This window comes from Actibacterium sp. MT2.3-13A (assembly GCF_018139985.1).
Taxonomy (GTDB): domain Bacteria; phylum Pseudomonadota; class Alphaproteobacteria; order Rhodobacterales; family Rhodobacteraceae; genus JAGSOU01.
Genome location: NZ_JAGSOU010000012.1, coordinates 54,198 through 109,527, shown reverse-complemented (window position 1 = coordinate 109,527; position 55,330 = coordinate 54,198). Strand labels below are relative to the sequence as shown.

General features: G+C 69.1%; 51 protein-coding genes (2 of these 51 only partly in view). 25 read left to right on the top strand and 26 right to left on the bottom strand.

The window, feature by feature from the left end; all coding sequences use genetic code 11:
* Positions 1-432: the 3' portion of an NAD-dependent deacylase gene (locus KCI33_RS12320; RefSeq protein WP_212525099.1), read on the top strand. The gene continues 264 nt to the left of window position 1, outside the view; 432 of the gene's 696 nt are visible here — the last part of the coding sequence; its start codon lies beyond the left edge, outside the window; its stop codon occupies positions 430-432.
* Here the strand turns inward: KCI33_RS12320 and KCI33_RS12315 are convergent.
* From KCI33_RS12315 to rpmB, 4 genes are all read right to left on the bottom strand, one after another.
* The gene (locus KCI33_RS12315) at positions 429-980 is read right to left on the bottom strand and encodes a 2OG-Fe(II) oxygenase (RefSeq protein WP_212525098.1); all 552 of its coding nucleotides are present in this window, start codon (positions 978-980) and stop codon (positions 429-431) included. The genes KCI33_RS12320 and KCI33_RS12315 overlap by 4 nt on opposite strands.
* A 149-nt stretch (positions 981-1,129) precedes the next feature.
* Positions 1,130-1,615 (bottom strand): copper chaperone PCu(A)C, encoded by a 486-nt coding sequence (locus KCI33_RS12310; RefSeq protein ID WP_212525097.1) that lies wholly within the window; start codon positions 1,613-1,615, stop codon positions 1,130-1,132.
* Between the two features lie 56 nt (positions 1,616-1,671).
* Positions 1,672-2,013: a hypothetical protein gene (locus tag KCI33_RS12305; RefSeq protein ID WP_212525096.1), complete on the bottom strand. Its 342-nt coding sequence runs from the start codon at positions 2,011-2,013 to the stop codon at positions 1,672-1,674.
* Between the two features lie 100 nt (positions 2,014-2,113).
* Entirely contained in the window at positions 2,114-2,404 is a 291-nt protein-coding gene (gene rpmB / locus KCI33_RS12300; protein ID WP_212525095.1) for a 50S ribosomal protein L28, read from the bottom strand.
* 215 nt (positions 2,405-2,619) lie between these two features.
* On the opposite strand from rpmB, the gene KCI33_RS12295 reads away from it, so the two are divergent.
* Positions 2,620-3,885 carry a SulP family inorganic anion transporter gene (locus KCI33_RS12295; RefSeq protein WP_212525094.1) on the top strand — a complete coding sequence of 422 codons (1,266 nt, stop codon included), beginning with the start codon at positions 2,620-2,622 and terminating at the stop codon, positions 3,883-3,885.
* A 73-nt stretch (positions 3,886-3,958) separates the two neighbouring features.
* On the opposite strand, the gene meaB is transcribed toward KCI33_RS12295, so the two are convergent.
* Entirely contained in the window at positions 3,959-4,936 is a 978-nt protein-coding gene (meaB, locus tag KCI33_RS12290; RefSeq protein ID WP_212525093.1) for a methylmalonyl Co-A mutase-associated GTPase MeaB, read from the bottom strand.
* Between the two features lie 123 nt (positions 4,937-5,059).
* On the opposite strand from meaB, the gene hrpB reads away from it, so the two are divergent.
* Complete coding sequence (gene hrpB, locus KCI33_RS12285; protein WP_212525092.1) at positions 5,060-7,507, top strand: ATP-dependent helicase HrpB; 2,448 nt, start codon at positions 5,060-5,062, stop codon at positions 7,505-7,507.
* A gap of 72 nt (positions 7,508-7,579) precedes the next feature.
* Here hrpB and argF read toward each other — a convergent pair whose 3' ends face one another.
* The 3 genes from argF to KCI33_RS12270 all read right to left on the bottom strand — a co-directional run bounded on the left by argF (position 7,580) and on the right by KCI33_RS12270 (position 10,814).
* Positions 7,580-8,506: an ornithine carbamoyltransferase gene (argF, locus tag KCI33_RS12280; protein ID WP_212525091.1), complete on the bottom strand. Its 927-nt coding sequence runs from the start codon at positions 8,504-8,506 to the stop codon at positions 7,580-7,582.
* Between the two features lie 77 nt (positions 8,507-8,583).
* A complete protein-coding gene (locus KCI33_RS12275) occupies positions 8,584-9,768 on the bottom strand; it encodes an aspartate aminotransferase family protein (RefSeq protein ID WP_212525090.1) in 1,185 nt (394 codons plus the stop codon).
* A 242-nt stretch (positions 9,769-10,010) separates the two neighbouring features.
* The gene (locus KCI33_RS12270) at positions 10,011-10,814 is read right to left on the bottom strand and encodes an ABC transporter permease (RefSeq protein ID WP_212525089.1); all 804 of its coding nucleotides are present in this window, start codon (positions 10,812-10,814) and stop codon (positions 10,011-10,013) included.
* Between the two features lie 151 nt (positions 10,815-10,965).
* Between KCI33_RS12270 and KCI33_RS12265 the strand changes: the two genes are divergently transcribed.
* Positions 10,966-11,544: a GcrA family cell cycle regulator gene (locus KCI33_RS12265; protein WP_212525088.1), complete on the top strand. Its 579-nt coding sequence runs from the start codon at positions 10,966-10,968 to the stop codon at positions 11,542-11,544.
* A 160-nt stretch (positions 11,545-11,704) separates the two neighbouring features.
* On the opposite strand, the gene KCI33_RS12260 is transcribed toward KCI33_RS12265, so the two are convergent.
* On the bottom strand, positions 11,705-12,946 hold the full coding sequence (locus KCI33_RS12260) for an MFS transporter (protein ID WP_212525087.1): 1,242 nt from the start codon (positions 12,944-12,946) through the stop codon (positions 11,705-11,707).
* A gap of 133 nt (positions 12,947-13,079) precedes the next feature.
* Between KCI33_RS12260 and rimO the strand changes: the two genes are divergently transcribed.
* Together rimO and cutA are read left to right on the top strand one after the other, a co-directional pair.
* Complete coding sequence (rimO, locus tag KCI33_RS12255; RefSeq protein WP_212525086.1) at positions 13,080-14,447, top strand: 30S ribosomal protein S12 methylthiotransferase RimO; 1,368 nt, start codon at positions 13,080-13,082, stop codon at positions 14,445-14,447.
* Between the two features lie 378 nt (positions 14,448-14,825).
* Complete coding sequence (cutA, locus tag KCI33_RS12250; protein ID WP_212525085.1) at positions 14,826-15,134, top strand: divalent cation tolerance protein CutA; 309 nt, start codon at positions 14,826-14,828, stop codon at positions 15,132-15,134.
* Between the two features lie 46 nt (positions 15,135-15,180).
* Here the strand turns inward: cutA and KCI33_RS12245 are convergent, their stop codons facing one another.
* The 3 genes from KCI33_RS12245 to KCI33_RS12235 form a co-directional block, all read right to left on the bottom strand.
* Entirely contained in the window at positions 15,181-15,528 is a 348-nt protein-coding gene (locus KCI33_RS12245; protein ID WP_212525112.1) for a YigZ family protein, read from the bottom strand.
* 2 nt (positions 15,529-15,530) lie between these two features.
* A complete protein-coding gene (locus KCI33_RS12240; protein WP_212525084.1) occupies positions 15,531-15,785 on the bottom strand; it encodes a DUF6455 family protein in 255 nt (84 codons plus the stop codon).
* 92 nt (positions 15,786-15,877) lie between these two features.
* Complete coding sequence (locus KCI33_RS12235; RefSeq protein ID WP_212525083.1) at positions 15,878-16,138, bottom strand: DUF6455 family protein; 261 nt, start codon at positions 16,136-16,138, stop codon at positions 15,878-15,880.
* Between the two features lie 275 nt (positions 16,139-16,413).
* On the opposite strand from KCI33_RS12235, the gene KCI33_RS12230 reads away from it, so the two are divergent.
* Positions 16,414-16,659: a hypothetical protein gene (locus tag KCI33_RS12230; protein WP_212525082.1), complete on the top strand. Its 246-nt coding sequence runs from the start codon at positions 16,414-16,416 to the stop codon at positions 16,657-16,659.
* Here the strand turns inward: KCI33_RS12230 and KCI33_RS12225 are convergent.
* A complete protein-coding gene (locus tag KCI33_RS12225; protein WP_249139041.1) occupies positions 16,656-16,922 on the bottom strand; it encodes a DUF167 domain-containing protein in 267 nt (88 codons plus the stop codon). The two genes, KCI33_RS12230 and KCI33_RS12225, sit on opposite strands and share 4 nt — an antisense overlap.
* A 181-nt stretch (positions 16,923-17,103) precedes the next feature.
* Between KCI33_RS12225 and KCI33_RS12220 the strand changes: the two genes are divergently transcribed.
* Positions 17,104-17,682 (top strand): nitroreductase, encoded by a 579-nt coding sequence (locus tag KCI33_RS12220; protein WP_212525081.1) that lies wholly within the window; start codon positions 17,104-17,106, stop codon positions 17,680-17,682.
* Positions 17,679-18,404 carry an EI24 domain-containing protein gene (locus tag KCI33_RS12215; protein WP_212525080.1) on the top strand — a complete coding sequence of 242 codons (726 nt, stop codon included), beginning with the start codon at positions 17,679-17,681 and terminating at the stop codon, positions 18,402-18,404. Before KCI33_RS12220 ends, KCI33_RS12215 begins: the two co-directional genes overlap by 4 nt.
* A 33-nt stretch (positions 18,405-18,437) precedes the next feature.
* Here KCI33_RS12215 and KCI33_RS12210 read toward each other — a convergent pair whose 3' ends face one another.
* Positions 18,438-18,731 carry a DUF1467 family protein gene (locus KCI33_RS12210; protein ID WP_212525079.1) on the bottom strand — a complete coding sequence of 98 codons (294 nt, stop codon included), beginning with the start codon at positions 18,729-18,731 and terminating at the stop codon, positions 18,438-18,440.
* Positions 18,731-19,135 carry a methylmalonyl-CoA epimerase gene (gene mce / locus KCI33_RS12205; protein WP_212525078.1) on the bottom strand — a complete coding sequence of 135 codons (405 nt, stop codon included), beginning with the start codon at positions 19,133-19,135 and terminating at the stop codon, positions 18,731-18,733. The genes KCI33_RS12210 and mce overlap by 1 nt, the downstream gene beginning before the upstream one ends.
* 128 nt (positions 19,136-19,263) lie before the next feature.
* Between mce and KCI33_RS12200 the strand changes: the two genes are divergently transcribed.
* A complete protein-coding gene (locus KCI33_RS12200; protein ID WP_212525077.1) occupies positions 19,264-19,956 on the top strand; it encodes a response regulator in 693 nt (230 codons plus the stop codon).
* Between the two features lie 198 nt (positions 19,957-20,154).
* Here the strand turns inward: KCI33_RS12200 and KCI33_RS12195 are convergent, their stop codons facing one another.
* From KCI33_RS12195 to aspS, 3 genes are all read right to left on the bottom strand, one after another.
* A complete protein-coding gene (locus KCI33_RS12195; protein WP_212525076.1) occupies positions 20,155-21,384 on the bottom strand; it encodes a DUF1501 domain-containing protein in 1,230 nt (409 codons plus the stop codon).
* Between the two features lie 2 nt (positions 21,385-21,386).
* A complete protein-coding gene (locus KCI33_RS12190) occupies positions 21,387-22,763 on the bottom strand; it encodes a DUF1800 domain-containing protein (RefSeq protein ID WP_249139040.1) in 1,377 nt (458 codons plus the stop codon).
* A gap of 112 nt (positions 22,764-22,875) precedes the next feature.
* Complete coding sequence (gene aspS, locus KCI33_RS12185) at positions 22,876-24,651, bottom strand: aspartate--tRNA ligase (RefSeq protein WP_212525074.1); 1,776 nt, start codon at positions 24,649-24,651, stop codon at positions 22,876-22,878.
* A 177-nt stretch (positions 24,652-24,828) separates the two neighbouring features.
* On the opposite strand from aspS, the gene KCI33_RS12180 reads away from it, so the two are divergent.
* Positions 24,829-26,022, top strand: coding sequence for a cyclopropane-fatty-acyl-phospholipid synthase family protein (locus KCI33_RS12180; protein WP_212525073.1), 1,194 nt, complete (start codon positions 24,829-24,831; stop codon positions 26,020-26,022).
* Here the strand turns inward: KCI33_RS12180 and KCI33_RS12175 are convergent.
* Complete coding sequence (locus KCI33_RS12175) at positions 26,019-26,681, bottom strand: CPBP family intramembrane glutamic endopeptidase (protein WP_212525072.1); 663 nt, start codon at positions 26,679-26,681, stop codon at positions 26,019-26,021. The genes KCI33_RS12180 and KCI33_RS12175 overlap by 4 nt on opposite strands.
* A gap of 131 nt (positions 26,682-26,812) precedes the next feature.
* Here KCI33_RS12175 and carB point away from each other — a divergent pair, with 131 nt between their 5' ends.
* Entirely contained in the window at positions 26,813-30,136 is a 3,324-nt protein-coding gene (gene carB, locus KCI33_RS12170) for a carbamoyl-phosphate synthase large subunit (protein ID WP_212525071.1), read from the top strand.
* A gap of 529 nt (positions 30,137-30,665) precedes the next feature.
* Here carB and hisG read toward each other — a convergent pair.
* Genes hisG through hisS form a run of 3 tightly spaced genes read right to left on the bottom strand, consistent with a single transcriptional unit; the run spans position 30,666 to position 34,104 of the window.
* Positions 30,666-31,364, bottom strand: a complete 699-nt coding sequence (gene hisG, locus KCI33_RS12165) for an ATP phosphoribosyltransferase (RefSeq protein ID WP_212525070.1) — start codon at positions 31,362-31,364, stop codon at positions 30,666-30,668.
* Complete coding sequence (locus tag KCI33_RS12160; RefSeq protein ID WP_212525069.1) at positions 31,361-32,470, bottom strand: ATP phosphoribosyltransferase regulatory subunit; 1,110 nt, start codon at positions 32,468-32,470, stop codon at positions 31,361-31,363. The genes hisG and KCI33_RS12160 overlap by 4 nt, the downstream gene beginning before the upstream one ends.
* Entirely contained in the window at positions 32,470-34,104 is a 1,635-nt protein-coding gene (hisS, locus tag KCI33_RS12155; RefSeq protein WP_212525068.1) for a histidine--tRNA ligase, read from the bottom strand. The genes KCI33_RS12160 and hisS overlap by 1 nt, the downstream gene beginning before the upstream one ends.
* 100 nt (positions 34,105-34,204) lie before the next feature.
* On the opposite strand from hisS, the gene KCI33_RS12150 reads away from it, so the two are divergent.
* Complete coding sequence (locus KCI33_RS12150) at positions 34,205-34,408, top strand: SlyX family protein (protein WP_212525067.1); 204 nt, start codon at positions 34,205-34,207, stop codon at positions 34,406-34,408.
* 67 nt (positions 34,409-34,475) lie between these two features.
* Positions 34,476-34,901 carry a hypothetical protein gene (locus KCI33_RS12145; protein WP_212525066.1) on the top strand — a complete coding sequence of 142 codons (426 nt, stop codon included), beginning with the start codon at positions 34,476-34,478 and terminating at the stop codon, positions 34,899-34,901.
* Here KCI33_RS12145 and KCI33_RS12140 read toward each other — a convergent pair.
* Together KCI33_RS12140 and dnaE are read right to left on the bottom strand one after the other, a co-directional pair.
* Complete coding sequence (locus KCI33_RS12140) at positions 34,898-35,572, bottom strand: sulfotransferase (RefSeq protein WP_212525065.1); 675 nt, start codon at positions 35,570-35,572, stop codon at positions 34,898-34,900. The two genes, KCI33_RS12145 and KCI33_RS12140, sit on opposite strands and share 4 nt — an antisense overlap.
* A gap of 76 nt (positions 35,573-35,648) precedes the next feature.
* Entirely contained in the window at positions 35,649-39,146 is a 3,498-nt protein-coding gene (dnaE, locus tag KCI33_RS12135; RefSeq protein WP_212525064.1) for a DNA polymerase III subunit alpha, read from the bottom strand.
* A gap of 221 nt (positions 39,147-39,367) precedes the next feature.
* Between dnaE and xdhA the strand changes: the two genes are divergently transcribed.
* From xdhA to KCI33_RS12080, 11 genes are all read left to right on the top strand, one after another.
* The gene (gene xdhA / locus KCI33_RS12130; RefSeq protein WP_212525063.1) at positions 39,368-40,807 is read left to right on the top strand and encodes a xanthine dehydrogenase small subunit; all 1,440 of its coding nucleotides are present in this window, start codon (positions 39,368-39,370) and stop codon (positions 40,805-40,807) included.
* Complete coding sequence (gene xdhB, locus KCI33_RS12125) at positions 40,804-43,152, top strand: xanthine dehydrogenase molybdopterin binding subunit (RefSeq protein WP_212525062.1); 2,349 nt, start codon at positions 40,804-40,806, stop codon at positions 43,150-43,152. The genes xdhA and xdhB overlap by 4 nt, the downstream gene beginning before the upstream one ends.
* On the top strand, positions 43,149-44,084 hold the full coding sequence (gene xdhC / locus KCI33_RS12120; RefSeq protein WP_212525061.1) for a xanthine dehydrogenase accessory protein XdhC: 936 nt from the start codon (positions 43,149-43,151) through the stop codon (positions 44,082-44,084). Before xdhB ends, xdhC begins: the two co-directional genes overlap by 4 nt.
* Complete coding sequence (locus KCI33_RS12115) at positions 44,081-45,601, top strand: ABC transporter ATP-binding protein (RefSeq protein WP_349252206.1); 1,521 nt, start codon at positions 44,081-44,083, stop codon at positions 45,599-45,601. The genes xdhC and KCI33_RS12115 overlap by 4 nt, the downstream gene beginning before the upstream one ends.
* Before the next feature lie 114 nt (positions 45,602-45,715).
* Positions 45,716-46,801, top strand: a complete 1,086-nt coding sequence (locus tag KCI33_RS12110; RefSeq protein WP_212525060.1) for an ABC transporter permease — start codon at positions 45,716-45,718, stop codon at positions 46,799-46,801.
* The gene (locus tag KCI33_RS12105) at positions 46,801-47,733 is read left to right on the top strand and encodes an ABC transporter permease (protein ID WP_212525059.1); all 933 of its coding nucleotides are present in this window, start codon (positions 46,801-46,803) and stop codon (positions 47,731-47,733) included. The genes KCI33_RS12110 and KCI33_RS12105 overlap by 1 nt, the downstream gene beginning before the upstream one ends.
* 55 nt (positions 47,734-47,788) lie before the next feature.
* Complete coding sequence (locus KCI33_RS12100; RefSeq protein WP_212525058.1) at positions 47,789-48,859, top strand: BMP family ABC transporter substrate-binding protein; 1,071 nt, start codon at positions 47,789-47,791, stop codon at positions 48,857-48,859.
* A 193-nt stretch (positions 48,860-49,052) separates the two neighbouring features.
* Positions 49,053-49,994, top strand: a complete 942-nt coding sequence (locus KCI33_RS12095) for an aldo/keto reductase (RefSeq protein WP_212525057.1) — start codon at positions 49,053-49,055, stop codon at positions 49,992-49,994.
* Entirely contained in the window at positions 49,991-51,073 is a 1,083-nt protein-coding gene (locus KCI33_RS12090) for an FAD-dependent oxidoreductase (RefSeq protein ID WP_212525056.1), read from the top strand. Before KCI33_RS12095 ends, KCI33_RS12090 begins: the two co-directional genes overlap by 4 nt.
* A gap of 3 nt (positions 51,074-51,076) precedes the next feature.
* The gene (locus KCI33_RS12085) at positions 51,077-51,739 is read left to right on the top strand and encodes a DUF938 domain-containing protein (RefSeq protein ID WP_212525055.1); all 663 of its coding nucleotides are present in this window, start codon (positions 51,077-51,079) and stop codon (positions 51,737-51,739) included.
* 84 nt (positions 51,740-51,823) lie between these two features.
* Positions 51,824-52,171 carry a carboxymuconolactone decarboxylase family protein gene (locus KCI33_RS12080; RefSeq protein WP_212525054.1) on the top strand — a complete coding sequence of 116 codons (348 nt, stop codon included), beginning with the start codon at positions 51,824-51,826 and terminating at the stop codon, positions 52,169-52,171.
* A 272-nt stretch (positions 52,172-52,443) separates the two neighbouring features.
* Here KCI33_RS12080 and KCI33_RS12075 read toward each other — a convergent pair whose 3' ends face one another.
* Together KCI33_RS12075 and KCI33_RS12070 are read right to left on the bottom strand one after the other, a co-directional pair.
* Entirely contained in the window at positions 52,444-54,936 is a 2,493-nt protein-coding gene (locus tag KCI33_RS12075; RefSeq protein WP_212525053.1) for an FAD-dependent oxidoreductase, read from the bottom strand.
* A gap of 105 nt (positions 54,937-55,041) precedes the next feature.
* On the bottom strand, positions 55,042-55,330 hold the 3' portion of the coding sequence (locus tag KCI33_RS12070; protein ID WP_212525052.1) for a sulfotransferase family protein. Its footprint extends 467 nt past the window's final position; only the last 289 of its 756 coding nucleotides appear in the window; the start codon falls outside the window, past its right edge; it ends in the stop codon at positions 55,042-55,044.

The window sequence follows — 55,330 nt, the reverse complement described above, 5'->3', positions numbered from 1 at the left end:
AACGTCGACGACCTGCATGAACGCGCCGGGTCGCGGGCGGTCTGGCACATGCACGGAGCGCTGTCGGGGGCGCTCTGTGCGGCCTGCGGGCACCGCTGGGCAGCCCCCGTCGAGATGCAGGCCGCCGCCCCCTGCCCCGCCTGCGCCGCGCCCGCCACCCGGCCCGATATCGTCTGGTTCGGCGAGATGCCCTACCACATGGAGGCGATCTGGGACGCCCTGCGCGCCGCCGACCTGTTCGTGGCCATCGGCACATCGGGCAACGTCTACCCGGCGGCCGCCTTCGCGCAGGACGCCGCCCGCGCCGGGGCCGAGACGCTGGAACTGAACCTGGAGCCCTCCGATACGGTGTCGGATTTCGACGCGGCCCGGCACGGCCCGGCCTCGCGGATCGTGCCGGAATGGGTGGCAGAGATGCTGGCCCGCCCCTAGCGGAATGCGGGGCCGTGCGCCCAGATGGTCAGCGAATGGCGCGTGCCGCGCGTCACCGGCGTCACCCGGTGGAGCACGAAACTGGGGAACAGCGTGGCGCTGCCCTGCGCGGCATTGGCGGCCCGGATATTGCTGTCGGGCATAAGTTCCAGCACCCCGCCCTCATAGGCCGCCGGGTCCGAGAGCTGCACCACCAGCGTCAGCTTGCGCCGCCGCGCCAGCGGGCCGTCGCCGATATCGGAATGCCATCCGAAATGACCCGACCGCTCGGCGCCATAGCGCGCCACCTGCGCGCTTTCGGAAAAATCCCGCAGTTCGAAATCGAACACCGCGCGGTTCGCCTCGCGCACCAGTTCGAAGATGCGGTCGGTCACCCATTCCGCGCCCTCGATCTCGTCCAGCCAGGCGATGTCGGCGCGGCGCAGGCTGTGGTTGGCCACGCCGCCGACCAGCCCGGCATCGGCCAGCCGGCCGGTCTCGGCCAGGGCCGCGATTCGCTCGCATTCGGCGGCGGTGAAAGCGTCGGGAATGGTATGGACGGTCTGCATGGAGGGCCCTGCTCAGGTTGCGTGAACAGGGCCTCCTGCCACGGGTCGCGTGGCCCGTCTGATCCGCCCGCGACATGGGTGTCGCTTTTGCGCGGGGCGGGCGGATGGAGAGGCGGGGCCGGCCCGACAGGACCGCCCCCGCGCCGGGCTCAGTTGCCCATCTTCATCCCGCCCATGCCGTTCACCGCCTGCGCGGGCTGGCGCTCCAGGTCCACCGGCACCTCGACGGTGATGTCGCCGGCCTGCTCGAAGCTCAGGGTGAGGGTCACCACGTCGCCCTGCGCCAGCGGCCGGTTCAGGCCCATGAACATGACATGGTCGCCGCCGCGCTGGAGCGCATGTGCGCCGCCGGCGGGAATGGCGAAGCCTTCCTCGATTTCCATCATCTTCATCACGCCGTTGGCGTCCGAGACATGGGTGTGCAGCTCGACCCGCTGCGCCACGTCCGAGGTGGCGGCGATGAGGCGATCGTCCTGATCGGTCATGTTCCTGATGACCATGAAGGCCGCGCCGGATTTCGACATCGCGGTCGAGGCGCGGGCATAGGCGTCCTCGATCATGATCTCCCCGGCAAGTGCGGGCAGGGCAAGGGAAACGGCGGCGACGGCCGCGAAAACGGTCTTGGTGAGGGACATCTCGTCCTCCTGTCTTTCGGTGATTTTGCTGTGTCGGTGGGGGTGGGGTGCGGGGCTCAGGCCGGCGGGCCGCGGGCCTGCTCGGCCACCGGCGCGGCGCCGGCCACCGGGGCCATCCGCGCGATCGTCAGCCGCTCGCCATCGGCCAGCGGCCGCAGCGGCATCGCCGGGGCGGCGATGTCGATATTGACCAGCGCCGCCACCCCGTCGGGGCAGACATGCGCCGGGCCGGTCGGCTTGCCCTCGGCATCGACTGGCACCGCCGCCATTCCCGCCCCCGAGCACAGCTCGATCACGCCCGCAACCGGCGCCTGGCCACGCGCGACCGCCAGCGTGAGCGAGGTCACGGCCAGCATCAGCGACAGGGCAAGGGCGAGGGTCGGGCGTATCCGGGTCATCGGCGCGACTATAGGCAGGGCGCGCGGCCCCGGAAAGGGGGCAAAACGAAGCGGCCCCGCCGGGCTGGCGGGGCCGCATTCACTGCATCGGGGAAGGCGATCAGGCCGCGGCGGCCTGGGCCTTCTCGATGTCCTTCTTGATCTTCAGCGCCTTCTCGGACAGCTCGGCATCCTTCGCCTTGGCGAGGAAGGCGTCGAGCCCACCGCGATGGTCAACAGTGCGCAGCGCCGAGGCCGACACGCGCAGCTTGAACGAGCGGCCCAGCACGTCGGAGATCAGCGTCACGTCGTTGAGATTCGGCAGGAAGCGGCGCTTGGTCTTGTTGTTGGCATGGCTGACATTGTTGCCAGTCATCGGGCCTTTTCCGGTCAGTTCGCACACGCGCGACATGGCTTGTTTCCTTGTCTCTAAATGAGAGCGGGCGCCGCTAAGGCAGCGCCGCGAATTCCGTCCGCGCGGTTTAAGGGCATTTGCGCGATGGCGTCAAGTGATTCATCCCGCCGCCGGAAAAAAAAGGGCAAAAACCGCAAAGAGGCCATTTCCTTTCCCCCACCGAGGCGCTTAGCTTGGCGCATCCAATTTCATTCCGATACTCTTGTCCTGACATGAAACCCAAGATCCTGACTACCCTGCGCGGCTACACCGCCGCCGGGTTCGCCGCCGATCTCGTCGCCGGCGTCACTGTCGCCATGGTCGCCCTGCCGCTGAGCCTGGCCATCGCAATCGCCTCGGGCGCGGGGCCCGAAAAGGGACTGGTCACCGCCATCGTGGCGGGCTTCCTGATTTCCGCGCTCGGCGGTAGCCGGGTGCAGATCGGCGGCCCCACCGGGGCCTTCATCGTGGTCGTGGCCAGCGTCATCGCCGAGCACGGCTACGACGGGCTGGTGGTGGCCACCTTCATGGCCGGTCTGATCCTGATCGCCGCGGGCTACCTGCGCGTGGGCGCGCTGATCTCCTATGTCCCCGAGGCGGTGGTGAACGGCTTCACCATCGGCATCGCGGTGATCATCGCCGCCAGCCAGCTGAAGGATTTCCTCGGCCTGCAGATCGCCGAGGTGCCGGCCGATTTCCTGCCCAAGCTGGCCGCGCTGTGGCAGGCGCGCGCGGGGCTCTCCCCCGCCGCGCTGGGCATCGGCCTGGGCACGATGGTGCTGATCATGGCGCTGCGCCGCGCCGCGCCGCGCTTTCCCGGCCTGATCGTGGCCATCGCCGCGGGCTCGGCGCTGGCGGCATGGCTCGCGCTGCCGGTGGACACCATCGCCAGCCGCTTCGGTGCGCTGCCCGATCACCTGCCCACCCCCGCCCTGCCCGACATCTCGCCCGCGCGGCTGGTCGAGTTGCTGCCCTCGGCGCTGATCATTGCCTTCCTGGCCGGGGTCGAATCGCTGCTTTCGGCGCTGGTGGCCGACCGCATGATCGACGGCAGCCACCGCCCGAACGCCGAGATCATGGCCCAGGGCTGGGCCAATGTCGGCTCTTCGCTGTTCGGCGGCATGCCGGCGACCGGCGCGATCGCCCGCACCGCGACCAATGTGCGCGCCGGCGGGCGCACACCGGTGGCCGGGCTGGTGCATGCACTGGCGATCCTGGCCGCGATGATGCTGGCCGCGCCGCTGGCGGGATACCTGGCGATGCCGGCGCTGGCGGCGCTGCTGATGCTGACCGCGTGGAACATGAGCGAGCCGCAGCACTGGCGCGGCTACATGACCACCGGCCCGGTGTCGGACCGGATCCTGCTGGTGCTGACGCTGGTGCTGACGGTGCTGACCGACCTGACGGTGGCCATCGGCGTCGGCGTGGCCATCGGCCTGGCCCTGCGGCTGCGGCGGCGGCACGTCCCGCCGGCAGAGTGGCATACGCCGGAGCGTTGAGGCTGGAGACGATTTTTCTGCGAAAAATCGGGCCTCCGGCGGGAGTATTTCCGCCAAGAAGAAGGCGGCGGCGCTAGGTCTGCAGCGCCGCCAGCATCTGTTGCGCGGCGCCCGCGATGCTGGCCTCGCCCGACGCGACCCTTTGGCCGAGTTCCGCCAGGCGGGCGCGCATCGCGGGATCGCTCTCCAGCCGTGCGAGCAGGCCGAGGCGGACCTCCTCCTCGAACCAGTGGCGCGCCTGCGCGGCGCGGCGCGCGGCGAAATGGCCGGTCTCGCGCCGCCAGTCGGCCAGCGCCTGCATCTCCTCCCAGGCGGCCCTCAACCCCTCCTCCTGCAGCGCGGAGACGGTCATCGCCTTGGGGAATCCCACCGGATCCTGCGGGCGTTTGCGCAGCAGGCGCAGCGCACCCGCGTAATCGGCGCAGGTGCGCGTGGCGGCCGGCTTCAGGTCGCCGTCGGCCTTGTTGACGAGGATGATGTCGGCCATCTCCATGATGCCGCGCTTGACGCCCTGCAACTCGTCGCCGCCGGCGGGCGCCAGCAGCAGGACGAACAGGTCCGACATCTCGGCCACAACGGTTTCCGACTGGCCCACGCCCACGGTCTCGATCAGCACCACGTCGAAACCCGCGGCCTCGCACAGGCTGACCGCGTCGCGGGTGCGGCGCGCCACGCCGCCAAGCTCGGATTGCGAGGGCGAGGGGCGGATGAAGGCGTTCGGGTCGCGGCTGAGCCGTTCCATCCGGGTCTTGTCGCCGAGGATCGAGCCGCCCGAGCGCGCGCTCGACGGGTCCACCGCCAGCACGGCCACCCTCAGCCCCTGCCCGGTCAGCATCATGCCGAAGCTTTCGATGAAGGTGGATTTGCCCACTCCCGGCGTGCCCGACAGCCCGATCCGCAGCGCCTGCCGGCCGGATTTCGCCAGTTCCTCCAGCAGCGCGACGGCCTGGGCGCGGTGATCGGCCCGCCCGCTTTCGACCAGCGTGATGGCGCGCGCCAGCGCCCGGCGCTCGCCGTTGCGGATCCGTGTGGCCAGGTCGGTGATGTCCATCGCGCGCGTCCCTGCTGCTGTGTCCGGGGGTCCATTTGCCCCGCCCGGGGCGGCGCTGTCCAGAGGGCGGCGGGGGAAAGCGGGGCTCTGGCCCCGGCAGCGCAAATCGCGGATAAGGGCGTCATGTCCGCCTTTTGCCTGCCCATCGACGATGTCCTGCCCGAGCTGACCGGGGCGCTGCGCGCCGCGGGCCGCGCCGTGCTGCAGGCGCCCCCGGGCGCGGGCAAGACCACCCGGGTGCCGCTGGCGATGCTGGAGGCGGGGCTGACCCGGGGCCGTATCGTGATGCTGGAGCCGCGCCGCCTGGCCGCCCGCGCCGCGGCCGAACGCATGGCCGAGACGCTGGGCGAGAGCGTGGGCCAGACCGTGGGCTACCGCATCCGCGGCGAGGCGAAGGTGTGCAAGGCCACGCGAATCGAGGTCGTCACCGAGGGCATCCTTACCCGCATGCTCCAGTCCGACCCGGAGCTTTCCGGCATCGGCGCGGTGATCTTCGACGAATTCCACGAACGATCGCTCAACGCCGATCTCGGCCTGGCGCTGGCCTGGGAGGTGCGCGGCGCGCTGCGCGAGGACCTGATCCTTCTGGTGATGTCCGCCACGCTCGACGCCGCGCCGGTGGCCGCGATGCTGGGAGATGCCCCCATCATCACCTCCGAAGGCCGCGCCTATCCGGTGGAGACCCGCTGGCTCGACCGCCCCCTGGCCAGGGCGCAGCGCTACGAACTGGCCGTCGCCGCGCTGGTGGAGCAGGCCGTGGCCGAGACGCAGGGCGGCGTGCTGGTCTTCCTGCCCGGCGAGGGCGAGATCCGGCGCGTCGAAAGCCTGCTGTCGGGCCGTCTGCCCGGCGATTGCGCGCTGCGCCCCCTTTACGGCGCCATGCCCTTCGCCGCCCAGCGTGCGGCGATCCGGCCGGCCGAGACAGGGCGCAAGGTGGTGCTGGCGACCTCCATCGCCGAAACCTCGCTGACCATCCAGGACATCCGCGTGGTGGTCGATGGCGGGCGCGCGCGGCGGGCCCGGTTCGACCCCAATTCCGGCATGTCCCGGCTGGTGACCGAGCGCGTGACAAAGGCCGAGGCCGAGCAGCGCCGCGGCCGCGCGGGGCGCGTCGCCGAGGGCAGCTGCTACCGCCTCTGGACCAGGGGCGAGGAAGGCGGGCTGCTGCCCTTCCCGCCCGCCGAGATCGAGGCCGCCGACCTCACCGGGCTGGTGCTCGAACTGGCGCTCTGGGGCGCGGGTCCGGGCGATCTGGCCTTTCTCACGCCGCCGCCGCCCGGCAGCTATGCCGAGGCGCAGGCGCTGCTGACCCAGCTCGGCGCGCTGAAGGACGGGCGCATCACCGATCACGGCCGCCAACTCGCAGCCCTGCCCCTGCACCCGCGGCTGGGCCACATGCTGGCCGTGGCGGGCAAACGGGCCGCCCCGCTGGCCGCCCTGCTGGCCGAACGCGACCCGCTGCGCGGCGCCGGCAGCGACCTCGCGCTCAGGCTCGACGCCATCGCCGATCCCGGGCGCTTCGCCGCCACGCATCCCTTCGCCCCCGACCGCGGCACGGTCGAGCGCATCCGCACCGAGGCCAGGCGTCTGCGCGCGGGCGCCGCCGACAAGCCGCCCCTGAGCCCCGCCGAAATGGCCGCGTTGGCCTACCCCGACCGGATCGGGCTGCGCCGAAAGGGCGACGCCCCGCGCTGGGTGCTCTCGGGCGGCAAGGGCGCGGCGATGGAGGAGAGCGACCCGCTGGCCGGCAGCCGGCTGATCGTGGCGCTCGACCTCGACGGCGACGCGCGCGAGGCGAAGGTCCGCCTCGCCGCCCCGATCACCGAGTCCGAGCTGCGCGGCCTCTACGCCGAGCAGATCGCCTGGCACGACATCTGCGAATGGTCGCGGCGCGAGCGCCGGGTGATCACGCGCCGCCGCGAGATGTTCGGCGCGCTGATCCTCGACGACCGGATCTGGAAGGACGCCCCGCCCGAGGCGGTGGCGCGCGCCATGCTCGATGGCGTGCGCGAACTGGGACTGCCCTGGTCCGACGCCGCGCGCCGGCTTCAGGCGCGGGTGGAGCTGCTGCGCGCCGAAGGCTCCGACCTGCCCGATTTCAGCGACGGCGGCCTGATGGCGCGGCTGGAGGACTGGCTGCTGCCGCATCTGAGCGGCGTCAAGACCGCCGAGGCCCTGAAACGGCTGGACCTTACGGACGCGCTGCGCGCCGCGCTGAGCTGGGAGGAGCAACAACTCCTCGATCGCCTCGCGCCCGCGCATTTCACAACGCCCATGGGCCGCAAGGTGCCCATCGACTATTCCGGCGAGGCGCCGGGGATCACCGTGCGCCTGCAGGAGATGTTCGGCGTCACCGAACACCCGGCGATCGGCCCGCGCCGCCTGCCGCTGCGCATCACCCTGCTTTCACCCGCCCAGCGCCCGGTGCAGACCACGATGGACCTGCCCGGCTTCTGGGCCAGCTCCTATGCGGATGTGCGCAAGGACATGCGCGGGCGCTACCCGCGACACCCCTGGCCCGAGGATCCGACCGTCGCCGAACCCACGCTCAGGGCCAAGCGGCGGGGCTGATCCGCCCCGTTCTTCTGGCCCCAAATATCCCCGCCGGAGGCATGAAAGTCCCGGCGCGACCGCGCCACGGGGTCAGACGCCGAGGCACCAGCGCATCACCGCCTTCTGCGCGTGCAGACGATTCTCGGCCTCGTCGAAGACCACCGAATGCGGCCCGTCCATCACCGCGCTGGTCGCCTCGTCGTCGCGATGCGCGGGCAGGCAATGCATGAACAGCGCGTCGGGCCTGGCCATGGCCATCAGGTTCTCGTTCACCTGATAGGGGCGCAGCTGGTTGTGCCGCCGCTCGCGCGCCGACTGCGGATCATGCATGGAGACCCAGGTGTCGGTGACCACGAGGTCGGCGCCCTCGACCGCCTTGAACGGGTCGCGCTCGATGGTGATCTCTGCGCCCACAGCGCGGGCCTCGTCCAGCACGCGCGCGCTCGGGTCCAGGGTCGGCGGCCCGGTGAAGGTCAGGTTGAAGCCGAACTGCCCCGCGGCATGGGCGAAGCTGGCGAAGACGTTGTTGCCGTCGCCCGACCAGACCACCTTCTTGCCCTTGATGGGGCCGCGATGCTCCTCGAAGGTCAGGATATCGGCCATGATCTGGCAGGGATGGGTGCGGTCGGTCAGACCGTTGATGACCGGAACCGAGGCATATTCCGCCATCTCCATCAGGGTCTGCTCCTCGAAGGTGCGGATCATGATCATGTCGACATAGCGGCTGAGCACGCGGGCGGTGTCGGCGATGGTCTCGCCATGGCCGAGCTGCATGTCGGCACCCGACAGAACCATGGTCTGCCCGCCCATCTGGCGCACCCCCACGTCGAAGCTGACGCGCGTCCGGGTCGAGGGTTTCTCGAAGATCAGCGCGACCATGTGGTTGGCCAGCGGCTGCTCGGCGTCCGGCGTGCCCTTGGGCAGCCCGTCGCGCGCGGCCTTCATCTCGGCGGCCTTGTCGATCATGGCCCGCAGGTCGGAGGGCGCGGTGGTATGGATGTCGAGGAAATGGTTCATGTCATCTCTTTTCGTTTCTGTGGGAGTGGGTGGGGGCCAGCCCCCACACCCCCGGAGTATTTCTCCCAAGAAGAAGGTCAGGCCGCAGTGCCGTCCAGCGCGGCGGCGGCGCGGTCGAGCCGCTCCAGCGCCTCGGCGATGTCCTCGTCGGTCAGGTTCAGCGGGGGCAGCAGGCGCACCACGTTGTCGGCCGCCGGCACGGTGAGGACCTGCTGGTCATAGCCCGCCTGCACCAGATCGGTGTTCGTCGCCTTGCATTTCAGCCCCAGCATCAGGCCCGCGCCGCGCACGCCCTCGAACACCTCGGGGTGGGCGGCGACCAGGCCCTCCAGCTTCTGCCGCAAGAGGCCCGCCTTGCGGTTGACCTCGGCCAGGAAGGCCGCGTCGCCGACGATCTCCAACACCTTCAGCCCCACCGCGCAGGCCAGCGGGTTGCCGCCATAGGTCGAGCCGTGGGTGCCCGCGGTCATGCCGCTGGCCGCCTCCTCGGTGGCCAGCACCGCGCCCAGCGGGAAGCCGCCGCCGATGCCCTTGGCCACCATCATGATGTCGGGCGTGATGCCCGCCCATTCATGTGCGAAGAGCTTGCCGGTGCGGCCCATGCCACATTGCACCTCGTCGAGGATCATCAGCACGCCGGTGTCGTCGCACAGATCGCGCAGCCCCTTCAGGCACTGGTCGGGCACGGGGCGGATGCCGCCCTCGCCCTGCACCGGCTCGAGCAGCACGGCGCCGACCTCCGGGTCGCGCATCGCCGCCCGCAGCGCGTCGTGGTCGCCGAATTCGAGATGCACGAAGCCGGGCAGCAGCGGGCCGAAGCCCTTGGTCATCTTGTCCGTCCCGGCGGCGGCGATGCCGGCCGACGAGCGGCCGTGGAAGGCGCCCGAGAAGGTGATGATCTTCACCCGTTCGGGCTGGCCCTTCTCATACCAGTACTTGCGCGCCATCTTGACCGCCAACTCGCAGGCCTCGGTGCCGGAATTGGTGAAGAAGGCCGTGTCGGCGAAGGTGTTTTCGACCAGCGCATCGGCCAGCGCCTGCTGCTGCGGGATCTGGTAGAGGTTCGACAGGTGCCAGATCTTGCCCGCCTGCTCGGTCAGCGCCGCGACCAGTTCGGGGTTGGCGTGGCCCAGCGCGTTCACCGCGATGCCCGCGCCGAGATCGAGAAATCGGCGCCCGTCCACGGACTGCAGCCAGGCGCCTTCGCCCCGCTCGAAACTCAGCGGAGCACGGTTGTAGGTGGGCAGAATGGACGGGATCATGGGGTCAGAGTCCTTGCAGATGAGAGCCCGATTGGTGCCTCAGGCACCGGGGCAAGTCAACGATTTGAGGAAGGTTTGCGCAAACGCGCGGGATCAGGCGCCGGGACGGCTCAGCGTCGGCGTCGCGAAGGGGCGATATGGGCGCACATGATCATGGCAGCGCGCTTAGCGCGGAAATCCCGGCCTGTCCAGCGCCGGCGCGCGCGCGGGCCAGATTGTTGCCGGAAAGCCGCGCACCCGGATCACGCCTTCATCCGGTAGCCGCGCCGGAACCAGAGCCAGCACAGCGCGGTGACCGCCGCCGTCACCCCCGAACAGACCGCGAGCCCCAGCCAGGGCGAGCTGTCGGATTGCCCGATCACGCCGTAGCGCACCCCGTCGATCAGGTAGAAGACCGGGTTGAAATGGGTGATCCGCTGCATCGCCTCCGGCAGCCGCTCGATCGAATAGAAGGTGCCCGAGAGGAAGCTCAGCGGCGTGATGACGAAATTGGTGATCGCGGCCATCTGGTCGAACTTGTTGGCGAAGATCGCGGCCACGACGCCGACCACGCTCAGCAGCGCCGCGCCGAGCAGCACGAAGACCAGCGCCCAGAGCGGATGCGCCACCCCCATGTCCAGCGCCGCGACCATCACCGCACCGATCGCCAACGCCACCAGAAGCCCGCGCGCCACGCCGCCCGCCATGTAGCCCAGCACCAGTTCCAGCGGCGACAGCGGCGGCATCAGCGTGTCCACGATATTGCCCTGCACCTTGGAGATCACGATCGAGGACGAGGTGTTGGCGAAGGCGTTCTGGATCACCGTCATCATCAGGATGCCGGGGGCGAGGAAATGGATGAAAGGCACGCCCATCACCTCGCCCCGCCCCTCGCCCAGCGCCAGGGAAAACACCCCGAGGAACAGCCCCGCGGTGACCAGCGGCGCGGCCAGCGTCTGCGTCCAGACCGCGAGGAAGCGGCGGATCTCGCGCCCGGCGAGCGTATAGAGGCCAAGCCAGTTCACCCGCCCGAAGCGGCGCACGCCCATGTCGGTTGAATTCGCCATTCCGATCCCCATCTAAGTGCTTCCCGTGCCCTTCCGGTATCGCGCTTGTATCCCGATGCGCAGCCCGATTAGAATAGGGCACCCGAGATTTTTGGCAGGCCGCCGCGGATTTCCGCATCCGCCAGAGCGCCCGCCCAACCAAGGAAGACAGATGTCCTGGACCGAAGAACGCGTTGAGACGCTGAAGAAGATGTGGGCCGAGGGCCAGTCGGCCAGCCAGATCGCCAAGGAACTGGGCGGGGTCACCCGCAACGCGGTGATCGGCAAGGTGCACCGGCTGGGCCTGTCCAACCGGGCCGGGGGCGGCGCGAAGCCTGCCAAGGACAAGCCGGCGGCCAAGCCCGAGGCCGCCGCGACCAAACCCGCCGCCAAGGCCGAGCCCAAACCCGAGCCGGCGCCCCAGCCCGCGCCTGAGCCGGCGCCCGCCGCGGCCGCGCCGGCGCCCGCGCGCAAGCAGATCATTCCCGCCGGCCAGCCGCTGCCGCCGCAGCCCTCGGCCAACGAGATCAGCCCCGAGGCCATGGCCTCGGTCCGCGAGGTCGAGAAGAAGGCGCGCAAGATCTCCCTGATGGAGCTGACCGAGCGCACCTGCAAATGGCCGATCGGCGACCCCGCGACCGACGATTTCTGGTTCTGCGGCCTCTCGGTGCAGCCGGGCAAGCCCTATTGCGAGGCGCATGTGGGCGTGGCCTTCCAGCCGATGAGCTCGCGCCGCGACCGCCGGCGCTGAGCCACCTCCACACCACCAAATTCGACGCCCCGCAGACCTGGTCTGGCGGGGCGTTTTTTTGCCGCGCGCGGCTTGAGGGTTCGGGAGTGAGGGCAGCACCCGCCCCGCGGGGGCGGGCCGGGCGGGCTTCCGATCAGCCGGGCACCGGGCCTTGCGGCGACTATTGCCCGGTTTCGGCCCGCTCCGCCGCATGGCCGTGCAGCGCCCGGCGCAGCGGCATCAGCCCGGCGAGCGCCAGCACCGCCAGCCCCCCGCCGGCGAGGAAGGTGCCCTGCGGCCCCACGCTGTCCCACAGCAACCCCGCGATAACGCTGGCCAGCAGGATCATCCCCCCGGTCATCAGGTTCAGCATGCCGAAGCCGGTGCCGCGCAGCGCGGGCGGGGCGGTGTCGGCCACGAGGCTGGCAAAGATGCCCTGCGTGAACCCCATGTGCAGGCCCCACAGCACCAGTCCCGCCAGCACCCCGCCCAGCCCCGGCAGCAGCGCGAACGCCAGATCCGCGCCGATCAGCAACCCCATCCCCAACGCAAGCACCCGCAGCCTTGAGCCGTTGTCCGACAGCACACCGGCGGGGAAGGCCGAGAGCGCATAGCTGACATTCATGATCACCAGCACGACGGGGACCAGCCCGGCCGGCACCCCCTCGGCATGGGCCTTGAGGATCAGGAACGCCTCGCTGAACCGCGCCAGCGTGAAGACCGATGCGACCGCGACCACCCACCAGAACGCCCCGCCCATGCGCCGCAGCTCGCGCGGGCTGAGCGGGGACTTGACTGGGCGCGCCTCCGCCGGCCGCGCGGGCTCGGGCACCAGCGTCACCAGCAGCAGCACCGAGACCGCGGCGGGAGCCACCGCGGCCCAGAACACCAGCGGGATGTTCCCCGCCGTCAGCCACATCAGCGCGACCGCCGCCAGCGGCCCCAGGAACGCCCCCACTGTATCGAGCGACTGGCGCAGACCGTAGCTCGCCCCGCGCATCCCGGCCGGCGAGAGATCCGCCACCAGCGCGTCGCGCGGCGCGCCGCGGATGCCCTTGCCCACCCGGTCGATGAACCGCGCCCCCACCAGCCAGCCGATGGTCGGCGCCAGCGGAAAGATGGGCTTGGTCAGCGCCGCAAGCCCGTATCCGACAACGGCCAGCACCTTGCGCTTTCCCAGCCAGTCGCTCAGCGCGCCGGAGAACACCTTGGTGATCGCCGCCGCGGCCTCCGCAATCCCCTCGATGAACCCGACCGTCACCATCGAGGCCCCCATGGCCGAGACCAGGTAGACCGGCAGCAACGCGTGGATCATCTCGGACGAGACATCCATCCACAGCGACACCAGCCCCAGCGCCCAGATGCCGCGCGGCAACCGGCGCAGCGTCGCCAGGTCGAGCTTGGGTCGGTCGGGTTTGGTCATGGGGCACCTGTCGGGGCGGAACGGGGGACGCCCCGCTTAAACCAGCCCGGCCCCGCCCTGCGCAAGCGGCACGCGGCCGCGCCGTCGCTTTCCCCGCTTCCCCAGACCCCGCGCAGCCCCTATATGAGCGCGCATGAGCCAGAACCCGCCCAACCTCCGCCCCGACCTCGCCCCGGCCCCTCGCATCAATGAGTCGCGCCGCCCCGGCCAGCCGACCATCGGCATGGTTTCCCTCGGCTGCCCCAAGGCGCTGGTCGACAGCGAGCGCATCCTCACCCGCCTCCGGGCCGAGGGCTACGCCATCTCGCCCGATTACCAGGGCGCCGACGCGGTGATCGTGAACACCTGCGGCTTTCTCGATTCCGCCAAGGCCGAAAGCCTGGAGGCGATCGGCGAGGCGCTGGCCGAGAACGGCAAGGTCATCGTCACCGGCTGCCTCGGCGCCGAGCCGGAATACATCACCGGAGCGCACCCCTCGGTCCTGGCCGTCACCGGCCCGCATCAATACGAGCAGGTGCTCGACGCCGTGCATGCCGCCGTGCCGCCCTCGCCCGACCCGTTCGTGGACCTGCTGCCGCCCGCGGGCGTCAAGCTCACCCCGCGCCATTACAGCTATCTCAAGATTTCCGAGGGCTGTAACCACAAGTGCAAATTCTGCATCATCCCCGACATGCGCGGCCGCCTCACCTCGCGCCCGGCCAAGGCCGTGCTGCGCGAGGCCGAGAAACTGGTCGAGGCCGGGGTCAAGGAACTGCTGGTCATCAGCCAGGACACCTCGGCCTACGGCACCGACTGGCCCGACCGGGACGAGAAATTCCCCATCCTGCCGCTGGCGCGCGACCTCGGCTCGCTCGGCGCCTGGGTGCGGCTGCACTACGTCTACCCCTACCCGCATGTGCGCGAGCTGATCCCGATGATGGCCGAGGGGCTGATCCTGCCCTATCTCGACATCCCGTTCCAGCACGCCCACCCCGACACCTTGAGGCGCATGGCCCGCCCCGCGGCCGCCGCGAAGACGCTCGATGAGATCGCCGCCTGGCGCGGGATCTGCCCCGAGATCACCCTGCGCTCGACCTTCATCGTGGGCTATCCGGGCGAGACGGAGGAGGAATTCCAGACGCTTCTCGACTGGCTCGACGAGGCGCAGCTCGACCGCGTGGGCTGCTTCCAGTACGAGGATGTCGCGGGCGCGCGCTCCAACGCGCTGCACCACCATGTGCCCGCGGAAGTGAAGCAGGAACGCTGGGAACGCTTCATGGAAAAGGCGCAGGGAATTTCCGAGGCCAGGCTGGCGGCCAAGGTCGGCCAGCGGCTGGAGGTGATCGTCGACGAGGTCGACGCCGAGGCCGCCACCTGCCGGACCAAGGCGGATGCGCCTGAGATCGACGGGAACCTGTTCATCGACGAGGGGTTCGAGGGGCTGAAGCCCGGCGATATCGTGACCGTCGAGGTGGACGAAGCCGGGGAGTATGATTTGTGGGGGACGTTGGCCCAGGATTGAGCATCGCTGGAGACCAGCGCCTGTTTCCCTGATGGGTCAGAGATATTGAACAACAGAGACCTTCAACTGGAACACGCGGCACAAAAACAACCCAAGCGAAAAAAGTGCCCGGGAAATTGTGGAGATATGAAAAGCGTAACCGCCTTTCATCCATCGGCGTCCTGCTCGATCTAACTCCACATAGGGATGGTTCATGGTGAGTTTCGCTGAATTTCCCACCGCCAAGCAGCAGTAGTCTGTAAGATATGTGGGAACGCTGCCGCGCCCGCTCCCGACGCAAGCTTTCTGAACGGTCGCACGCGGGCCTTGCCCTCTGGACGCGGCGCCGGTTTCCCCCGACAATGCGGTCACGACGCCCCCGACCACGGAGACGCCCGCATGATCCGCCTCACCACGGCCTGCCCCGATCTCGACACCGCCCGTGACCTCGCGCACAAGGTGCTGACCCAACGGCTCGCTGCCTGCGCCACCCTCGAGTCCGACATGATCACCATGTTTCAGTGGGAAGGCATGCTGGAAGAGCATGTCCTGGTCCAGCTGACCTTCAGGACGATCGAGGCCCGTCGCCCCGCGCTCGTCGCGATGATCGAGGCCAACCATCCCTTCGACCTGCCGCTCATCACATGGGAGGACGTCAACACGACGGCGGCCTTCGACGTCTGGCTCCATCTGGAGCTCGGCGAATAGGCCGCGGGCGAAAATCCCTGCAGGGCTCATGGATCTCACCTCGCGCTCACAGCGTGTCGAGGTAGACCCGAACCGCCTCGGCCACATGGCGGAATCGGTCGCCGCCCAGATGCTTGCCGCCATACCAGCGCGTGACCACGACGACGTGGTTCTTCAGCCCGGCGTCCTCCAGCATCCGCAGGATGATGGCGCCCGCGCCAGTCTCTCCGTCATCGGATTTGGCGGGCCCCTCGGGCAGCAGCGCGGCCCAGCTGTTATGTGTGGCCCGCGCGTATTTCTTCTTGCGTTTCAGATCCTTGAGGAACGCCTCCACCGCCTCGCGCGAGTCGGCCGACCCGCCCGACACCGCGTATTTCGAGCCGCGGTCGGAGATCACGTTCTCGATCTGGCGCAAGCTCACTCGGCCAGTTGCGAGAATAGGTCGCGGTTGCGGCAATAGGGCGGCGCGACATCGGCCCGCTCATTGTCCTCCTGCCATTCCACGCAGGCCTCGACGCCATCGCAATGGGTGCAGCGCAGCAGCGCGTTGCGGTAATCCTGCGCCTTGATGGACCGCTCCGAAACCTCTTCGCCGAGGTCGACGCCCAGTCGCTGCGCCATGCCGCCCATCAGATCCGAATGGCGGTCGATCTTCTTGAAAAACTCGAACATCTCATCCTCCGATCAAGTCGGGAACACCCTGCGCCGCGACGGCAAGCGGCACCATGATCCAGATCAAATCGTTGCATGTGCAACCGATAACGTCACCCCTCCGCCTTCAGCCGGTCCAGTAGCGGACCGATGGCGCAGAAAGACGGCTGCCGCTCGGCGCCCGCGCCGTTGACCGCCAACCAGGCGAGACAGCGATCGTGGTGCGCGCAGTGGCAGCATTCGGCGATGGCCTGAGCATAGTCGGCCCGGCTGATCCGACCGCTCTGCAACGCGGCGTTCAGATTCACCCCCACCGCGCGCGCCATTCCCTGGGTCAGCCAGAAATGGCGCGAAAGTTTGCCAGTCTCTTCCATCCTGTCCTCCATCGGCGGTCAGCCCCCGCACATGGTCTCCAGCCGCCCGCGGGTCCGGCCACAGGGCGGCCGCGCCTGGGCGATCAGCCCGGGCGGCGCTGTGTGACGGTCAAAGCTGTCGGGACCGGACATGCGTGTGCTCCTTTGCCTGCGGCCTCGCGCGTGGCGTCATGAACAGGAAAACAGGAATCCTGCGCGCCTGCCTTGACACGCATCAAACCGCGCCGCGCGCCTTTGCAGTTCACAGCGCGCGCTGCAGGCGCTAGCCTGTTTCCATGTTTACCATCGAGCATGAATTCGACTCGACCGTGGTCACCCTCGTGGACGAGGGCCAAGGCTACCTGCAGGAGGATGTCACCATCCACGCCTTCGAGGATTGCGTGACCATCGAGCAACTCGACCCGCGCACCGATGCGGTGCAGCGGATCACGCTCTCGCAGGTGCAGCTGAAGGAACTCGCCGCCGCGCTGGACCTGCCCGAGGGCATCTACCGGCTGTCGCGCCCCGAAAACGACACCTAGCCCAGAACGCGGAAGATCTTGTCCCGCCCGGTCTGGCCGCGCAGCAGCTCCAGCCGCGATTTCGGCACGCCCAGCGCCTTGGCCAGCAGCTTCACCACCGCCGCGTTCGCCTTGCCCGCCTCGGGAACGGTGGTGACATAGACCCGGATCTCACCCCCCTCGCGCGTGATCGCGTTGCGCGATGCCTTGGGAGTCACGCGCAGGGCGATCTCGGTGCCGGGGGCGGCGAGGTCGGACAGGTCGGACAGGTCGGGCAGGCGCAAGGGGTCGCTCCGTCATCAGGCCCCCTTGGCCTAGCCCGGCCACCGGCCGCCACGCAACCCCGCCGCCTTTCTTCTGGCCCCAAATATCCCCGCCGGAGGCGCGAAAACCCTTTCCCGCCGCCTCTGCCCTTGAACACCGGCGCGGTTTATCCGACATCTTCCCCCGCAACAGGAGAAGACTATGCCCGACATCAACCGCCCGGTGATGGAGTTCCTCCTCACCCGCCGTTCCCGCCCGTCCAAGACCCTGACCGCGCCCGCGCCGACGCGCGCGGAGCTGCTACCGCTGCTGACTGCGGCCGCCCGCAGCCCCGATCACGGCGCGCTCGCGCCCTGGCGCTTCATCGTGCTGCAGCCCGCGGCGCTGGCCCGCCTGGCCGATCTCGCCGCCACCCGCGCCGAGGCGCTGGGCATCGCGCCCGAGCAGCTCGCCAAGACCCAGGCGAGCTTGCGCGGCGCGCCGCTGGCCGTCGCGGTGATCGCCGCGCCGAAACCCTCGGAGAAGATCCCCGCGATCGAGCAGCTCTATTCCGCGGGCGCGGTGTGCCTGGCACTGCTGAATGCGGCGCATGCCTCGGGCTGGGGCGCGAACTGGCTGTCGGGCTGGATCGCCCATGACCGCGCCTTCGTCGAGGAGGGGCTGGGTCTCAGCGCCGCCGAAAACCTCGCGGGTCTCATCCATATCGGCACCGAGACCACACAGCCGCCCGAGCGCCCCCGCCCCGATCTCGACGCCATCACCGAATGGGTCGAGGCATGATCGTTACCGATTTTCTCAAGGCGCTGGCGCAGCTCAGCGATCGGCGCTTCCGCCGCGTGCTGTGGCTGGGGCTGGGGCTGACGGTGGCCCTGCTCTTCGGCATGACCGTGGTCTTTGCGGGACTGGTCGGCTGGCTCGCGCCCGACACGCTGGCGCTGCCGGGCCTCGGCGACATCACCTGGGTGGGCGACGTGTTTTCCGTCGCGGTGATCGCGGCGATGCTGGTCCTGTCGGTCTTCTTGATGGTGCCGGTGGCCTCGGCCTTCACCGGGCTTTTCCTCGAGGACGTGGCCCAGGCGGTCGAGGACCGGCATTACCCCGGCCTGCCTCCCGCTCCGCGCATCGGCCTTTACGAGACGCTGAAGGACAGCGTGAATTTCTTCGGCGTGCTGGTGGCGGTGAACGCGCTGGCGCTGCTGCTGTATTTCCCGCTGGGACCGCTGGCGCCGGTGATGTTCTGGGCGGTGAACGGCTACCTGCTGGGGCGCGAATATTTCCAGATGGTGGCCATGCGCCGGCTGGGACGCAAGGGCGCCGCCGATCTGCGCCGCCGCCACTGGGGCCGGGTGTGGCTGGCGGGCACGCTGATGGCGGTGCCGCTGTCGGTGCCGCTGGTGAACCTGCTGATCCCGATCCTGGGCGCGGCCACCTTCACCCACCAGTTCCACCGGCTGAACGCAAAGGCGCCCTCGGCTTGGCCGGCGCCCGGCCGCAGGGCGTAAACAAAGCTTGGCCGGGATCGCCGCCTGCGCCCCTTACTTGCCCGCGTCCTGCGAGGTCGCCGGCCCCATCCGGTGGAACCAGTCGAAATCGCGCACCTTGATCGCGCCCGAGGTGATCACCCCGGCCAGCACCGCCCAGATCACGACCGTGATCGCGGTGACCAGCTTGGCCTTGCGCTTGAAGCTGAAATCGGCGGGCGCGCCGGCATGGGTGCCGGGCTCCACCTCGCCGCGGTCTCCTTGCGTCTCCAGCCGGATCGGCAGGGTGATGAACAGCACCAGGAACCAGATGACCGAGAACAGGACGATGGCGGATGTGATGCCCATCAGACTTGCTCCAGTTCGATCAGGCAGCCGTTGAAATCCTTGGGGTGCAGGAACAGCACCGGCTTGCCATGCGCGCCGATCCTGGGCTCGCCCGAGCCCAGCACGCGGGCGCCGCTTTCCTTGAGCCTGTCGCGCGCGGCGAGGATGTCCTCCACCTCGTAGCAGATGTGGTGGATGCCGCCCGCGGGGTTCTTTTCCAGGAAACCGGCGATGGGGGAATTCTCGCCCAGAGGATAGAGCAGTTCGATCTTGGTGTTGGGCAGCTCGATGAAGACCACGGTCACGCCATGCTCGGGCTCGTCCTGCGGCGCGCCCACATCGGCGCCCAGCGTGTTGCGGTATTGCGCGGCCGCGGCCTCGAGGTCGGGCACGGCGATGGCGACATGGTTCAGACGGCCGATCATCGGCTGGGCTCCTTTATCCTGCGCTGAACCGGTTATGGGACGCCCGCGCGCCGCCCGCAAGCCCGGCCGGAGGCGATTAACGGAAGTTTAGCGAACGCCCGTCTCTACTGGCGGGAAAGGAGACCGGGATGAGCGACGACCGATCCCCGCCCGGCGTGCGCCCCGACGCCGGACGGCCGCTTCTGGGGTTGACGGTGCTGGCCGTGGAGGACAGCCGCTTCGCCTGCGAGGCGCTGCGCCTGCTGTGCCTGCGCTCGGGCGCGCGGCTGCGGCGGGCCGACAGCCTGCGCGCGGCACGCCAGCATCTGCGCGCCTACCGGCCCGGCGCGGCGATCGTCGATCTCGGCCTGCCCGACGGGCGCGGCGAGGCGCTGATCGCGGAGTTGCGCCTGCGCGGGCCGCGGGTGCCGGTGGTGCTGGGGTGCAGCGGCGACGACGGGGCGCGGGCCCGCGCGATGCGCGCCGGGGCAGACGGCTTCCTGGACAAACCCGTCACGTCGCTGGCCAGCTTCCAGCGGGCGATCCTGTCGGGGCTGGACGCCTCCGGTCGCGCGACGCAGGCGGCAGCGCACGACGACATCGTGCGGCCCGACCGGCTGGCGCTGCGCGACGACCTGGTGCGGGCCGCCCTGATGCTGAGCAGCCGCCCCGACGCCGCGGCGCTGGACTATGCCGCGCAGTTCCTGCGCGGTCTCGGGCGGGACAGCCGCGACCCCAGGCTGGAGGAGGCCGCGGGCTGGATCGCGGCGCGCGACGCCCGCGCGCTCAGCCGGGCCAGCCGCCTGGTGCAGGCGCGCATCCGCGCGGTCGACCGCGTCTAGGGCGCGGGATCCTCGGCCACCCGCTCCAGCCGGGTCGGGCCCGACAGCCGCTCCGGCCGGGTGAAACGGCCCTCCATCACCTCGGGCCCCGAGGGCGAGGGCGTTGCGATCTGGCTTGGGCGCGCTCATCACCGTGCTCCGCGCCCCTTGCATGCGCGAACCCGGCGCGCGCCGAAGCCCCGCGCGCGCATAGCCGGCTCAGCGGATGAGCCCGCCGACCCCACCCATGTCCAGCCCCGGGAAGACCGCGCTTTCCAGAACGTCACGGTCGAGCCCGAACACCCCCTGCATTGCGGCCGCCGCATAGGCGCGCACATCGGCCGTCGGCATCAGGTCGCGCCCCTGATAGAGATCCCCCGGGCCCAGCCCCGGCCAGTCGGCCCAGACCCGCCCGCCCTTCAGCGCGCCGCCGGCCAGCAGCATCGCGCCGCCGGTGCCGTGATCGGTGCCAGCGGTGCCGTTCTCGTGCGCGGTGCGGCCGAACTCGGTCATCGCGACAACCGCGGTGCGTCCCCAGTCGGGGCCGAGCCCCGCGCGCAGCGTCAGGATGGTTTCCGAAAGCTGCGCCAGCGGCCCCTTCAGCGCGGCTTTCTGGTTGCCGTGGGTGTCCCAGCCGGTGATCGAAAAGGCGGCGATGCGGGTGTCGCGGCGCAGGCGGTCGGCGGCGAACTCGGCCACCTTTACATGGGCCTTGCCGGGCTTGGCCTGCATCGTCGGGGCCATGCCCTCCATCCCCTCCTCCGCCTCGGCGCCCGACGCCTCCAGGTCCAGGGTTTCCGAGATCTCCGCCGCCTGGCCCACCGCGGCGCGGAACAGCGGGTCCTGCGCGCTGACCATCTCCAGCAACTGGCGGGTCTGCGGCGTCAGCTCGAACCGCACGTCGGGCCACCAGCTCGACACCGGCGCCGGCCCCTCCAGCACGCGCATGGTTTCGCGCCCGATGGCGAAGGCGGTCTCGGCCTCGATGCCGGGGACGGCCTGCAGCAGCCGGTTCAGCCAGCCCACATGCGAGATGGGCTGCCCGGGCGTGAAACCGGTCCCCGCCTCGAGCAGGTCCTGCCCGTCGAAATGGCTGCGCTTGTCGCGATAGGGCGTGGAGACGGCATGGGCGAAGCCCAGTTCGCCCGCACGCCACAGCGGCATCAGGTCACCGAGCCCGGGGTGCAGCGCGAAAAATCCGTCGAGGTCATGTGCGCCCGCGGCCTCGCCCACCGGCAGCTTCTGGCGCAACTCCGCCAATACAGGATCGCCATATGGCTGGACCACGTCCAGACCGTCCATGGCGCCGCGCAGGATGATCACGACCAGACGGTTATCCCAGGGCGCCGAGGCCAGCGTCACCGGCGTCAGCAAGGGGCTGGCCGCAGCCGAGCATCCCAGCGCGAAGCTGCGGCCGAGAAACCCGCGGCGGGAAAGATCGGATGCCATGGTCATCTCCGTTGGAACTCGGGCGAGGCCAGCACCAGGCCGATGCCCTCGGCACGGGTGGCGGCCGCGCCGGCGGCGAAGGTCAGATCGGCGCTGGCGGTGCCGCCGAGCGCTGTCTCGACGAAGACGCGCGGATCGGGCAGCTTGCCGGTCAGCGCCTGCGGCGCGCGCATCGCCCACTGGATGCGCGCGGCCATGCCCTGCGGCGTGACCCAGGCGGCAGCCTCCTCGGGCAGGCCATCGGGGCCACCCGGCCGCTCCCAGGACTGACCCATCAGGGCCACGGGGCCCAGCAGCTGGCCATGGGTCTTGCCGCGCGGCAGGGCCACCAGATCCGAACCCGACGCGTCCAGCGCCCTGAGCGCGGCGGCCATGAAATCGAAGGGCTGGCGCACCTTGCGGCGCTCCGGCGCCCAGGCCGAGGGATGCTCCAGCAGCGCGGCATATGTGGCGGTCAGGTCGCCGCCGCTGGCGGCATAGGCCGCGGCAACGTGATCGACCAGCGCCGGGTCGGGTGTATCATCGACGAAATGCACCGCCAGCTTGCGCGCGAGGTGGCGCGCGGTGGCGGGGTGACGCGCCAGATCGTCGAGCGCGGCGTGGATATCCGCGAGCCCGCCCTCATAGCTGCGGCCCAGCACGGTCTCCTCCCCCGGCTCGACAAAGGGCCGGCGGAAGCGGAACCCCTCTCCCGGCTCGAAACTCATGCCGGTGAACAATTCGGCCAGCTGGCGCACATCGCTCTGGCTGTAGTCGGCCTCGACCCCCAGCGTGTGCAGCTCAAGCACCTCGCGGGCGAGGTTCTCGTTCAACCCGCGGTCGGGCCGTTTCGTGGCATAGAGCGAGTTCGGCCCCGCCGAACTGGCCTGCTGAAGATAGAGCAGCATGGCCACATGGGTCACCGCCGCCTTCAGCAGGGTTGCGAAATCGCCGGCAAGGTTGGGCCGGATCGCCTCGTCGACATAGCTGGAGATCGCATCGCTCAGGATCGCGGCCCGCCGCCCGACGGTGAAGTGATCGGCCCAGAACCGGGTCAGCCTTTCGCGAAAGCCGAATTCGGCCTGCATCGCGCGGGCGATGTTGCGGCGCAGCCCATCCAGATACTGCTCATGCGACTCGCCGCTCAGCGCTTTCCGCTCGGCGTCCAGTGCCTTGCGCCGGACCGGATCCTCGGCCTTGCGCCACTCTTTGGTCGCGTCGACGAAACGCTTGTGACGGGCGATGGCCTCGCCGTAGGCGGACACCGGGAAGGCGGCGGCCATGCGATCCGGGCCCGCGAGTTCGTCAAGAAGTGCCGCGGCGCTGGCCGGGCGGGCGTGGCGCGGTCCCAACCCGCTGCCGAAGCGGATCGCCGCAAGTGTAGGATCAAAGCGCGTCAATCTGCCGTCCATCCGTGCCGAAGGGGCCCGCCGAGCGGACCCCGTTGCGACGCAGCATAGCAGCTTGCCGCCGGCATTTCACCGGATTCGGGCGCGCCCGCCCGCCTTCGGCCTATTCCTGCTCGACCACCCGCAGCGACAGTTCGCGCAGCTGTTCGTTGGTGGGCAGGCTGGGGGCGCCCATCATCAGATCCTCGGCGCGCTGGTTCATCGGGAACATGATGACCTCGCGGATATTGGCCTTGTCGGCCAGCAGCATGACGATCCGGTCGATGCCGGCCGCGCAGCCGCCGTGCGGAGGCGCGCCGAACTTGAAGGCGTTGACCATGCCGCCGAAGCGCTTGGTCACCTCTTCCGGCGGATAGCCGGCCAGCTCGAACGCCTTGAACATGATGTCCGGGCGGTGGTTCCGGATCGCGCCCGAGATCAGCTCGTAGCCGTTGCACGCGAGGTCATACTGGTAGCCCAGGACCTCCAGCGGATCGCCCGCCAGCGCCTCGATCCCGCCCTGCGGCATCGAGAACGGGTTGTGGCTGAAGTCGATCGCGCCGGTCTCGTCGTCCTTCTCGTACATCGGGAAATCGACCACCCAGCAAAAGGCGAAGCGGTTCTTCTCGGTCAGGTTCAGCTCTTCGCCGATCACGTTGCGCGCGCGGCCCGCGACGGCCTCGAATGCCTGCGGCTTGCCGCCCAGGAAGAAGGCCGCATCGCCCTTGCCGAGGCCCAGCTGCTGGCGGATCGCCTCGGTGCGCTCGGGGCCGATGTTCTTGGCCAGCGGGCCCGCGGCCTCCATGCCGTCCTCGCCGTCGCGCCAGAAGATGTAGCCCATGCCGGGCAGGCCCTGCTCCTGCGCGAACTTGTTCATCCGGTCGCAGAACTTGCGCGAGCCGCCGCCGGGCGCGGGGATGGCGCGCACCTCGGTGCCCTCCTGCTCCAGCAGCTTGGCGAAGATCGCGAAGCCCGAGCCGCGGAAATGCTGGGAAACATCCTGCATCTTGATCGGGTTGCGCAGGTCGGGCTTGTCGGTGCCATACCATTTCGCCGCGTCCCGGTAGGAGATCTGCGGCCAGTGCCTGTCGACCTTGTGGCCGCCGCCGAATTCCTCGAACACGCCCTCGATCACCGGCTGGATGGTGTCGAACACGTCCTGCTGCTCGACGAAGGACATCTCCATGTCGAGCTGGTAGAAATCGGTCGGCGAGCGGTCGGCGCGGGGGTCCTCGTCGCGGAAGCAGGGCGCGATCTGGAAATACTTGTCGAAGCCCGACACCATGATCAGCTGCTTGAACTGCTGCGGCGCCTGCGGCAACGCGTAGAACTTGCCCGGATGCAGGCGCGAGGGCACGAGGAAGTCGCGCGCGCCCTCGGGGCTCGACGCGGTGATGATCGGCGTCTGGTATTCGCGGAAGCCGATGTCCCACATCCGCCGCCGGATCGAGGCCACCACGTCCGAGCGCAGCTTCATGTTGGTCTGCATCGCCTCGCGACGCAGGTCGAGGTAGCGGTAGCGCAGGCGGGTTTCCTCGGGGTATTCCTGATCGCCGAAGACCATCAGCGGCAGTTCCTCCGCCGCGCCGAGAACCTCCAGCTCACGGACATAGACCTCGATCTCGCCGGTGGGCAGCTTGGGGTTGATCAGGTCGGGGTGGCGTGCCTTCACCTCGCCGTCGATGCGGATGCACCATTCGCTGCGCACCTTTTCCAGCTCGGAGAAGGCCGCGGAATCGCTGTCGCACAGGACCTGGGTGACGCCGTAATGGTCGCGCAGGTCGATGAACAGGACACCGCCGTGGTCGCGCACCCGGTGCACCCAGCCCGAAAGGCGGACGGTGTCGCCGACATTGGTTTTGGTCAACTCGGCGCAGGTATGGCTGCGGAAAGCGTGCATCTGGGGCCTCTCTGGCGCTGAAAACAAAGGTCCGCGCCGATACACATGGTCCACGCCGGGAAGTCAAGGGACGCGTTGCCGGAAGGCTGGACACATCGCCCCGCCGGCGGCAGACTGCCGGAAAAAAGCGCCCAGTGAGAACAACAAGTTGCGGGCGCGCAGACAGGGAGAAGGCCGATGTGGGACCGGCTGCTTGACCAGATGTTGCAGAGCCTCATCCGGAAGGGGCGGCTGCGGCTGGCCTGGCCCGACGGTTCGGTGCGCAGCTATGGCGCGGGCGGAGGGGAGATCGCGGTTCAAATGCACGATGCCGCCCTGCCCCGGCGCATCGTGCTGAGCCCCGACCTGGCGGTGGGCGAGGCCTATATGGACGGCACGCTCACCATCGGGGGGGACGACCTGCACGGTTTTCTCGGGCTGATCCTTGGCAACCGCGCCAATGGCGCCACCGGTCTGCCCATCAAGGTCAACCATGCCCTGCGCAAGGCCCTGCGAAAGCTCCAGCAATACAACCCCGTCGGCAAGGCGCGCGAGAATGTCGCGCACCACTATGACCTGTCGGGCGCGCTCTACGAGCTGTTCCTCGACGAGGACCGGCAATATTCCTGCGCCTATTTCCGCAACCCGCACGACACGCTGGAACAGGCGCAGGCGCAGAAGAAGGCGCATATCGCGCGCAAGCTGCTGATCGAGCCGGGGATGCGGGTGCTGGATATCGGTTGCGGCTGGGGCGGCATGGGGCTGACGCTGGCGCGCGACCACGGCGCCGAGGTGCTGGGCGTGACCCTGTCCGAGGAGCAGCACAGGATCGCGCAGGCCCGCGCCGAGGCCGAAGGGCTGTCGGACCGGGTCGAATTCCGCCTGACCGATTACCGAGAGGTCACCGGGCAGTTCGACCGCATCGTCTCGGTCGGCATGTTCGAACATGTGGGCGTGCCGCATTACCCCGAGTATTTCGGCCATATCCGCGACAAGCTGACCGAGGACGGCGTGGCGCTGATCCACACCATCGGGCGGATGGACCCGCCCGGATCGACCAGCCCGTGGATCCTGAAATACATCTTCCCCGGCGGCTATGTGCCGGCGATGTCCGAGGTTCTGACCGAAATCGAGAAAGAGCCGCTCTGGATCACCGACATCGAGGTCTGGCGCCTGCATTACGCGGAGACCCTGCGCCACTGGCACGACCGCTTCAAGGCGCGCGAGGAGACGGCCCGCGCGCTATATGATGAGCGGTTCTGCCGGATGTGGCGCTATTACCTCGTGGCCTCGGAGATGTCCTTCCGCGCCAACAAGCAGACAGTGTTCCAGTTTCAGCTGGCGCGCCGCCAGGACGCGGTGCCGCTGACGCGCGATTATCTCTATTCCTAGAACGGGCGCTGCACGTTGCCGGAATAGAAATGGACGCCCAGCCCGAGGGTGAAGATGATCCAGCCCGCGACCGCATGCAGCACGACCGCCTGCGGAAAGTTGCGCCGCGCCTCGTAGGACCAGCCGAAGGCCAGCCCGCCGAAAAAGCTCATCACCGCGGCGACCCAGTTCCAGTACATCAGATGCGCCAGCGAAAACAGCGCCGCGTTGAGCAGCAGCGCCGGCTTCAGCCCCGGCAGCAGCGCGCCGTAGCGGCGGAAGAAGAGCGGCCGGTAGACCAACTCCTGCGGCAACGCCGAGACCACGGGGTAGAGCGCGATGATGACCGGCAGCAGCAGCGGCCGTTCCCGGAGCATGAAAAACAACACCCCGGGCTCGTTCGACAGGATCACGCCCAGGCACACCGCCAGCGTGACCGCCGCGAACGCCCCCACCGCGCGCCAGTCGATCGCGTCGATCCCCTGGCGCAGTTCCGCCCAGCGGAAGCCCTCGGTCACGTTCAGCAGCGCCAGCCCGAGGCCGGTCATCGCGAACAGCATGGGGAACATCAGCGCCGGCGGCAGCAGCAGCGCCATGCCCAGCGGCGCCAGGATGTAGAAGGCGGCGAACTCGGCCCAGAGCCGGGCGCGGCCGGGGCGTGGGGTGAGGGGGTCGGACATCTTGCGCTCCGGCAGAGGTGAAAATCCACGACATGCGCCATAATGCGCCGGCGACCGCGTGCCAACAGGACTTGCACCCCCGCCGCGCATAGTTATAAACCGCATCAATTTGCCAGTCCGGGGGTCGCGACATGCCGAAAAGAACCGATATCAAATCCATCATGATCATCGGCGCAGGGCCCATTGTCATCGGGCAAGCCTGCGAGTTTGACTATTCCGGGGCACAGGCCTGCAAGGCGCTGCGCGAGGAAGGCTACAGGGTGATCCTGGTCAACTCGAACCCGGCGACGATCATGACCGATCCGGGCCTGGCCGACGCCACCTATATCGAGCCGATCACCCCCGAGGTCGTCGCCCGCATCATCGAGAAGGAGCGCCCCGACGCGCTGCTGCCCACCATGGGCGGGCAGACCGGGCTGAACACCTCGCTCGCGCTCGAAGAGATGGGCGTTCTGGAGAAATTCGGGGTCGAGATGATCGGCGCCAAGCGCGAGGCCATCGAGATGGCCGAAGACCGCAAGCTGTTCCGCGAGGCGATGGACCGGATCGGGCTGGAAAACCCCCGCGCCACCATCATCACCGCCCCCAAGGGCGAGAACGGCAAGACCGACCTGAACGCGGGCGTGCGCCTGGCCTTGGAGGCGCTGGAGGACATCGGCCTGCCCGCCATCATCCGCCCCGCCTTCACCCTGGGCGGCACCGGCGGCGGCGTGGCCTACAACCGCGAGGATTACGAGCACTTCTGCCGCACCGGCATGGATGCCTCGCCGGTCAACCAGATCCTGGTGGATGAAAGCCTGCTGGGCTGGAAGGAATACGAGATGGAGGTCGTCCGCGACAAGGCGGACAACGCGATCATCGTCTGCTCGATCGAGAACATCGATCCGATGGGCGTGCACACCGGCGACTCGATCACCGTGGCGCCCGCGCTGACGCTGACCGACAAGGAATACCAGATGATGCGCAACGGCTCGATCGCCGTTCTGCGCGAGATCGGGGTCGAGACCGGCGGCTCCAACGTGCAATGGGCGGTCAACCCCAAGGACGGCCGGATGGTGGTGATCGAGATGAACCCGCGGGTGTCGCGGTCCTCGGCGCTGGCGTCCAAGGCCACCGGCTTCCCGATCGCCAAGATCGCGGCCAAGCTGGCCGTGGGCTACACGCTGGACGAACTCGACAACGACATCACCAAGGTCACGCCGGCCAGCTTCGAGCCCACGATCGACTATGTGGTGACCAAGATCCCGCGCTTCGCCTTCGAGAAATTCCCCGGCTCCCAGCCGCTGCTGACCACCGCGATGAAATCGGTGGGCGAGGCGATGGCGATCGGCCGCACCATCCACGAATCGCTGCAAAAGGCACTGGCCTCGATGGAGACCGGCCTGACCGGCTTCGACGAGGTGGAGATCGAGGGCGCCCCCGACAAGGCCGCCGTGATCAAGGCGATCAGCCGGCAGACGCCGGACCGGCTGCGCACCATCGCCCAGGCCATGCGCCACGGCCTCAGCGATGACGAGATCAACGCCGTCACCAGCTTCGACCCGTGGTTCCTGGCCCGCATCCGCGAGATCGTCGAGGCCGAGGCGAAGATCCGCAAGAACGGCCTGCCGATGACCGAGGAAGGGCTGCGGGCGCTCAAGATGATGGGCTTCACCGACGCCCGGCTGGCCAAGCTGACCGGCCGCGACGAGGCGCAGGTCCGCCGCGCCCGCCAGAACCTTGGCGTGACCGCCGTGTTCAAGCGCATCGACACCTGCGCCGCCGAATTCGAGGCGCAGACGCCCTACATGTATTCCACCTACGAATCCCCCGTGATGGGCGAGGTCGAATGCGAGGCACGGCCGTCCGAGGCGAAGAAGGTCGTCATCCTCGGCGGCGGCCCGAACCGGATCGGCCAGGGCATCGAGTTCGACTACTGCTGCTGCCACGCCTGTTTCGCGCTCAGCGAGCAGGGCTACGAAACCATCATGATCAACTGCAACCCCGAGACCGTGTCGACCGACTACGACACCTCGGACCGGCTCTATTTCGAGCCGCTGACCTTCGAGCATGTGATGGAAATCCTGCGCGCCGAGCAGGAGAAGGGCACGCTGCACGGGGTGATCGTGCAGTTCGGCGGCCAGACGCCGCTGAAACTGGCCGATGCGCTGGAAGAGGCCGGCATCCCGATCCTCGGCACCACGCCCGACGCGATCGACCTCGCCGAGGACCGCGAGCGCTTCCAGGCGCTGGTCAACCGGCTGGGCCTGAAACAGCCCAAGAACGCCATCGCCTCGACCGACGCGCAGGCGCTGAAGGCGGCCGAGGAGATCGGCTTCCCGCTGGTGATCCGCCCCTCCTATGTGCTGGGCGGCCGCGCGATGGAGATCGTGCGCGACATGGCGCATCTGGAGCGCTACATCTCCGAGGCCGTGGTGGTCTCGGGCGACAGCCCGGTGCTGCTCGACAGCTACCTCTCGGGCGCGGTGGAATGCGATGTCGATGCGCTCTGCGACGGCGAGAACGTCCATGTCGCCGGCATCATGCAGCATATCGAGGAGGCCGGCGTGCACTCGGGCGACAGCGCCTGTTCGCTGCCGCCCTATTCGCTGGACGACGCCATCGTCGAAGAGCTGAAGAGCCAGACCGTGGCTCTGGCCCGGGCGCTGCACGTGGTCGGCCTGATGAACGTGCAGTTCGCGGTCAAGGACGGCGAGATCTACCTCATCGAGGTCAACCCGCGCGCCTCGCGCACCGTGCCCTTCGTCGCCAAGGCCACCGATTCGGCCATCGCCTCGATCGCGGCGCGGCTGATGGCGGGCGAGAAGCTCTCGGCCTTCCCGATGCGCGCGCCCTATCCCGAAGGCGCGACCGAGGTGCCGATGGCCGACCCGATGACGCTGGCCGATCCCAAGACCCCGTGGTTCTCGGTCAAGGAGGCGGTGCTGCCCTTCGCCCGCTTCCCCGGCGTGGACACCATCCTCGGCCCCGAGATGCGCTCCACCGGCGAGGTCATGGGCTGGGACCGCTCCTTCCCGCGCGCCTTCCTCAAGGCGCAACTGGGCGCGGGCACCCACCTGCCCGAGGGCGGCCGGGTGTTCATCTCGATCAAGGAGGCCGACAAGGGCCCGCTGATGATCGAGGCCGCGCAGGTGCTGGCCGAGCTCGGCTTCGAGATCGTCGCCACCCGCGGCACCGCGGCCTTCCTGAAAGCCGCGGGCGTGGCCTGCGCGGTGGTCAACAAGGTCTACGAGGGCCGGCCGAACATCGTGGACATGCTCAAGGACGGCGAGATCGCGCTGGTCTTCAACACCACCGAGGGCGCGCAGGCGGTCGAGGACAGCCGCGAAATCCGCGCCGTGGCGCTCTATGACAAGATCCCCTATTTCACCACCGCCGCAGCCAGCCACTCTGCCGCACTGGCGATCCGCGCGCGCGAAGAGGGCGAAATCGGGGTGCGCAGCCTGCAGGCCTGAAGAGGCCCGCCCTTGAGCGCGGCGGTTGTCGCGCGGTCCAGATGACAGCTGTGCCCGGGGCGCCTGAGCCCCGGGCCGCCCCCTCCCCGGCACGCCGCCCGGGGCAGGCCCATCCCGGCCAGACCCTGCGCCGCCCCGGAAAACCGGCCCGTCTGCAGCCGGAGTTCTCCGCCAAGCTTCGCTGACCGGGAGAGGCGCGCAATCCCATCAGGTCATCGACATTCATGGGCACGCGGAAGGCACGCCGGCCGATTGGCGCGTGCATGCCCGGCCGCGCCGGGGGATGGGGAAAAACAGCAGGACGTTCCGGCGGATTTGCCGTGAGTCGGCCCACCCGCCGAGGCACGGGCACCCGGAGTGGCCGGCGAGGGCCGATCCGACCGGCCCCGGCGAGGCGTTCAGCCGCGACGCCGCGCGGGCCGGGCGCGCTTGCGCCGGGGATCCCCTGAACGGGGCCTTCGAAATGGACCGTCGATCGCGACCGCGTCGCGCAGGCCGGAGCGTCGGCTCCCGGCCCCGAACGTGGCCGTCAGCCGTCGACCCCCAGCCGCGCGGCCAGCGCCTGGAACCGCTCGCGGTTGCCACCCTCCCAGTCGGCACGGCGGGATTTGAACAGCGTCGCCTGGCTCTTGTGCACCAGCCCGTCGGACAGGATCTTGAGATGGTTGGCGCGCAGCGTCTCGCCGGTCGAGGTGATGTCGGCCACGGCCTCGGCGGTGAGGTTCTTGACCGTGCCCTCGGTTGCGCCCTGGCTGTCCACCAGCTGGTAATCCGCCACCCCCGCGCCGCGCAGGAACTCGCGCACCAGGCGGTGGTATTTCGTGGCGATCCGCAGGCGGAAGCCGTGATCGCGGCGGAAGGCGGCGGCGGCGGCGTCGAGATCGTCGAGCGTATCCACGTCGGCCCAGGCCTTCGGCACCGCGATGATCAGGTCGGCATGGCCGAAGCCCATCGGCGCCAGCGCCCGGATCTTGCCCTCCCAGTCGGCGATCTTCTCATGCACCAGGTCCGAGCCGGTCACGCCGAGGTGGATGCGGCCCGCGGCCAGTTCGCGCGGGATCTCGCCGGCCGAGAGCAGCACCAGCTCGATCCCGTCCACGCCCTCGACCGCGCCGGCATATTCGCGGTCCGAGCCTGTGCGCTTCAGCACCACGCCGTGGCCCGCGAACCATTCGAAGGTCTTTTCCATCAGCCGGCCCTTGGACGGAACGCCCAGTTTCAGCGTCATTGCCCGGCCTCCTCGGTCAGGGTGAGCACCAGCTCTGGGCGCACCACGCCGCCCACCGCCGGCAGGCAGCGCCCCTGCCCCAGCACCCGTGTCAGCGCGTCATAGCGCCCGCCGGTGGCCACCGGCGGCAGGTCCAGCCGCGCCTCGGCGTAGAAGCCGAAGACGAAGCCGTCGTAGTATTCCATCGTGGTCCGGCCGTAGCTGGCCTCGAAATCCAGCGCGTAGACGTCGATGCCCTGACCCGACAGCGCCTCCAGCCGGCGGTCCATGCGGGTGACGGCGGGGGCGATGTTGGGCAGGTCCACGGCGATGTCGCGCAGCTGCTCCAGCGCGTTCACCGAGGTCTCGCGCAAGCTCAGGATGTGGTCGAGGATCGCCACCTCGTTCCCCGAGATCGGCGGCTCGGCGGCATCGGCCAGCAGCGCCTCGATCCGCGCCGTCACCTCCGCGCGCGAGCGCAGGCCGATCGCGGGTCCGGCGGCATCGGCCACTGCGGCGGCACCCTGTTTGCGGGCCTTCTCCAGCAGGCGGGTGCGGGTCTCGGGCACCGGGCTGCGGCCGCCGTAGCGGTCGAGCAGCGCGCGAAAGCGGCGCGGCCGCCACAGGTGGCGCTTCAGCGCCGCCTTGCGCCGATCCGAGGTCGACAACCCCTCGACCGCCGCCATCAGGATGCCGATATCGCCGGTCGCGGCGCGCAGCGACAGCGGCGAGAGCACCTCGTCGAACAGCGCGAAGACCTTGGCCTCGGCGGCCTCTTCGTCGGCGTCGCCGAAGGTTTCGTAGCCGACCTGGATATACTCGCTGGCGCGCGCGCCCTCGTGCTCCTGCTTGCGGAAGACCTCGCCCATATAGGTGACGGCCCCCGTGGCGGTGCCCTCGGCCATCTGTTGCTGCACCACCGGCACGGTGAAATCCGGGCGCAGCATCATCTCGCCGCGCAGCGGGTCGGAGGTGACATAGGCGCGCGCGCGGATGTCCTCGCCGTAGAGGTCGAGCAGGGTCTCGGCGGGCTGCAGGATGTCGGCCTCCACCACCCGCGCGCCTGCGCCGGTGAAGAACGCCTGGAGCCGCTCGGCCTGGGCGCGGACCTTGGCCTTGTCGGTCATCAGCTCTCTCCGGCCAGGATGCGGCGGACCTCGGCGACCAGCTGGCCGCGCGGCACCTCGAATTGCGAGGGGCGCTCCTTCCACTCCTCCAGCGTGGCGCTTTCGGCGATCTTGGCGCCCAGCACCAGGTCCTTGATCTGGACGACGCCGCGTTCCTTTTCGTCGCCGCCCTCGATCACGGCGACGGGCGAGCGGCGCTTGTCGGCGTATTTGAGCTGGTTGCCGAAATTCTTGGGGTTGCCCAGGTAGACCTCGGCGCGAATGCCGGACGCGCGCAGCTCTCCCACCATGGCCTGGTAATCGGCCATGCGGTCGCGGTCCATCACGGTGACCACCACCGGCCCCTGCATGTTGCCGTGGATGCGGCCCTTGGCGCGCAGCGCGGCCAGCAGGCGGTCCACCCCGATCGACACGCCGGTCGCGGGCACGGCCTGGCCGGTGAAGCGTTTCACCAGGTCGTCGTAGCGCCCGCCGCCGGCGACCGAGCCGAACTGGCGCGGGCGGCCCTTTTCGTCGGTGATCTCGAAGGTCAGTTCGGCCTCGAAGACCGGGCCGGTGTAATAGCCCAGGCCGCGCACCACCGAGGGGTCGATCAAAATCCGATCTGATGAGTAACCCTGCGCCTCAAGAAGCTCCTCAATTTCGCGAAGTTCCTGGACCCCAGAGAACCCGATATTTGAGTTCCCAATGATCTCTTGGAGATAATCAAGCATGCGCGCATTCCAAATTGCCCTCTGGCTGTGGAAATACTGCCGCTCATCGTTGAAAGTTGGAGAGACTGAATATCGCGCTCTGTCCAATTCTCTCGCATATTCTGGAGCGAGTTCTAGCGCTCGGCTTCCCTCCTGTGCGAGTCGGCTATCGACAACATTGTAGGCATCCACGAAGCGCATAATCACTTCAACCTGTAAATTGCTAAGGCGTGCACCTTCTGTGAAATCGCCTGATGGATCCTTGCGCCCTTCCCCGAGCAGGGCCCGCACTCCGTCGCGGCCCAGCCGGTCGAGCTTGTCGATGGCGCGCAGGACGATGCCGCGCTCGTGCTCGAATTTCGACGGGTCCGAGGGGTCGAGCACGCCGGCCACCTCCATCACGCCGTTCAGGACCTTGCGGTTGTTGACGCGCACGATGTAGTCGCCGCGCGGGATGCCCACGGCCTCCAGCGTGTCGGACAGCATGGCGCAGATCTCGGCGTCCGCGGCGACCGTGGCCGCGCCCACCGTGTCGGCGTCGCATTGGTAGAACTGGCGGAACCGGCCCGGGCCCGGCTTTTCGTTGCGCCACACCGGCCCCATCGCGTAGCGGCGGTAGGGGCTGGGCAGGTCGTTGCGGAACTGCGCGGCGACGCGGGCCAGCGGCGCGGTCAGGTCGTAGCGCAGCGCCAGCCAGTCGCCCTCGTCCTCCTGCCAGGCGAAGACCCCGGCATGGGGGCGGTCGACATCGGGCAGGTATTTGCCCAACGCCTCCAGCGTCTCCACGGCCGAGCTTTCCAGCGGATCGAAGCCGTAGCGATGATAGACCTCGGCGATCTGGTCGAGCATCTGCTTGCGCTCGGTCACCTCCGCGCCGAAATAGTCACGGAAGCCCTTGGGCGCCTCTGCCCGGGGGCGCCGGGGTTTCTTGTCCTTGGCCATCGCTTGTCGTCCCTTGGTGTGGGTTCGCGCGGGGCATAGCGGATGGGCGCCAAAGGAGCAAGGTGGCGCGGCCACGCGCAGCAACGAAGAGGAAACGGAAATGAGCGACACGACCCTGTTGGAAGAGCGCATCGCACATCTGATCGCGGCGGTGGACGACCTGTCGGACGTGGTCGCCCGCCAGCAGCGCGAGATCGACGTGCTGACCCGGCGCGTGGCCATGCTGATGCAGCGCGAGGCCGAGCGCGAGGTCGATCTGGGCGGCACCATCCCGCTGGCCGACCAGAAGCCGCCGCATTGGTAAGCCCTTGCCGGCCGGCCCCGATGCGGCCTAGGCTGAAAGCGGACGCAAGCAGAACGGAGCCGGCGCCATGATCACCCTCCTGAGACTTGTCCATATCCTAGCGATGGCCGTCGGCGTGGGCGGCGGCGTGGCGAACCTGATCGCCCTGCGCCGGATGCAGGCGGCCGAGGGGCCGGCGAAGGCGGCACTGGCAGGTGCGATGCGGCAGGTGGGCATGGCTGCGGCGCTGGCGCTGGCGCTGCTGTGGGTGTCGGGCCTGGCGCTGGTCTATGCGCGCTATGACGGCTGGGCCGCGCTGCCGCTGTTCTTCTGGGCCAAGATCGCGGCGGTGGTGGCGCTGACGGCGGTCTCCGGCGCGGCGCAGGTGCTGACCTTCTGGGGCATGGCGCGCAAATCGCCCCCCGATCCGGCGCTGATGGCGCGGCTGGGCAAGACCGGGGCGGCGCTGGCCCTGACCGCGACCGCGCTGGCGGTCCTGAGCTTTACGGACTAACGGCGCGGCCGGGCGCGGAAATGCGCCCAGACGCGTTTCGCCCGCGCCACGCGCGGCGACATTCTGCGCCCGCGGGACTGGCCGGTGACGCCCCAATCCTCGGCCCGCAGGTCGTATTGCGGCAGTTTCGCGATCAGATCCTCGATCCGGTCATGGTCGATGTCGAACTCGATCAGCTGGCCCGGCCTGTCGGACATGAAGTCGCGAACGCCGGCGACATGCTCGTCCCACATCCTGCGCCAATGCTCCTGCACCTCTTCGAAGGAGCGCAGGCCCAGCGCCTTGCCGTAGCGGTCGGCGAATTCGCCGTGGCCGTGTTTCATGCGCGAGCGGATCCATTCCTCGCGGTCGCGCAGGTTCAGGATCAGGATCGTGTCGGGATAGTCGCGCAGGATCTCGCGATAGGCCGAGTTGCCCTCGAAGGCCACCTTGTCGGTGACATAGACGAGATCGGAGTAGAAGGTGAACTCCTCGATCCCGTGGAACGCCTTGCGGCCGGCGGCGAGGTTGTCGCGCATGATCCGGGCCACGGTGCGCGAGCGGCGCAGCGGCCGGCGCAGCTTGTGGTGCAGCGATGGGTGGCCTGCGCCCTCGAACAGGCGGGCGAAGCTGCGCGTGGCGCATTTGTTGAAGCCGACAAGAACGACGCGGGGCAATTGGCGGGAGGTCATCGGGGCTCCTCGGACGGCGGGACGGGGCCATTTAGCAGCGCCGGGCGGGCGCGCGCAATGGCGGGGCGGCGGGCGCTCAGACCTCTTCCACCGCCATCACGCCGGGCAGCGACTTGATCGCGCCCTTGATCTGCGGGTTCACCGGGAATTCGCCCAACGCCATCTCGACCTCGCCGGGCAGGGCCGGATCCATCAGGCAGAACTGGATCGGGCCGCGCCCCCTCAGCCCGGTTTCGCCCCTGGCGCGGACCAGCAGACCCGCCACTGCCTGCACCGCGCCCGCGTCATCGACAAAGACCTTCAGCCCCATGCCACCCGCATCCGCCACCACGATGTCGATCGGCTGCACCGCGCGCGCCAGCAGCTTCAGCTGGTCGCCTTCCAGCGTCGCCTCGACCGTGAGAACCACGTTGGAGCCGGTCTCCAGATGATCGCGCGACGCCTCCAGCACGTCGGAGAACAGCGTGACCTCGTAAAGCCCGGTCGGGTCCGACAGTTGGGCGAAGGCGAAGCGGTTGCCCTTGGCCGACTTGCGCTCCTGCCGTCCGGCGACCGATCCGGCGAGTTTCGCCACCGTGGGGCCGGACTGCGCCGCCGCCTGCAATTCCTGCAGGGTCATCACCTTCTTGCGCTTCAGCGGACCCATGTAGTCGTCGAGCGGGTGGCCGGAGAGGTAGAAGCCGATCGCCTTGTGCTCCTCGGCCAGTTTCTCGTTGGGCAGCCAGTCGGCCACCGGCGAGAGCCGCGGCTCGGGCAGGTCGTCGCCGGCCTCGCCGAACAGCGACACCTGCGCCGAGTTGCGCTGCTCGTGGATCGCGGCGGAATAACCGATCAGCGCCTCGATGCTGTCGAAGACGCGGCGGCGGTTGGGATCGATCTGGTCGAAGGCGCCGGCGCGGGCCAGCATCTCCATCGGGCGCTTGCCGATGCGTTTGAGGTCCACCCGGCGGGCGAAATCGTAGAGCGTGGCGAAGGGCTTGCCCTCGCGGCCCTCGACGATCAGCTTCATCGCCTCGACGCCCACGTTCTTAAGCGCACCGAGGCCGTAGACCAGTTTCTGCTCGGCCACCTTGAACACCGCGTCCGAACGGTTCACGCAGGGCGGGATGATCTCGATCTCCAGCCCCCGGCGCACCTCCTCGGCATAGACCGACAGCTTGTCGGTGAGGTGGATATCGCAGTTCATGACGCCCGCCATGAACTCCACCGGGTGGTTCGCCTTCAGCCAGCCGGTCTGGTAGCTGACCACCGCGTAGGCGGCGGCGTGGGATTTGTTGAAGCCGTAGTTGGCGAATTTCTCCAGCAGGGCAAAGACCTCTTCGGCCTTCTTCTGGTCCACCCCGTTCTTCTTGGCGCCGCCGACGAATTTCGGGCGCTCGGCGTCCATCGCCTCCTTGATCTTCTTGCCCATGGCGCGGCGCAGCAGGTCGGCGCCGCCAAGACTGTAGCCCGCCATCACCTGGGCGATCTGCATCACCTGCTCCTGGTAGACGATGATGCCCTGGGTCTCCTCAAGGATGTGGTCGATCAGCGGGTGGACGGATTCGCGCTCTTTCTGGCCGTTCTTCACCTGGCAATAGGTGGGGATGTTCTCCATCGGGCCGGGGCGGTAGAGCGCCACGAGGGCCACGATATCCTCGATGCAGGTGGGCCGCATCTGGCGCAGCGCATCCATCATGCCCGAGCTTTCCACCTGGAACACCGCCACGGTCTTGGCGTTGGCATAGAGGCGATAGGTCTTTTCGTCGTCGAGCGGGATATGCCCGATGTCGTTCTCCGCCCCCTCGGCGGGCTCGTAAAGCTGCGTGCCGTCGGCGGCGATGTGCAGCGGACGGCCCTGCGCGTGGATCTGGTTGATCGCGCCCTGGATGACGGTCAGCGTCTTGAGGCCGAGGAAGTCGAACTTCACCAGGCCCGCCTGCTCCACCCATTTCATGTTGAACTGGGTCGCCGGCATGTCCGAGCGCGGGTCCTGGTAAAGCGGCACCAGCTCGTCGAGCGGCCGGTCGCCGATCACCACGCCCGCCGCGTGGGTCGAGGCGTTTCGCAGCAGCCCCTCGACCTGTTGGCCATAGGTCAGCAGCCGGTCCACGACCTCTTCGTTGCGGGCCTCCTCGCGCAGGCGCGGCTCGTCGATCAGGGCCTGCTTGATGGAGACGGGCTTCACCCCCTCCACCGGGATCAACTTGGACAGCCGGTCCACCTGGCCATAGGGCATCTGCAGCACGCGCCCCACGTCGCGCACCGCCGCCTTCGACAGCAGCGCGCCGAAGGTGATGATCTGGGCCACCTTGTCGCGACCGTATTTCTCCTGGACGTAATGGATCACCTCCTCGCGGCGATCCATGCAGAAGTCGATGTCGAAGTCGGGCATCGAGACCCGCTCCGGGTTGAGGAAGCGTTCGAACAGCAGGCTGTAGCGCAGCGGGTCCAGGTCGGTGATGGTCAGCGCATAGGCGACCAGGCTGCCCGCGCCCGAGCCCCGCCCCGGCCCCACCGGGATGTCATGCTCCTTGGCCCATTTGATGAAGTCGGAGACGATCAGGAAATAGCCGGGGAAGCCCATGCCCTCGATGATGTCGAGCTCGAAATCGAGCCGCTTGCGATACTCCTCCACCGGCACGGCATGGGGGATCACAGCCAGCCTCTTTTGCAGGCCCTCGTTGGCCTGGCGGCGCAGCTCCTCGACCTCGTCATCGGCGAATTTCGGCAGGATCGGCGCGCGCTTCTCCGCCTTGTAGGCGCAACGCCGGGCGATCTCGACGGTGTTCGCGACGGCCTCGGGCAGGTCCGCGAACAGCGCGGCCATCTCCTCGGGCGACTTGAAATAATGCTGCGGCGTGAGGCGGCGGCGCGGATCGGCCTGATCGACATAGGCGCCCTCGGCGATGCAGATCAGCGCGTCATGCGCCTCGTACATGTCGGAGGCGGGAAAATAGACGTCGTTGGTCGCGACCAGCGGCAGGCCCATCTCATAGGCCATCTCGACATGGCCGCGCTCGGTCAGGCGCTCGGCCTCGGTCAGCTGGCCGCCCTCGCCGGGGTGGCGCTGCAACTCGACGTAGAGGCGGTCGGGAAAGGCCGCCGCAAGGCGTTGCAGCAGCGCCTCGGCCTTGGCCCTCTGGCCGGCCTGCAATTGCACTCCGACCGGCCCCTCGGGCCCGCCGGACAGGCAGATCACGCCGTCGGAATGCCGCTCCAGCTCCTCCAGCGTCACATGCGGCTCCTGCCCGTCGCCGCGCAGGTAAAGGCAGGAATTGAGCTTCATGAGGTTCATGTAGCCCGTCTCGTCCTGCGCCAGCAGCACCAGCGCCGCGGGCGCGCGGGGCCGCTCGCCGGGTGCGGCCGCCTCATAGGCCAGATCGACCTGGCAGCCGATGATCGGCTGCACCCCCGCGCCGCTCGCCATCACGGAAAATTCCAGCGCCGCGAACATGTTGTTGGTGTCGGTCACCGCCACCGCGGGCATCCCCGCGGCCTCGCACAGGCCGGGCAGCTTCTTGACCCGGACCGCCCCTTCGAGGAGCGAATATTCCGTATGCAGGCGGAGATGGATGAATCGGGGGCTGCTCATGGCGGCACAGTAGCCAAGCCGCGATGCCGGGGAAAGCCATTCCGATTTTCAGGAAATACCTGAAGGTCTTTCGCCCGCGACCGCCGGAACGCGGCACTTGCCAAACCGCCCGGCACCGGCTTTGCTGGTGGCGATCCGACAGGGAGAGCCCGGCCTTACGCCGCATCGGGCCGGGGAAAACGCGGGAAAACCGCCGAACAGACAGCGGCCCTGGATTCCAGATGCCCGAGATCGCGTTTCTTCTGAACGGAGAGACCGTCCGCCTCGCGGACCCCGCCCCCACCCGCAGCCTGCTCGACTGGCTGCGCGAGAGCCGCCGCCTGACCGGCACCAAGGAGGGCTGCAACGAGGGCGACTGCGGCGCCTGCACGGTGATGGTCACCGACGTCAGGGGCAGCCGCGCCCTGAACGCCTGCCTCCTGTTCCTGCCGCAACTCGACGGCAAGGCGCTGCGCACCGTCGAGGGGCTCTCCGGCCCAGATGGCGAACCCCACCCCGTCCAGCAGGCGATGATCGACCATCACGGCTCGCAATGCGGCTTCTGCACGCCAGGGATCGTCATGTCGCTGGCGGCGGCCCATCTGAACGGCGAAAGCGATTACGACGCCGCGCTCGCCGGCAACCTCTGCCGGTGCACCGGCTACGCCCCGATCCTGCGCGCGGCCCATGCCGCCGCCGATCACCCCGTCCCCAACTGGATGCAGGCCGACCTTGCGGCCGTCTCCGACCCCTCCTTCTTCTGGCCCGAAATATCCTCGGGGGGGCTCGCCGCAGGCGAGCGGGGGGCAGACAGCCCCCCTGCCTCCGGCGCCTTCCGCCCCGCGACATCCGACGAACTGGCAGGGTGGTATCAGGCCCACCCCGAGGCCACGCTGATCGCCGGCGCCACCGATGTCGGGCTGTGGGTGACGAAACAGCTGCGCGACCTCGCGCCGGTGGCTTTCCTGAACGGCTGCGCCGATCTCCGGGAGGTCGAGGTATCCGAGACCGAAATTCGCCTCGGCGCCGGTGTCACCATCGCCGAACTGGGCGCGGTCATGGCCGAATTCCACCCCTCCTTCGCCGCCATGATCGGCCGCTTCGCCTCGGCCCAGGTGCGCGCCGTGGCCACGGTCGGGGGCAACATCGCCAACGGCTCGCCCATCGGCGACACGCCGCCCGCGCTGATCGCGCTGGGCGCGCGGCTGCATCTGCGCCGGGGCGAGGCGCGCCGCGAGATCGCGCTCGAGGATTTCTTCCTTGATTACGGCCGGCAGGACCGCGCGCCGGGCGAGTTCGTGGAGGCCGTCACCCTTCCCCGCCAGCCCGACCGACTGCGGGTCTACAAGCTGTCGAAACGCTTCGACCAGGACATCTCGGCGGTCTGCGGCGCCTTCAACCTGACCATCTGCAACGGCCGGGTGGAGGCCGCGCGCATCGCCTTCGGCGGCATGGCCGGCGTGCCCAAACGCGCCCGGGCCGTCGAGGCGGCGATCACCGGGAAACCCTGGCACGAGGAGACGCTGGCCGCGGCCAACGGCGCCTGGGCGCGGGATTTCGCGCCACTGTCGGACATGCGCGCCTCGGCCGGCTACCGGCTGGCGGCCGCGCGCAACATGCTCTCGCGTTGTTTCCTCGAGGATCTGGGCGCGGCCATCAACGTGCTGGAGGTGCGGGCATGAGCGTGACCCGGCCCCTGCCCCATGACGCCGCGCGCCTGCATGTGACCGGTGAAGCGCGCTATGTCGACGACATCCCCGTGCCGGGCGATGGATTGCACCTGGCTTTCGGCCTGAGCACGATTGCTCGGGGCGGAATCGTGGAGATGGACCTTTCGGCGGTGCGCGCCGCGCCGGGCGTGGTCGCGGTTCTGACGGCCGAAGACCTGCCCTTCGCCAATGACGTCTCGGCAGCGGCCCATGACGAGCCGCTGCTGGCGCAGGGCGAGGTGTTCTATTGCGGCCAGCCGCTTTTCCTGGTGGCGGCCGAGAGCCACATCGCGGCGCGCAAGGCCGCGCGGCTGGGCAAGCTCCGCTATCGCGAGAAACCGGCGATCCTGACCATCGATGAGGCGCTGGCGGCCAATTCGCGGTTCGAGGGCGGGCCCCTGATCTGGTCGCGCGGCGATGCGGCGGCGGCAATCGCGGGGGCGGCGCATGCGATCGAGGGCGTGATCGAGACCGGCGGGCAGGAGCATTTCTACCTTGAAGGCCAGGTCGCGCTCGCCCTGCCGCAGGAAGGCGGCGACATGATGGTCCATGCCTCGACCCAGCACCCGACCGAGATCCAGCACAAGGTGGCCGAGGCGCTGGGCGTTCCCATGCATGCCGTCCGGGTGGAGACCCGCCGCATGGGCGGGGCTTTCGGCGGCAAGGAAAGCCAGGGCAACGCGCTGGCCGTGGCGGCGGCGGTGGCAGCAGCCCTGACCGGCCGGCCCTGCAAGATGCGCTATGACCGCGACGACGACATGGTGATCACCGGCAAGCGGCACGATTTCCGTATTGCCTACCGCGCCGGCTTCGACGGCGCGGGGCGGCTGGCGGGGGTCGAGTTCGTGCATTACGCGCGCTGCGGCTGGGCGCAGGATCTGAGCCTGCCGGTGGCCGACCGCGCCATGCTGCATGCCGACAACGCCTATCTGCTGCCCGCGGTACGGATCGAGAGCCACCGGCTGAAGACCCACACCCAGTCGGCCACCGCCTTCCGCGGCTTCGGCGGGCCGCAGGGGATGGTGGGGATCGAGCGGGTGATGGATCATGTGGCGCATCGCCTCGGTCTCGACCCGCTGGAGGTGCGGCGGCGGAATTTCTACCCCGGGGCGGGAGGGGGGCTGTCTGCCCCCCGCTCGCCTGCGGCGAGCCCCCCCGAGGATATTTCCGGCCAGAAGAAAGAGCCGGGCGTGACGCCCTACGGGCAGGTGGTCGAGGATTTCGTCCTGCACGAGATGGTGACGGCGCTGGAGGAGAGCAGCGAATACGCCGCGCGGCGGGCGGCGGTGGCCGAGTGGAACGCGGCGCACCCGGTGCTGAAGCGCGGGATCGCGCTGACGCCGGTGAAATTCGGGATTTCCTTCACGCTGACGCATCTGAACCAGGCGGGCGCGCTGGTGCATGTCTACCAGGACGGCTCGATCCATCTGAACCATGGCGGGACCGAGATGGGCCAGGGCCTGTTCCAGAAGGTGGCGCAGGTGGCGGCCAGCGCCTTTGGCGTGGGGATGGAGGCGGTGAAGATCACCGCGACCGACACCGCGAAGGTGCCCAACACCTCGGCCACGGCGGCCTCCTCGGGGTCGGACCTGAACGGATTGGCGGTGAAGGCGGCCTGCGACGAGATCCGCGACCGGGTCGCGGCGCATCTGGCCGGGCGCTTCCAGACCGAGCCGCGCAAGGTGCATTTCGAGGCCGGAAAGGTGTTCGTCGGTGGTGAGGAGATGCGCTTCGCCGAGGCCGTGAGGAGTGCTTACGAGGCGCGGGTGAGCCTGAGCGCCACCGGCTTCTACAAGACGCCGAAACTGGCCTGGGACAGGGTGCGGGGCGTGGGGCGGCCGTTTTTCTATTTTGCCTATGGCGCGGCGGTGTCGGAGGTGGTGATCGACACGCTGACCGGCGAGCACCGCATCCTGCGCGCCGATATCCTGCATGACGCCGGGGCGTCTTTGAACCCCGCGCTGGATATCGGCCAGGTCGAGGGCGGCTATGTGCAGGGCGCGGGCTGGCTGACCACCGAGGAGCTGGTCTGGGACGGCAAGGGGCGGCTGATGACCCACGCGCCCTCGACCTACAAGATCCCGGCCTGTTCCGACCGGCCCGACATCTTCAACGTGGCGCTGTGGCAGAACGAGAACCGGGAGGAGACGATCTATCGCTCCAAGGCCGTGGGCGAGCCGCCCTTCATGCTGGGGATCTCGGTGCTGATGGCGCTGTCGGATGCCGTGGCGGCCTGCGGGCCGGGCTACCCGGCGCTCGACGCGCCGGCGACGCCGGAACGGGTGCTGGCGGCGGTGAACCGGGTGGCGCGGGGATGAGCTTCGACGCCGCATCCCTGGGCCGCGCACTGGCCGCACACCCCCGAGTGGCGCGGGTGGTGGTGGCAGGCGTGGAAGGCTCGGCCCCGCGCGAGGTGGGGGCGGCGATGCTGGTCTGGCCCGGCGGGCAGACGGGCACGATCGGCGGCGGAGCGCTGGAATACGAGGCCGCGCGGGCGGCGCGGGCGATGCTGGCGGGCGGGCCTGCGCGACGGCTGGAGCGGCGCGCGCTGGGGCCGGCGCTGGGGCAATGCTGCGGCGGCGCGGTGCGGCTGCTGACCGAGGTATTCGAGGCGGTGCCTGAGGGGACGGTCTTCGCCCGCCCGGTGGCGGGGCCGGCGGAACCGCCGCTGGCGGTGCGGCGTGTGCTGGCGCAGGCGCGCGGCGGCGGGCAGGCGCCGCGGCCGCAGCTCACGCAGGGCTGGATGATCGAGCCGATCTCGCCCCCTGCCCGGCCGCTCTGGATCCACGGCGCGGGCCATGTCGGGCGGGCGCTGGTCCGCACGTTGGCGCCCCTGCCGGATGTCGCGATCACCTGGGTGGACAGTTCCTCTGGCCGCTTCCCCGAGGAAATCCCCGAAGGGGTGACGCAGCTGATCGCCGCCAACCCCGCCGATCTGGTGCCCCATGCGCCGCGCGGCGCCGAGCACCTGATCCTGACCTATTCCCACGCGCTGGACCTGGAGTTGTGCCACCGGTTGCTGGGCCACGGCTTTGCCCGCGCCGGGCTGATCGGATCGGCCACCAAATGGGCACGGTTTCGCAAGCGGCTGCGGCAGTTCGGCCATTCGGACGCCCAAATCTCCCGCATCCGCTGTCCGATCGGGCAGCCGACGCTAGGTAAGCATCCCCAGGCCATTGCCGTGGGCGTGGCCGCCGAGCTACTAAACCCTTCGACTGCCACCCAAGCCGCAAAGGATGCCGCAAGGTGACACCGCTTCTGACCGTCGAGGGGCTGACCAAGGCCTATCCGGGCGTCGTGGCCAACGATCATGTCTCCTTCGACGTCATGCCGGGCGAGGTCCATGCGCTGCTGGGCGAGAACGGTGCCGGGAAATCGACGCTGGTCAAGATGATCTACGGGCTGGTGAAGCCCGATTCCGGCCGCATGACCCTGCGCGGCGCGCCCTTTGAGCCGGCCGAGCCGCGTGCCGCGCGCGCGGAAGGAGTGGCGATGGTGTTTCAGCATTTCTCGCTGTTCGAGGCGCTGAACGTGGCCGAGAACGTGGCGCTCGGCATGGAGGCCCCGCCGCCCCAGCACCAGCTCGCCGCGCGCATCCGCGAGGTGTCCGAGACCTACGGCCTGCCGCTCGATCCCGGGCGGATCGTGGGCGACCTGTCGGCGGGCGAACGGCAGAGGGTGGAGATCATCCGCTGCCTGCTGCAGGACCCGAAGCTGCTGATCATGGACGAGCCGACCTCGGTGCTGACGCCGCAGGAGGTCGGGATCCTGTTCGAGACCCTGCGCAAGCTCGCGGCCGAGGGCACGGCGATCCTCTATATCTCGCACAAGCTTGAGGAGATCCGCGCACTCTGCGACGCGGCCACCATCCTGCGGCTGGGCAAGGTCGTGGACAGCTGCGACCCGCGTGAGAAATCCGCGGCCGAACTGGCCGAGATGATGGTGGGCGCCAAGCTGCGCCGCCCCGAACGCGCCAAACGCGCGCTGGGCGAGGTGGTGGTGGAACTCGACGGCCTGTCGCTCCCCCCCGCCTCGCCCTTCGGCACGCCGCTGCGGGACATCTCCTTTCGCGTGCGCGCGGGCGAGGTGCTGGGCATCGGCGGCGTCGCCGGAAACGGGCAGGACGAGCTGTTGGCGGCGCTGTCGGGCGAGGCGCAGACCCGGCCCGAGGCAATCCGCCTTCACGGGGCGCCAATCGGCCATCTCGACCCCAACCCGCGCCGCCGTATCGCGGTGTTGGCCGCCCCGGAGGAGCGCCTCGGCCACGCCGCCGCCCCCGACATGAGCCTGACCGAGAACGCCCTGCTGACCGCGGCCATCCGGCAAGGCCTCGCGGTCAACGGTTTCCTGAAATGGCCCGCCGCGCGCGCCTTCGCCGAAAAGATCATCGAGACCTTCGACGTCCGCACGCCGGGGGCCGGCAACGCGGCGCGGGCGCTGTCGGGCGGGAACCTGCAGAAATTCGTGATCGGACGCGAGGTGCTGCAGCGCCCCGAACTGCTGGTGGTGAACCAGCCGACCTGGGGCGTCGATGCCGCCGCCGCCGCCGCGATCCGGCAGGCGCTGCTGGACCTCGCGGCCAGCGGCGCGGCCGTGATCGTGATCAGCCAGGACCTGGACGAACTGTTGGAAATCTCCGACCGCTTCGCGGCGCTGAACGAGGGACGGCTTACCGCGCCGCGCCCCGCCGACGGCCTCACCCTCGAGGAGATCGGCCTGATGATGGGTGGCGCCCATGACATGGAGGTCGCGCATGTGGACGGGTGAGAAGAACTTTCATGCCTCCGGCGGGAGTATTTCCCGTCAAGAAGAAGGGGGCTTCTTCTTGGTCAAAATACTCATGGCGCTGCGCTCCCGGCCCGCCCCCGCGGGAGAGGTTGCATGATCCGGCTGGAGAAGCGCCCCGCGCCCTCGCGGTTCTGGGCGGGGCTCACACCCGTTCTCGCAGTGCTGGCCACGATGGCGGCGGGCGCGGTCCTGTTCGCGGCGCTGGGCAAGGACCCGGTCGAGGCGATCCGGACGATTTTCTGGGACCCGCTGTTCCATGAAAGCTTCGCCGCCTATTCGCGGCCGCAGCTTATGGTCAAGGCGGGGCCGCTGATCCTGATCGCGATCGGCCTGAGCCTCGGTTTCCGGGCCGGGATCTGGAACATCGGGGCCGAGGGGCAATACATCATGGGGGCGATCTGCGGGGCGGGCGCGGGTCTGGCCCTCTACCCGTCGGAGAGTTTCCTGCTCTTCCCGCTGATGGTGGCGGCAGGCGCGCTTGGCGGCTGGGGATGGGCGATGATCCCGGCGGTGCTGAAGACGCGCTTCGGCACCAACGAGATCCTGGTCTCGCTGATGCTGGTGTATGTGGCCGAGAACATCCTGGCCTCGGTGTCGTCGGGGCTGCTGCGCAATCCCGAGGGGATGGGCTTTCCCGGGTCGCGCAACCTGCAGCAATGGGCGGCCGCGGCCAACCCCGAGCTGATCGCCAACACCGGCATGCATTGGGGTGTGGTCACGGCTTTCGTCGCGGTGATCTTCGCCTATGTGCTGCTGAACCGGCACATGCTGGGCTTCCAGATCCGGCTGACGGGGCAGAGCCCGCGGGCGGCGCGCTTCGCCGGGGTGGACCCCGCGCGGCTGATCCTGATCTGCCTGGGGCTGTCGGGCGCTCTGGCCGGGGCGGCGGGGCTGTTCGAGGTCGCGGGGCCCGCGGGCCAGATCAGCATCGATTTCGGCTCGGGCTACGGGTTCACCGCGATCATCGTGGCCTTCCTCGGGCGGCTGCACCCGGTGGGCATCCTGCTGGCGGGGCTCTTGATGGCGCTGACCTATATCGGCGGCGAACTGGCGCAGCTGATGCTGGGCCTGCCCTCGGCCGCGATCCAGCTGTTCCAGGGGATGCTGCTGTTCTTCCTGCTGGCGATGGACATGTCCGCCAACTACCGCGTCCGCATCGGCAAGCCTGAGGTGGCGTGATGGACCTGTCGGCAATCAACCCCGTCCTTCTGGTCGCCTCTCTGATGGTTGCGGCGACGCCGATCCTGCTGGCCGCGATCGGCGAGCTGGTCGTGGAGAAATCGGGCGTTCTGAACCTCGGGGTCGAGGGGATGATGATCACCGGCGCAGTCTGCGGCTTCGTCGTCGCGGTCGAGACCGGAAGCCCGGCGCTGGGCTTCGTCTGCGCCGCGCTGGGCGGGGCGGCGCTGGCGCTGCTGTTCGGGCTGCTGACGCAATACCTGATGTCGAACCAGGTGGCGACCGGCCTGGGGCTGACCCTGTTCGGGCTGGGGCTGTCGGCGCTGATCGGGCAAAGCTATGTGGGCATCAAGGCCCCCGCCACGCCGCGGCTGGAAATCCCCCTTCTGTCGGACCTGCCGGTGCTGGGGCGGATCGTGTTCTCGCATGACCTGATGGTCTACCTGTCGCTGGCGCTGGTGGCCGGGGTCTGGATGCTGCTGAAATACAGCCGCGCCGGGTTGATCCTGCGCGCGGTGGGCGAGAACCACGAGGCGGCGCATGCGCTGGGCTACAAGGTGATCCGCATCCGGCTGACGGCGATCGCCTTCGGCGGGGCCTGCGCGGGGCTGGGCGGCGCCTATCTGAGCCTCGTGCGCGTGCCGCAATGGACCGAGGGCATGACCGCAGGCGCGGGCTGGATCGCGCTGGCGATCGTGGTCTTCGCCTCGTGGCGGGCCTGGCGGGTGCTGCTGGGCGCCTATCTGTTCGGCGGGATCACCGTGCTGCAACTGAACCTCCAGGCCGCCGGCGCGGCGATCCCGGTCGAGGTCCTGTCGATGAGTCCCTATCTGATCACCATCCTCGTGCTGGTGGTCATGTCCGCCGGACGCGCGCGCGCGGCGCTGAACGCGCCGGCCTCTCTGGGCCGCGTCTTTCACGCCTCGAACTAGGGGCAGCTGCCAACCGCGGGCGGTTGCGCCCGCATTCAACCTGGGAGACATTTTCATGAACCTCACCACCCTTCTTGCCGGCGCGGCGCTGGCGCTGGGCCTTGCCGGGGCGGCCGCGGCCGAGCCCACCAAGGTCGGCTTCGTCTACGTCGGGCCGATCGGCGACGGCGGCTGGAGCTATGAGCACAACCAGGGCCGCCTGGCCGTGGAGGAGCATTTCGGCGACGCGGTCGAGACCATCTACCAGGAAAACGTGCCCGAAGGGGCGGACGCCGAGCGCGTGCTGACCCAGATGGCGCTGTCCGGCGCCGACCTGATCTTCACCACCTCCTTCGGCTACATGGACCCCACCATCAACGTGGCCAAGAAATTCCCGAACGTGAAATTCGAACATGCCACCGGCTACAAGCGCGCCGAGAACGTCTCGACCTATTCGGCCCGCTTCTACGAAGGTCGCGCCGTCCAGGGCACCATCGCGGGCCGCATGACGAAATCGAACATCGTCGGCTATATCGCCTCCTTCCCGATCCCCGAGGTCGTCCGCGGCATCAATTCGGCCTATATCCACGCCCGCAAGGTGAACCCGGACGTGCAGTTCAAGGTGATCTGGGCCTATACCTGGTTCGACCCGGCGAAAGAGGCCGACGCCGCGCAGGCGCTGATCGAACAGGGCGCCGACGTGATCCTGCAGCACACCGATTCCTCCGCGCCGCAAGCCGCAGCCGAGAAGGCGGGCGGCGTGATCACCTTCGGCCAGGCCTCGGACATGGCCGAATACGCACCGCTGCCGCGGGTCAGCTCGATCATCGACAACTGGGCGCCCTATTACATCGCCCGGACCCAGGCGGTGATCGACGGCACCTGGGCGTCGGTCGACACCTGGGACGGCATCGGCCCGGGCATGGTCAAGATCGGCGAGATTTCCTCCGCCGTTCCCGAAGAGGTGAAGGCCGAAGCGCTGGCGCTGAAAGACGCAATCGCGTCGGGCGCATATCACCCCTTCACCGGCCCGCTGAACAAGCAGGACGGCACGCCCTGGCTGGCCGAGGGCGAAGTGGCCGATGACGGCACCCTGGCGGGGATGAATTTTTACGTCGAGGGGCTGACCGGCGATATCCCGCAATAATCGGCGCGCCCCAAAAGGACAGGAAGGCCCGGGAGGTATCTCCCGGGCCTTTTCCTTGGGCATGGCCGCGGCCCCGGCGCCCCTTCTGCCCGGACCGGCGGGCCAGGCGCCCGGCGATATGCCGGGACGCGCGGCCCACTTTGCTTGCCCGAAGCTGCGCCGCCCGTTAGGTCTTGGGGAAAAGGAGACCCGCATGACCCAGCCCCCCGTCCTCATCAGCCGCAACGGCACCCCGGCCAGCCGCTATTCCTTCGGCACGATGCAGTTCGGCGGGCGCGCCGACGCCGCGCAGTCACGCGCCATGTACGACGCCTGCCGGAGCGCCGGCATCACCTTCTTCGACACCGCGCACGTCTACAACGCGGGCGCCTCCGAGACCCTGCTGGGCGAATTCGCAGGACCTGAGCGCGACAGCCTGGTCATCGCCACCAAATGCGGGATGGAGGGCGGCTGCGGCGCCGAAAACATCGCCCGCCAGTTCGACGAAAGCCGCCAGAGGCTGGGCATGGATCACGTCGATATCCTCTACCTGCACCGCTGGGACGGCGAGGCGACGCTGGAGGAAAGCTTCGGCGCGCTGGCCGAGCTGAAGCAGGCGGGAAAGATCTCCCATGTGGGCGTCTCCAACTACGCCGCCTGGCAAATCATGAAGGCCGCCTGCGTGGCCGCGCGCTTCGATCTGGCCATCACCATCCTGCAGCCGATGTACAACCTCGTGAAGCGCCAGGCCGAGGTGGAGATCCTGCCCATGGCCGCCTCCGAAGGCTTCCACGTCACGCCCTATTCGCCGTTGGGCGGCGGGTTGCTGACCGGGAAATACGCCGCCGGCCAGGGCGGCCGGCTGCTGGAGGACGACAATTACCGGGCGCGCTACGGGCTGGGCTGGATGCACGAGGCCGCCGCCGCGCTGGCCGGCATCGGGCAGGAGCTGGGCGTCAGCCCGGCCACGCTGGCCGTGGCCTGGGCCGCGCGCCACCCGGCGGTGACCGGGCCGATCCTATCGGCGCGCAACCTGGAGCAGCTTCAGCCCTCGCTCGCCGCGATCGGCTTCGAGATGCCGGACGAACTCTACGCCCGCATCACAGCGCTCAGCCCCACCCCCGCCCCGGCGACAGACCGGCTGGAGGAGGCATGACCGGCGACATTATCGTCATCGGAGGCGGCATCGCAGGACTGTCGGCGGCCGCCCGCATGTCGGCGCTGGGCAAGGTGACGGTGCTGGAGGCCGAACCGGCCACCGGCTACCACGCCTCCGGCCGCTCGGCCGCGCTGTTCGAGATCACCTATGGCCACCCGATCGGCGTGATGCTGAACGAGGCGAGCCAAGACTACCACATGACCGCCCACGGCGGCGTGCTCAGCCCGCGCGGGCTGATGATCGTGGCACGCGCCGAGGACGACGCCGATTTCGAAAAAGATCTGGTCGAGATGCGCATGACCGAGATCGGCATCGACGAGGCGCGCGCGCTGATCCCGATCTTCAACCCCGAAACGGTGGCGCGCGCCGGCCATCACGACGCGGCATGGGATATCGACACCGACCTGCTGATGCAGAACTTCATCCGCGATCTGCGCGGCAACGGCGGCCAGGTGCTGACCCGCCAGCGCGTCACCGCCATCCGCCGCATGGGCGCGCTCTGGCAGGTGGAGACCGCGGCCGGAGAGACATTCGAGGCCGCGATCCTCGTCAACGCCGCCGGCGCCTGGGTCGACGAGATCGCGAAACTGGCCGGCGTCACGCCGCTGGGCTTCACCCCCCTGCGCCGCTCGATGGCGCGCCTGCCCGCGCCGGGCGGCCACGACGTCAGCAGCTGGCCGATGGTCTTTGCCTGCGGCGAGCGCTGGTATGCCCGGCCTGACGCCGGCAAGCTGCTGGTCTCCCCCTCGGAGGAGGACCCGGCCGAGCCGCATGACGCCTGGGCCGACGACATGGTGCTGGCGGAGGGGCTCGCGCGCTATGAGGAAATGGTGACCGAGCCGGTGACCCGGCTGGAGACCTCCTGGGCGGGGCTGCGCACCTTCGCCCCCGACCGCGCGCTGGTGATCGGCCCCGACCCGGAACAGCCCGCCTTCTTCTGGCATGCGGGCCAGGGCGGCACCGGGTTCCAGACCTCGCCCGCCGCCAGCCAACTCGCCGCAGACGTGCTGGCCGGGCGCGCGCCTGACCTTGGGACGGAAATCGCGCGCCGGCTCAACCCCGCGCGGTTCCGCTGACCGATGCCCCCACGCAAGCTGCACCTGCCCGACACCGTGGCCCTGGGCGACAGCACCGCCGACGGGCGCCGCTTCGCCCCCTCGGCCGGGCGCAACGCCGCGCCGATCCTTGAGCTGCTGACGCGCGAGGCCCCGTCGCGGGGACGTGCGCTGGAACTCGCCAGCGGCACCGGCCAGCATGTGCGCGCCTTCGCCGAGGCGCTGCCGGGGCTCGACTGGCAACCCAGTGACCTGGCCCCCCAGAACCTGAACTCGATCCGCGCCTGGGCCACCGCCGAGGGCGCGCCGGACAATCTGGCCGGGCCGATCCTGCTCGACGCCGCGCAGCCCGGCTGGGCCGCCGATCTGGGCCCGTTCGACCTGATCGTCACCGTGAATCTGCTGCACCTGATCAGCGCGGCCGAGGCCGAGACCCTCCTCTCCGAGGCCGCCCGCGCCCTCGCCCCCGGCGGGCTGCTGTTCCTCTACGGCCCGTTCCGCCGCAAGGGAGGCTTTGCCAGCGCAAGCGACGCCGCCTTCCACGCGCGGCTCACCGAACAGGATCCCGGGATCGGCTACAAATCCGTGGATCAGATCGCGGCCTGGCTGCATGCAGCGAGGCTGACCGAGGTGCGCACGGTCGGGATGCCGGCCAACAACCTGACCTTCCTCGCCCGGAAAACCTGACTTTTCGCCGCCGGTTTGACCCGGATCAAGGCCCCGCCGGCGCGGGGCTGGTTTCTCTCTCACGGAAAACCACAGGAGACCGCCATGAGATGGATCGAAAAACGCGAAACGACAAAGGACCAACTGCGCTGCCTGAACAAGGCGATCCCCGAGGCCGCCCGCGGCTTCGCCACGCTGTCCCGCGCGGTCAAGGAAAGCGGCCCGCTGGAGTTCAAGACCAAGGAATTCGTCGCCCTGGGCATCGCCGTCGGACTGCGCTGCGAGGCCTGCATCGTGCTGCACATGGAGGCGCTGATCCGCGCCGGCGCTACCCGCGAAGAGGTCGGCGACGTGCTGGCCATGTCGATCCAGATGGGCGGCGGCCCGGCCATGATGTATGCCGCCAAGGCGATGGAATGTTTTGACGAACTGATGGCGGAAAAGGGCGCCTGAGCCCCTGTTTCGGCCGCTGCGCGGCCGAAGCCTCCGGCGGGGATATTTCAGGCCAGAAGAAAGGGATTGTTCACCTTTTCCGGCCACGCTCGGCCTCGCGGTACAGGCGGGGACGCCGATGACCGCGCCAGGAGAAAACCCCTTGCAGCCCAGACAGCTGCGAGGGGCCGCTTTGTTCTTCTGGCCTCAAATATCCCCGCCGGAGGCACCCGGCCACGCGCACGCGGGGCCGGGGGAATGTCTTGCACCGCAGGCGCAGCTTTGGGCCCCGCTCAGCCGTCCTTGCGGACCGCCTCGTTCTTCGGGTCATAGGGACTGTCCTCGACCACCTCGGCCGGCCAGAGCCGGTCGAACATCCTGACCTTCAGCTTCGTGCCGGGCACGGCCCGTTCGGGCGTCACATAGCCCATGCCGATCGACCTGCCGAAGGCCACCGAATAGCCGCCCGAGGTCAGGCGCCCCACGCGGGTCTCGCCGTCATAGAGCGCCTCGCGCCCCCAGGGATCGGCGTCCTCCGGCCCGTCGATCAGCAGGGTGCAGCATTTGGCGCGGATGCCGGTGTCCTGCATCGCGCGCTTGCCGTGGAACTCTTTGGAGAGGTCCACGAAGCGCGGCAGGTCGGCCTCCAGCGGTGTGGCGTCGCGGCCGAGTTCATTGCCGAAGGCGCGGTAGCTCTTCTCCTGCCGCAGCCAGTTCTGCGCGCGGGCGCCCACCAGCTTCAGCCCGTGCTTTTCGCCTGCCCGTTCCAGCAGATCGAAGAGGTAGTTCTGCATCTCGACCGGGTGATGCAGCTCCCAGCCCAGTTCGCCGGTATAGGCGACGCGGAGGGCGCGCACCGGGCACATGCCCAACTCGATCTCGCGGGCCGAGAGCCAGGGGAAGCGCGCGTTGGACAGCGCGCTGTCCGGCGCGGCATCCTTGATCACCTCTTTCAGCACGTCGCGCGTTTTCGGCCCGGCGATGGCGAAAACGCCCCACTGGGCGGTGACGTCCTGGATCTCGACATAGCCGAACTCGCCCGCCTTGTCGGCGGCAGCCTTGCGCAGGCAATCGGCGTCATAGGCGGTCCACGCCCCGGCCGAGACCATGTAATATTCATCCTGGTCCAGCCGCACGATGGTGTATTCGCTACGCACCGTTCCCGCGGCGGTCAACGCGTAGGTGAGGTTGATGCGGCCGACCTTGGGCAGCCTGTTGCAGGTGAACCAGTCGAGGAAGGCGGTCGCGCCCGGCCCCTTGACCACATGCTTGGCGAAGGCGGTGGCGTCGATCAGGCCGACGCCTTCGCGGATCGCCCTGGCCTCCTCCGCCGCGTATTGCCACCAGCCGCCACGGCGGAAGCTGCGCGCGGCGTGGTCGTCGAAGCCTTCGGGCGCATAGTAATTCGGCCGCTCCCAGCCGTTCACCTGCCCGAACTGCGCGCCGCGCGCCTTTTGCCGGTCATAGGCGGGCGCGGTGCGCAGCGGGCGGCAGGCCGGGCGCTCCTCGTCGGGGTGGTGGAGGATGTAGACATGCTCATACGCCTCCTCGTTCTTGCGGGCGGCGTATTCGGTGGTCATCCAGGACCCGTAGCGTCTGGGATCGAGGCTGGCCATGTCGATCCCGGCCTCGCCCTCGACCATCAGCTGCGCCAGGTAATGGCCCGAGCCGCCGGCGGCGGTGATGCCGAAGCTGAACCCCTCGGCCAGCCACATGTTGCGCAGCCCCGGCGCGGGGCCGAGCAGCGGGTTGCCGTCGGGGGTGTAGCAGATCGGACCGTTGAAATCGTCCTTCAGCCCCACCGTTTCCGAGCTGGGGATGCGGTGGATCATGGACATGTATTCCTCCTCGATCCGCTCCAGGTCGAGGGGGAAGAGGTCGGCGCGGAAGCTGTCGGGCACGCCGTATTCGAACCGCGCCGGCGCGCCGCGCTCGTAGGGCCCGAGGATCCAGCCGCCGCGCTCCTCGCGCACATACCACTTGGCGTCGGCATCGCGCAGCACCGGGTGCTCGGGGTTGCCGGCCTTGCGGTATTCAACCAGCGCCGGGTCGGGCTCGGTCACGATGAACTGGTGTTCGACCGGGATCGCGGGGATCTTGATCCCCAGCAGGCGCGCGGTGCGCTGGGCGTGGTTGCCGGTGGCGGTGACGACATGTTCGGCGGTGATGACGGCGCGTTCCCCGGTGGGCACGAGGTTGCCGCCCTTCTCGGCCATCCGGGTGCAGGTGACCCTCCACTCGGAGCCGGTCCATTCATAGCCGTCAACCTGCCACTTGCGCTCGATCGTCACGCCGCGCTGGCGGGCGCCCTTGGCCATGGCCATGGTCACGTCGGCGGGGTTTATGTAGCCGTCGGTCGGGTGATAGAGGGCACCCTTCAGATCCTCGGTGCGCAGCAGCGGCCAGCGGGCCTTTATCTGGTCCGGCGTCATCCATTCATAGGGCACGCCGCAGGTCTCGGCCGTGGAGGCGTAGAGCATGTATTCGTCCATGCGCGCCCGGCTTTGGGCCATCCGCAGGTTGCCCACCACGGCAAAACCGGCGTTGAGGCCGGTCTCTTCCTCCAACGTCTTGTAAAACCGGATCGAGTAGTCGTGGATATGGGTCGTCGCGTAGGACATGTTGAAATAGGGCAACAGCCCCGCCGCGTGCCAGGTGGAGCCCGAGGTCAGTTCGTCACGCTCCAACAGCATCACATCCGGCCAGCCCGCGCGGGCCAGGTGATAGGCGATCGAGGTGCCGACGGCGCCGCCGCCGACGACCAGGGCTTTGACATGGGTTTTCATGGCCGCGACTCTCTGCTGTGACTGGGCGTTGGGCCCAGTTACGCAAAATCCGCGCGCTCAGGCACGTTTCATCCGACCCAACATGGCGCGAAACCGACGCGCGGCTCAGCGCATATCGTACCCGAAGGCCTCGAAATCGCGGGCGAAGAGGCGGTTGACGATCTCGGTCTCCTGCGGGCCGTAGGCCGCGCCCACCTTGTCGCGCGCGCCGGTGGTCTTGCCCGCCTGCACCATGCCCTGAGAGGCGTCCGCCCCCCAGATCGTGGCGACGACATGGGCGAGATCGGCGTCGAGGGTCTCCACTCGGCCGATGAAATCGAACATCTCCAGCGGCAGCAGCATGATGTCGATCTGCGGCGCCCAGTGCATGTCGACGTAAAGGTTGCCGTCGTCG

Excerpts from the sequence above, each read along its gene's own strand:
- KCI33_RS12315 (WP_212525098.1), bottom strand. The coding sequence starts at position 980 with ATGCAGACCGTCCATACCATTCCCGACGCTTTCACCGCCGCCGAATGC.
- KCI33_RS12310 (WP_212525097.1), bottom strand. The coding sequence starts at position 1,615 with ATGTCCCTCACCAAGACCGTTTTCGCGGCCGTCGCCGCCGTTTCCCTT.
- KCI33_RS12305 (WP_212525096.1), bottom strand. The coding sequence starts at position 2,013 with ATGACCCGGATACGCCCGACCCTCGCCCTTGCCCTGTCGCTGATGCTG.
- rpmB (WP_212525095.1), bottom strand. The coding sequence starts at position 2,404 with ATGTCGCGCGTGTGCGAACTGACCGGAAAAGGCCCGATGACTGGCAAC.
- KCI33_RS12295 (WP_212525094.1), top strand. The coding sequence starts at position 2,620 with ATGAAACCCAAGATCCTGACTACCCTGCGCGGCTACACCGCCGCCGGG.
- meaB (WP_212525093.1), bottom strand. The coding sequence starts at position 4,936 with ATGGACATCACCGACCTGGCCACACGGATCCGCAACGGCGAGCGCCGG.
- hrpB (WP_212525092.1), top strand. The coding sequence starts at position 5,060 with ATGTCCGCCTTTTGCCTGCCCATCGACGATGTCCTGCCCGAGCTGACC.
- argF (WP_212525091.1), bottom strand. The coding sequence starts at position 8,506 with ATGAACCATTTCCTCGACATCCATACCACCGCGCCCTCCGACCTGCGG.
- KCI33_RS12275 (WP_212525090.1), bottom strand. The coding sequence starts at position 9,768 with ATGATCCCGTCCATTCTGCCCACCTACAACCGTGCTCCGCTGAGTTTC.
- KCI33_RS12270 (WP_212525089.1), bottom strand. The coding sequence starts at position 10,814 with ATGGCGAATTCAACCGACATGGGCGTGCGCCGCTTCGGGCGGGTGAAC.
- KCI33_RS12265 (WP_212525088.1), top strand. The coding sequence starts at position 10,966 with ATGTCCTGGACCGAAGAACGCGTTGAGACGCTGAAGAAGATGTGGGCC.
- KCI33_RS12260 (WP_212525087.1), bottom strand. The coding sequence starts at position 12,946 with ATGACCAAACCCGACCGACCCAAGCTCGACCTGGCGACGCTGCGCCGG.
- rimO (WP_212525086.1), top strand. The coding sequence starts at position 13,080 with ATGAGCCAGAACCCGCCCAACCTCCGCCCCGACCTCGCCCCGGCCCCT.
- cutA (WP_212525085.1), top strand. The coding sequence starts at position 14,826 with ATGATCCGCCTCACCACGGCCTGCCCCGATCTCGACACCGCCCGTGAC.
- KCI33_RS12240 (WP_212525084.1), bottom strand. The coding sequence starts at position 15,785 with ATGTTCGAGTTTTTCAAGAAGATCGACCGCCATTCGGATCTGATGGGC.
- KCI33_RS12235 (WP_212525083.1), bottom strand. The coding sequence starts at position 16,138 with ATGGAAGAGACTGGCAAACTTTCGCGCCATTTCTGGCTGACCCAGGGA.
- KCI33_RS12230 (WP_212525082.1), top strand. The coding sequence starts at position 16,414 with ATGTTTACCATCGAGCATGAATTCGACTCGACCGTGGTCACCCTCGTG.
- KCI33_RS12220 (WP_212525081.1), top strand. The coding sequence starts at position 17,104 with ATGCCCGACATCAACCGCCCGGTGATGGAGTTCCTCCTCACCCGCCGT.
- KCI33_RS12215 (WP_212525080.1), top strand. The coding sequence starts at position 17,679 with ATGATCGTTACCGATTTTCTCAAGGCGCTGGCGCAGCTCAGCGATCGG.
- KCI33_RS12210 (WP_212525079.1), bottom strand. The coding sequence starts at position 18,731 with ATGGGCATCACATCCGCCATCGTCCTGTTCTCGGTCATCTGGTTCCTG.
- mce (WP_212525078.1), bottom strand. The coding sequence starts at position 19,135 with ATGATCGGCCGTCTGAACCATGTCGCCATCGCCGTGCCCGACCTCGAG.
- KCI33_RS12200 (WP_212525077.1), top strand. The coding sequence starts at position 19,264 with ATGAGCGACGACCGATCCCCGCCCGGCGTGCGCCCCGACGCCGGACGG.
- KCI33_RS12195 (WP_212525076.1), bottom strand. The coding sequence starts at position 21,384 with ATGGCATCCGATCTTTCCCGCCGCGGGTTTCTCGGCCGCAGCTTCGCG.
- aspS (WP_212525074.1), bottom strand. The coding sequence starts at position 24,651 with ATGCACGCTTTCCGCAGCCATACCTGCGCCGAGTTGACCAAAACCAAT.
- KCI33_RS12180 (WP_212525073.1), top strand. The coding sequence starts at position 24,829 with ATGTGGGACCGGCTGCTTGACCAGATGTTGCAGAGCCTCATCCGGAAG.
- KCI33_RS12175 (WP_212525072.1), bottom strand. The coding sequence starts at position 26,681 with ATGTCCGACCCCCTCACCCCACGCCCCGGCCGCGCCCGGCTCTGGGCC.
- carB (WP_212525071.1), top strand. The coding sequence starts at position 26,813 with ATGCCGAAAAGAACCGATATCAAATCCATCATGATCATCGGCGCAGGG.
- hisG (WP_212525070.1), bottom strand. The coding sequence starts at position 31,364 with ATGACGCTGAAACTGGGCGTTCCGTCCAAGGGCCGGCTGATGGAAAAG.
- KCI33_RS12160 (WP_212525069.1), bottom strand. The coding sequence starts at position 32,470 with ATGACCGACAAGGCCAAGGTCCGCGCCCAGGCCGAGCGGCTCCAGGCG.
- hisS (WP_212525068.1), bottom strand. The coding sequence starts at position 34,104 with ATGGCCAAGGACAAGAAACCCCGGCGCCCCCGGGCAGAGGCGCCCAAG.
- KCI33_RS12150 (WP_212525067.1), top strand. The coding sequence starts at position 34,205 with ATGAGCGACACGACCCTGTTGGAAGAGCGCATCGCACATCTGATCGCG.
- KCI33_RS12145 (WP_212525066.1), top strand. The coding sequence starts at position 34,476 with ATGATCACCCTCCTGAGACTTGTCCATATCCTAGCGATGGCCGTCGGC.
- KCI33_RS12140 (WP_212525065.1), bottom strand. The coding sequence starts at position 35,572 with ATGACCTCCCGCCAATTGCCCCGCGTCGTTCTTGTCGGCTTCAACAAA.
- dnaE (WP_212525064.1), bottom strand. The coding sequence starts at position 39,146 with ATGAGCAGCCCCCGATTCATCCATCTCCGCCTGCATACGGAATATTCG.
- xdhA (WP_212525063.1), top strand. The coding sequence starts at position 39,368 with ATGCCCGAGATCGCGTTTCTTCTGAACGGAGAGACCGTCCGCCTCGCG.
- xdhB (WP_212525062.1), top strand. The coding sequence starts at position 40,804 with ATGAGCGTGACCCGGCCCCTGCCCCATGACGCCGCGCGCCTGCATGTG.
- xdhC (WP_212525061.1), top strand. The coding sequence starts at position 43,149 with ATGAGCTTCGACGCCGCATCCCTGGGCCGCGCACTGGCCGCACACCCC.
- KCI33_RS12110 (WP_212525060.1), top strand. The coding sequence starts at position 45,716 with ATGATCCGGCTGGAGAAGCGCCCCGCGCCCTCGCGGTTCTGGGCGGGG.
- KCI33_RS12105 (WP_212525059.1), top strand. The coding sequence starts at position 46,801 with ATGGACCTGTCGGCAATCAACCCCGTCCTTCTGGTCGCCTCTCTGATG.
- KCI33_RS12100 (WP_212525058.1), top strand. The coding sequence starts at position 47,789 with ATGAACCTCACCACCCTTCTTGCCGGCGCGGCGCTGGCGCTGGGCCTT.
- KCI33_RS12095 (WP_212525057.1), top strand. The coding sequence starts at position 49,053 with ATGACCCAGCCCCCCGTCCTCATCAGCCGCAACGGCACCCCGGCCAGC.
- KCI33_RS12090 (WP_212525056.1), top strand. The coding sequence starts at position 49,991 with ATGACCGGCGACATTATCGTCATCGGAGGCGGCATCGCAGGACTGTCG.
- KCI33_RS12085 (WP_212525055.1), top strand. The coding sequence starts at position 51,077 with ATGCCCCCACGCAAGCTGCACCTGCCCGACACCGTGGCCCTGGGCGAC.
- KCI33_RS12080 (WP_212525054.1), top strand. The coding sequence starts at position 51,824 with ATGAGATGGATCGAAAAACGCGAAACGACAAAGGACCAACTGCGCTGC.
- KCI33_RS12075 (WP_212525053.1), bottom strand. The coding sequence starts at position 54,936 with ATGAAAACCCATGTCAAAGCCCTGGTCGTCGGCGGCGGCGCCGTCGGC.